The 57671-nt window shown below is 65.9% G+C and carries 46 protein-coding genes (2 of these 46 running past the window's edge); 24 read left to right on the plus strand and 22 right to left on the minus strand.

Annotation, left to right across the window (positions count from 1 at the left end; translation table 11 throughout):
* Together ATF69_RS21395 and ypfJ are read right to left on the minus strand one after the other, a co-directional pair.
* Positions 1-1338 carry the 5' portion of a cyclic nucleotide-binding domain-containing protein gene (locus ATF69_RS21395; RefSeq protein ID WP_146872212.1) on the minus strand. 852 nt of this gene lie to the left of the window's left edge, so the window shows 1338 of its 2190 coding nt (coding positions 1-1338); its start codon is at positions 1336-1338; its stop codon lies off the left edge, out of view.
* Between the two features lie 34 nt (positions 1339-1372).
* A complete protein-coding gene (gene ypfJ, locus ATF69_RS21400; RefSeq protein ID WP_056747416.1) occupies positions 1373-2257 on the minus strand; it encodes a KPN_02809 family neutral zinc metallopeptidase in 885 nt (294 codons plus the stop codon).
* 112 nt (positions 2258-2369) lie between these two features.
* Between ypfJ and pcp the strand changes: the two genes are divergently transcribed.
* The 3 genes from pcp (at position 2370) to ATF69_RS21415 (ending at position 5852) form a co-directional block, all read left to right on the plus strand.
* On the plus strand, positions 2370-3044 hold the full coding sequence (gene pcp / locus ATF69_RS21405; protein ID WP_146872213.1) for a pyroglutamyl-peptidase I: 675 nt from the start codon (positions 2370-2372) through the stop codon (positions 3042-3044).
* 121 nt (positions 3045-3165) lie between these two features.
* Positions 3166-4155, plus strand: coding sequence for a delta(1)-pyrroline-2-carboxylate reductase family protein (locus tag ATF69_RS21410; protein ID WP_146872214.1), 990 nt, complete (start codon positions 3166-3168; stop codon positions 4153-4155).
* Positions 4152-5852: a sensor domain-containing diguanylate cyclase gene (locus ATF69_RS21415; RefSeq protein WP_146872215.1), complete on the plus strand. Its 1701-nt coding sequence runs from the start codon at positions 4152-4154 to the stop codon at positions 5850-5852. The genes ATF69_RS21410 and ATF69_RS21415 overlap by 4 nt, the downstream gene beginning before the upstream one ends.
* On the opposite strand, the gene ATF69_RS21420 is transcribed toward ATF69_RS21415, so the two are convergent.
* From ATF69_RS21420 to ATF69_RS21475, 12 genes are all read right to left on the minus strand, one after another.
* Positions 5804-6280 carry a hypothetical protein gene (locus tag ATF69_RS21420; protein ID WP_056747412.1) on the minus strand — a complete coding sequence of 159 codons (477 nt, stop codon included), beginning with the start codon at positions 6278-6280 and terminating at the stop codon, positions 5804-5806. The two genes, ATF69_RS21415 and ATF69_RS21420, sit on opposite strands and share 49 nt — an antisense overlap.
* A gap of 135 nt (positions 6281-6415) precedes the next feature.
* Positions 6416-6988 (minus strand): dCTP deaminase, encoded by a 573-nt coding sequence (dcd, locus tag ATF69_RS21425; protein ID WP_015012892.1) that lies wholly within the window; start codon positions 6986-6988, stop codon positions 6416-6418.
* Positions 6989-7068: 80 nt separating this feature from the next.
* Positions 7069-8367 (minus strand): guanine deaminase, encoded by a 1299-nt coding sequence (gene guaD / locus ATF69_RS21430; RefSeq protein ID WP_146872216.1) that lies wholly within the window; start codon positions 8365-8367, stop codon positions 7069-7071.
* Positions 8368-8479: 112 nt separating this feature from the next.
* On the minus strand, positions 8480-9580 hold the full coding sequence (locus ATF69_RS21435) for a BMP family ABC transporter substrate-binding protein (RefSeq protein ID WP_146872217.1): 1101 nt from the start codon (positions 9578-9580) through the stop codon (positions 8480-8482).
* Between the two features lie 179 nt (positions 9581-9759).
* On the minus strand, positions 9760-11334 hold the full coding sequence (locus ATF69_RS21440; protein WP_108498050.1) for a methyl-accepting chemotaxis protein: 1575 nt from the start codon (positions 11332-11334) through the stop codon (positions 9760-9762).
* 218 nt (positions 11335-11552) lie between these two features.
* The gene (locus ATF69_RS21445; protein ID WP_146872218.1) at positions 11553-12605 is read right to left on the minus strand and encodes an adenosine deaminase; all 1053 of its coding nucleotides are present in this window, start codon (positions 12603-12605) and stop codon (positions 11553-11555) included.
* Positions 12605-13588, minus strand: a complete 984-nt coding sequence (locus ATF69_RS21450) for an aromatic ring-hydroxylating oxygenase subunit alpha (protein ID WP_146872219.1) — start codon at positions 13586-13588, stop codon at positions 12605-12607. Before ATF69_RS21450 ends, ATF69_RS21445 begins: the two co-directional genes overlap by 1 nt.
* 387 nt (positions 13589-13975) lie before the next feature.
* Complete coding sequence (locus ATF69_RS21455; RefSeq protein ID WP_056060802.1) at positions 13976-15142, minus strand: BMP family ABC transporter substrate-binding protein; 1167 nt, start codon at positions 15140-15142, stop codon at positions 13976-13978.
* A 109-nt stretch (positions 15143-15251) separates the two neighbouring features.
* Positions 15252-16172, minus strand: a complete 921-nt coding sequence (locus ATF69_RS21460) for an ABC transporter permease (RefSeq protein ID WP_056060799.1) — start codon at positions 16170-16172, stop codon at positions 15252-15254.
* Complete coding sequence (locus ATF69_RS21465; RefSeq protein WP_116749156.1) at positions 16172-17245, minus strand: ABC transporter permease; 1074 nt, start codon at positions 17243-17245, stop codon at positions 16172-16174. Before ATF69_RS21465 ends, ATF69_RS21460 begins: the two co-directional genes overlap by 1 nt.
* Positions 17238-18824: an ABC transporter ATP-binding protein gene (locus ATF69_RS21470; RefSeq protein ID WP_146872220.1), complete on the minus strand. Its 1587-nt coding sequence runs from the start codon at positions 18822-18824 to the stop codon at positions 17238-17240. Before ATF69_RS21470 ends, ATF69_RS21465 begins: the two co-directional genes overlap by 8 nt.
* A gap of 79 nt (positions 18825-18903) precedes the next feature.
* On the minus strand, positions 18904-19836 hold the full coding sequence (locus ATF69_RS21475) for a LysR family transcriptional regulator (protein ID WP_082522392.1): 933 nt from the start codon (positions 19834-19836) through the stop codon (positions 18904-18906).
* Between the two features lie 104 nt (positions 19837-19940).
* Between ATF69_RS21475 and xdhA the strand changes: the two genes are divergently transcribed.
* Together xdhA and xdhB are read left to right on the plus strand one after the other, a co-directional pair.
* A complete protein-coding gene (xdhA, locus tag ATF69_RS21480; RefSeq protein WP_146872221.1) occupies positions 19941-21452 on the plus strand; it encodes a xanthine dehydrogenase small subunit in 1512 nt (503 codons plus the stop codon).
* Entirely contained in the window at positions 21449-23797 is a 2349-nt protein-coding gene (gene xdhB, locus ATF69_RS21485) for a xanthine dehydrogenase molybdopterin binding subunit (protein ID WP_146872222.1), read from the plus strand. Before xdhA ends, xdhB begins: the two co-directional genes overlap by 4 nt.
* Positions 23798-24639: 842 nt before the next feature.
* Here the strand turns inward: xdhB and ATF69_RS21495 are convergent.
* Together ATF69_RS21495 and ATF69_RS21500 are read right to left on the minus strand one after the other, a co-directional pair.
* Entirely contained in the window at positions 24640-26766 is a 2127-nt protein-coding gene (locus ATF69_RS21495) for a sensor domain-containing diguanylate cyclase (RefSeq protein WP_099729451.1), read from the minus strand.
* Positions 26767-27156: 390 nt separating this feature from the next.
* The gene (locus tag ATF69_RS21500) at positions 27157-27780 is read right to left on the minus strand and encodes a Crp/Fnr family transcriptional regulator (protein ID WP_056060781.1); all 624 of its coding nucleotides are present in this window, start codon (positions 27778-27780) and stop codon (positions 27157-27159) included.
* 292 nt (positions 27781-28072) lie between these two features.
* On the opposite strand from ATF69_RS21500, the gene ATF69_RS21505 reads away from it, so the two are divergent.
* Positions 28073-29113 carry a porin gene (locus ATF69_RS21505; RefSeq protein WP_146872223.1) on the plus strand — a complete coding sequence of 347 codons (1041 nt, stop codon included), beginning with the start codon at positions 28073-28075 and terminating at the stop codon, positions 29111-29113.
* Between the two features lie 73 nt (positions 29114-29186).
* Here ATF69_RS21505 and ATF69_RS21510 read toward each other — a convergent pair whose 3' ends face one another.
* Complete coding sequence (locus ATF69_RS21510; RefSeq protein ID WP_146872224.1) at positions 29187-30542, minus strand: glycerate kinase type-2 family protein; 1356 nt, start codon at positions 30540-30542, stop codon at positions 29187-29189.
* Positions 30543-30643: 101 nt separating this feature from the next.
* Between ATF69_RS21510 and ATF69_RS21515 the strand changes: the two genes are divergently transcribed.
* Entirely contained in the window at positions 30644-32521 is a 1878-nt protein-coding gene (locus ATF69_RS21515) for an EAL domain-containing protein (protein ID WP_244303785.1), read from the plus strand.
* A gap of 172 nt (positions 32522-32693) precedes the next feature.
* Here ATF69_RS21515 and ATF69_RS21520 read toward each other — a convergent pair whose 3' ends face one another.
* From ATF69_RS21520 to xdhC, 3 genes are all read right to left on the minus strand, one after another.
* Entirely contained in the window at positions 32694-33026 is a 333-nt protein-coding gene (locus tag ATF69_RS21520) for a DMT family transporter (RefSeq protein ID WP_121943585.1), read from the minus strand.
* A gap of 186 nt (positions 33027-33212) precedes the next feature.
* A complete protein-coding gene (locus tag ATF69_RS21525; protein ID WP_146872225.1) occupies positions 33213-34457 on the minus strand; it encodes a urate hydroxylase PuuD in 1245 nt (414 codons plus the stop codon).
* Between the two features lie 198 nt (positions 34458-34655).
* Positions 34656-35483, minus strand: coding sequence for a xanthine dehydrogenase accessory protein XdhC (gene xdhC, locus ATF69_RS21530; protein WP_146872226.1), 828 nt, complete (start codon positions 35481-35483; stop codon positions 34656-34658).
* A gap of 159 nt (positions 35484-35642) precedes the next feature.
* Here xdhC and ATF69_RS21535 point away from each other — a divergent pair, with 159 nt between their 5' ends.
* Positions 35643-36191, plus strand: a complete 549-nt coding sequence (locus tag ATF69_RS21535) for a hypothetical protein (RefSeq protein ID WP_146872227.1) — start codon at positions 35643-35645, stop codon at positions 36189-36191.
* A 49-nt stretch (positions 36192-36240) separates the two neighbouring features.
* On the opposite strand, the gene uraH is transcribed toward ATF69_RS21535, so the two are convergent.
* Positions 36241-36591, minus strand: coding sequence for a hydroxyisourate hydrolase (uraH, locus tag ATF69_RS21540; RefSeq protein WP_099729445.1), 351 nt, complete (start codon positions 36589-36591; stop codon positions 36241-36243).
* A 108-nt stretch (positions 36592-36699) separates the two neighbouring features.
* Between uraH and ATF69_RS21545 the strand changes: the two genes are divergently transcribed.
* From ATF69_RS21545 to ATF69_RS21610, 14 genes are all read left to right on the plus strand, one after another.
* Positions 36700-37368 carry a GntR family transcriptional regulator gene (locus tag ATF69_RS21545; protein WP_015012869.1) on the plus strand — a complete coding sequence of 223 codons (669 nt, stop codon included), beginning with the start codon at positions 36700-36702 and terminating at the stop codon, positions 37366-37368.
* A gap of 13 nt (positions 37369-37381) precedes the next feature.
* Complete coding sequence (gene puuE, locus ATF69_RS21550) at positions 37382-38362, plus strand: allantoinase PuuE (RefSeq protein ID WP_146872228.1); 981 nt, start codon at positions 37382-37384, stop codon at positions 38360-38362.
* Between the two features lie 5 nt (positions 38363-38367).
* Entirely contained in the window at positions 38368-40146 is a 1779-nt protein-coding gene (gene uraD / locus ATF69_RS21555) for a 2-oxo-4-hydroxy-4-carboxy-5-ureidoimidazoline decarboxylase (protein WP_146872229.1), read from the plus strand.
* Positions 40143-41378, plus strand: a complete 1236-nt coding sequence (locus ATF69_RS21560) for a M20 family metallopeptidase (protein WP_099729443.1) — start codon at positions 40143-40145, stop codon at positions 41376-41378. Before uraD ends, ATF69_RS21560 begins: the two co-directional genes overlap by 4 nt.
* Positions 41379-41546: 168 nt before the next feature.
* Positions 41547-43334 (plus strand): gamma-glutamyltransferase, encoded by a 1788-nt coding sequence (gene ggt, locus ATF69_RS21565; protein WP_146872230.1) that lies wholly within the window; start codon positions 41547-41549, stop codon positions 43332-43334.
* Positions 43335-43527: 193 nt separating this feature from the next.
* Positions 43528-44808, plus strand: a complete 1281-nt coding sequence (locus ATF69_RS21570; RefSeq protein WP_146872231.1) for a C4-dicarboxylate transporter DctA — start codon at positions 43528-43530, stop codon at positions 44806-44808.
* Between the two features lie 38 nt (positions 44809-44846).
* Positions 44847-45551, plus strand: a complete 705-nt coding sequence (locus tag ATF69_RS21575) for a GntR family transcriptional regulator (protein WP_099729440.1) — start codon at positions 44847-44849, stop codon at positions 45549-45551.
* Between the two features lie 198 nt (positions 45552-45749).
* Positions 45750-47237 carry a nucleobase:cation symporter-2 family protein gene (locus ATF69_RS21580; protein WP_146872232.1) on the plus strand — a complete coding sequence of 496 codons (1488 nt, stop codon included), beginning with the start codon at positions 45750-45752 and terminating at the stop codon, positions 47235-47237.
* Between the two features lie 178 nt (positions 47238-47415).
* Complete coding sequence (locus ATF69_RS21585; RefSeq protein WP_146872233.1) at positions 47416-49722, plus strand: NADP-dependent malic enzyme; 2307 nt, start codon at positions 47416-47418, stop codon at positions 49720-49722.
* A 293-nt stretch (positions 49723-50015) separates the two neighbouring features.
* Complete coding sequence (locus ATF69_RS21590) at positions 50016-51047, plus strand: ABC transporter substrate-binding protein (RefSeq protein WP_146872234.1); 1032 nt, start codon at positions 50016-50018, stop codon at positions 51045-51047.
* A gap of 187 nt (positions 51048-51234) precedes the next feature.
* Positions 51235-52059 carry an ABC transporter ATP-binding protein gene (locus ATF69_RS21595; protein WP_121943596.1) on the plus strand — a complete coding sequence of 275 codons (825 nt, stop codon included), beginning with the start codon at positions 51235-51237 and terminating at the stop codon, positions 52057-52059.
* A gap of 19 nt (positions 52060-52078) precedes the next feature.
* Positions 52079-52846: an ABC transporter permease gene (locus tag ATF69_RS21600; protein ID WP_056060732.1), complete on the plus strand. Its 768-nt coding sequence runs from the start codon at positions 52079-52081 to the stop codon at positions 52844-52846.
* Positions 52839-53327, plus strand: a complete 489-nt coding sequence (locus tag ATF69_RS21605) for a nucleoside deaminase (protein WP_280179012.1) — start codon at positions 52839-52841, stop codon at positions 53325-53327. The genes ATF69_RS21600 and ATF69_RS21605 overlap by 8 nt, the downstream gene beginning before the upstream one ends.
* Before the next feature lie 130 nt (positions 53328-53457).
* A complete protein-coding gene (locus ATF69_RS21610; protein WP_146872235.1) occupies positions 53458-54516 on the plus strand; it encodes a patatin-like phospholipase family protein in 1059 nt (352 codons plus the stop codon).
* A 131-nt stretch (positions 54517-54647) separates the two neighbouring features.
* Here ATF69_RS21610 and ATF69_RS21615 read toward each other — a convergent pair whose 3' ends face one another.
* A complete protein-coding gene (locus ATF69_RS21615; protein WP_244303786.1) occupies positions 54648-55271 on the minus strand; it encodes a TetR/AcrR family transcriptional regulator in 624 nt (207 codons plus the stop codon).
* A 154-nt stretch (positions 55272-55425) separates the two neighbouring features.
* Here ATF69_RS21615 and ATF69_RS21620 point away from each other — a divergent pair, with 154 nt between their 5' ends.
* Complete coding sequence (locus ATF69_RS21620; protein ID WP_146872237.1) at positions 55426-56475, plus strand: SDR family oxidoreductase; 1050 nt, start codon at positions 55426-55428, stop codon at positions 56473-56475.
* Between the two features lie 153 nt (positions 56476-56628).
* Positions 56629-57671: the 5' portion of an alpha/beta hydrolase family protein gene (locus ATF69_RS21625; RefSeq protein ID WP_244303787.1), read on the plus strand. The gene runs 214 nt beyond the window's last position; 1043 of the gene's 1257 nt are visible here — the first part of the coding sequence; the start codon lies at positions 56629-56631; its stop codon lies off the right edge, out of view.

Below are 57671 nucleotides of genomic sequence, written 5' to 3' on the forward strand. Positions count from 1 at the left end.
ACGCACATGGCGCAGCACCGTGGCGGCAGAGTCGTGCAGCAGCACAAACGTGGCCACGACCAGGCCAGCCACCAGCGCCCCCACGCCCCCCATCACGGCAAACACCAGCGCCACCAGCCAGCTTTGCGCCCAGGTCACCCGGGACCGGCGGGCATAGCCCAACGACCACATGAGGCCCGGCACCTGCATCAGCCCCGCCAGCACCAGCCCCCCGGCAAGACAGGCCATGGGCACCCAGTGCAGCCACCACGCCCCGGTGACCGCCACCCCCAGCATGATGGCGGCGTGCCAGCGCGGGGCATCGCGCGAGGCCCCCGCCTGCGCCAGCACAATGCGCGAACGCGATGCGCTGGTGGATGCGGGAATCATGCCCATCAGCCCACACAGCGCACCCAGCAAACTCTCGCGGCGCAGCGCCAGGTTGGCATTGCCACGCAGGCCATGGTCCAGCTCCAACTCCTGGTTGAATACCAGAATCTCCAGGCTGTTGACCAGCGCCATCAGCACCGCCAGCACCACCAGAGCGGAGCCCTGCTGCCGGGCCAGGGCCATCCAGGGAATGCCCGTCCAGTCGGGCAGCATGGGCCAGGCAAACACGCTGGGCCGCACGGCCGGCACAAACACACTGCCCAGCCCCACACCCCATACCCCCGCCAGCGCCACGGCCAGTGCCACCAGGGCCACGGCCGACAGCAGCCCTGGCATGCGGGGCCAGCGCCGGCGCAGCCCCCAGGCCAGCCCCACCACGGCCAGCGCAGCCAGCAGGTGCCAGCCGGTGCGTGCGTCCCACAGCGCATCGGCACCCGCACCAAAGCCATTGCGCACCTGTCCCACCACCATCGACAAGCCCACACCGGCTGCAAACCCGTGGGTGACCGATATGGGAAGAAACCGCGCCACCGACGCCAGCCGCAACACCCCCAGCAGCCACTGGAACACAAAGGCCAAAGCCACCGTGGCACCGCTGACCGCCAGCACCTGGCGCGCGCTCAGGCCCAGGCTGGGGGCCGCACCGTGGGCAGTCGCCAGCACGGCGGCAAACAGCAGGGCCACCACCGTGGTCGGTGCATACACCACCCCGGCACGGGGTGTCGCCAGGGTCAGCAGCAGGCCGGGCAATGCAGCCGACCACAAAGCCAGCGCGGCCAGCGAATGTTCGCCCGCCAGCGGCGCAAATGCCAGCAGCCCCAGCCCCACGGCGTGGGGTACGGTGACCGCTGCCGCAGACCACGCCGCCGCTGCGCCCGAGGGCTGCGGCGCCGAGGGCCCAACCTCAGCCCCCGCCGAAGGCCCGGCACGGCGATGCAGCGAGGCAGTCACGGGTGCGGTCGGCGGCATGGAGAAGGTCTAATAATCCCTGGGCATTGCGCGCCTACAGGCTGCGCGCCGCAAAGGTGTCGCAGGTCTTGACACTGCCACTTTGCAGGCCGCTGTTGAACCAGCGCTGCCGCTGGGCGCTCGTGCCATGCGTGAAGCTCTCGGGCACCACCGCGCCGCCATTGGCCCGCTGCAGCGCATCGTCACCAATCTTGGCGGCGGCGTTCATGGCTTCTTCCACGTCGCCCTGCTCCAGGATCTGGCGGGACTTCTGGGCGTGGTGGGCCCACACCCCCGCAAAGCAGTCGGCCTGCAGCTCCAGCCGCACCGACAGCGCGTTGTATTCCACCTTGCTCACACGGCCCCGCATCTGGTCCACCTTGGCGCTGATGCCCAGCTGGTTCTGCACGTGGTGGCCCACCTCATGGGCAATCACGTAGGCCTGGGCAAAGTCGCCCGGGGCACCCAGCCGGGTCTTGAGAGTCTCGTAGAAACCCAGGTCGATGTAGACCTTCTGGTCAGCGGGGCAGTAAAACGGCCCCATGGCTGCCTGTCCCGTACCACATGCGGTGGGCGTAGCGCCCCGGAACAACACCAGCCGCGGGTCCTGGTAGCGCCCGCCGCCCTGGCGGAACACCTCGCCCCACACGTCCTCCGTGTCGGCAAGCACCGTGGACACAAAACGTGCCATGGTGTCATCGGCTGGTGGGCGGTGGGCCGGAGCATGGGGTTGCGTCTGCACCTGGGGCGCCGGACCGCCGCCGCTGAGCAGCCCCAGGATGGTCAAGGGGTTGATGCCCAGCACCCAGCCCCCCACCAGCGCGATCACGATGGTGCCAATGCCGATGCTGCGCCCACCAAACACCGGCGATCCACCGCCGCCGCCCTCGTCACGGCGGTCTTCCACGTTGTCGGACTCGCGATTGCCTTCCCATTTCATTGCGTCTCTCCAGCGCCCTCCAGGTGGGGCGGCCAAGCCTGCATGTTACGCGCGGGGCCGCCCTGGCGCGGACGATTTACGATGTGTTCCACCCCGCTTTTGCCTGCCTTTCATGACATCTGCCGCACACCACAGCGCGCCCCATGCCGGGCCCACCATTCTTCTGACTGGTTTTGATCCGTTTGGTGGTGGCGCGCACAACCCCAGCTGGCTCATTGCGCAAGCGCTGCACGGGCAGCGCATCGCAGGACACCAGGTGGTGGCCGCGCAATTGCCCACGGTGTTCGGGCAGTCGTTGCAGCGGCTGCAGTCGCTGTTGCTAGAACACCGGCCCACCGTCACGCTGTGCCTGGGCCTGGCAGGCGGTCGGGCAGCGCTGTCCATCGAGCGCATCGGCATCAACATCAACGATGCGCGCATTCCCGACAACGGTGGCGCACAGCCCATAGACACCCCGGTGCAACCCGGCGGACCTGCCGCCTACTTCGCCAGCCTGCCCATCAAGGCCATGCTGCGCGCCGTGCAACGCGCAGGCGTGCCCTGCGAGGTGTCGCAAACCGCTGGCACCTTTGTCTGCAATCATGTGCTGTACGGCCTGATGCATCTGCTGGCACAAGGCATAGGCCCAGAGGGCGCACGGGGTGGTTTTGTGCATGTGCCCTGGCTCAGTGGTCAGGGGGATCCCCATCTGCCCCTGCGCGACATGGTGCGCGGCATGCATGCCGCCCTGTGGGCTGCGGCGCTGACGCCGCAGGACATCGCGCTGCAGGCGGGGGCCACGCATTGATGGGCATGGCAGCCATGGCGAACCTGATCCCGCGCGCATCACACGCTGGGTTACCTTGGGCACTGCACAGGTGAGGGCTTCTCCGCTCCCACAAGAGCGGCATGCTGTGTACAGTCCGCCTATGCTTTTTGCCCCCTCTTCAGCCCCCTCGGGCGTGCTGGACGCAGCAGCCACCGCTGCGCGGTTGCCCTGGTCCGATCTGGCTGACGAAATAGCGGCCTTGCTGAAGGACCCCACAGTCGTGGTGCCGCAACGCGCCGTGCTGCCGCTGGCGCAAGGCGGCAGCTTGTTTGTGATGCCCGCCACGGATCAATCGGTGGCCATGACCAAGCTCATCACCTTTACCCCGGGCAACGCGGGCACAGGACGCCCGTCGATCCAGGGCGATGTGGTGGTGTTTGACATCGCCACGGGCGAGCGTCGGCTGGTGCTGGACGGGCCCACTGTCACCGCACGTCGTACCGCCGCGGTCTCTCTGCTGGCCGCCCGGCATCTGGCGCAGGTGCCACAGGGCCCTTTGCTCATCGTCGGCGCAGGAGTGCAGGGCCTGGCACATGCCGAGGCATTCATCCACGGCCTGGGCGTGCGCGAGGTGTGGATTGCCTCGCGCAGCAGCGCCAGCGCCCAGGCCCTGGCAGCGCAGGTTCGCGACCTGGGCGTCGACGTGCAGGTGGTGGCCGATGCCGATGCCGCCGTGCCTCACTGCCCGCTGATAGCGACCTGCACCACGGCCAGCGCACTGGTGCTGAGCGCCCCGCCCCGGCCCGACGCATTTTTGGCGGCCGTGGGCGCTTTCACGCCCGCCATGGCAGAGCTGGCCCCAGCCCTTTGCCAGCATGTGGCACGGCACGGACGCATCCTGGTGGACACCAGCGATGCACTCCATGAGGCAGGTGACCTGCTGCAGGCAGGCCTGGATGTGGCGGCGCTGCCGACGCTGGGTGAGATGGTCCGGAGCCCTGGTGCCGCAGCCCCCGAGCGGCGTTCGGGCCCGGTGCTGTTCAAGAGTTGCGGCTGGGCCGGCTGGGACTTGGCAGCAGCCCGGCTGGCCCTGCGCCGCGCCAGCCCGGCACCGGCCGCGACGGCACACTGGGCAGACCCTTCCGCATGATGCTCATCACACGTTTTTCAGACCACAGCCTGCGCATGCAGATCGCGCTGGTGTTTGGCACGCTGGTCGTGACCCTGTCAGTACTGCTGTCGCTGGGGTTTGGCGAGTTGCTCAAGCACCGCATTCAGCGCGATGCAGGCAGTTCCTTGCAGGTGGTCGCCGAAAACGCAGGCAAGCTCCTGTCCCTGGGCCTCATGCAGCGCAGCCTGGAGGCCGAGGTGATGGCCAGTGCCGAAGTGGTGTGGTCCAAGGGGCTCGACTCTGCCGAGGCCCAGCACATGCTGGCCCGCAGCCAGGCCATGCAGCCCACCAACCTCTGGATCGGTGTGGCCGATGCGCAAGGCGTGGTGCGCAATGCCACACGCGGCCTGCTGGTGGGCCAGAGCGTGGCCCAGCGGCCCTGGTTTCAACACGGACTCGAAGGGGTGCATGTGGGCGACGTCCACCCCGCCAAGCTGCTGGAGTCCCTGCTGCCCCCCACCGCCACTGGCGAACCACACCGGTTTGTGGACTTTGCAGCGCCCATACGCATCGGCCCCACCACGGTGGGCGTGCTGGGCATCCACGGCAGCTGGCAGTGGACACGCGAGGTACTGGAGAGTCTGACCCCCGCATCATCCGATGAAAGCGCGCTGGAACTGTTCATCTTTGACCGCGAAGGCCAGTTGATTTTTGCGCCTGGCGGACAGACCGAGGTGATGCGGTCTGCCGGGCAGCGACTGCCCGAGGACATCAGTGTCAACAACAACCGTGATGGTGACCGCACGCAGACCACCGTGGTGCGGTGGAGGGATGGCAAGCGCTACCTGACCGCTGCCACGCAGCTGCAGCCGCGCAATGCGGCCAGCGATCTGGGCTGGCGCATCGTGGCACGCCAGCCTGTGGAGCTGGCTTTTGCGGAGGCAGACAACACCGTGCAACTGGCACTGGTGATTGGCCTGACGGCCGCGCTGCTGGCATCGGCCCTGGCCTGGCTCGCCGCCCGGCGCCTGAGCGTGGACCTGTATGCACTGGCCGACGCGGCCAGTGCGGTGGAGGCCGGGCTCCCCGGCAGCGACATTCCGACCATGCAAAGCAGCCGGGAGGTACAACAGCTGTCTCAGTCTCTGGGCCGCATGACGCACCGCCTGCTGGCCGCCCGCGAGGCGATGGAAGAAAAAGTGCGCCTGCGTACGCTGGAGCTGGAGGCCGCGAACCGCGCGCTGGACCTGCAGGCGCGCACCGACGCCCTCACCGGGTTGCTGAACCGGCGCGGCTTCGAGACACAAATGGCCTTTGCGGTGGCGCTGGCTCGGCGCAGCAGCCGTCCGCTGAGCCTGATCACCGTGGACGTGGACCACTTCAAGCGGGTGAACGACACCTACGGGCATGAAGCCGGAGACGAGGTCCTGCGGCGACTGGCACGCACGCTGGAGTCCCGCCTGCGTGGCTCCGATGTGGTGGCGCGACTGGGGGGAGAAGAGTTCGTGGCGTTGCTGCCCGACACCGACCTGGACGGCGCCCAGTCCATTGCGCAGGCCCTGGTCACCGCCATGGCAGAGCAGCAGAACCCGGTCGTGGGCACCATCACCGTCAGCGCAGGTGTCGCAACCATGCGCAGCGCAGACGACAACGGCGCCGCCATGCTGCGTCGGGGCGATGCAGCGCTCTACGAGGCCAAGGGCCAGGGACGCAACAGGGTCTGCGTGGAGGCGTGAGGGCTGCCCGAGCCCGCAGTGGCTCCGTCCCCCGGTGTTGCGGGCCGTGGCTCCGGGCTTTCGGCTTGCAGCACGGGTGCCTCAAAATACGGCTGCAGCTGGGCTGACAGCTCTTGCAGGCCAGCGTCCGGCACGCCGGACGCCAACGCCAATCGCTCCAGGGCATAGGGCCGGTGGCCCAGCATCATCGACATGTTCACGCAGTGGCCGTGTGCTGCCATGCGCAGCACAAAGGCATTGAGCAACTCACAGGGCCAGTAGGTGTGGTGTGCCTGGCAGTCGGCGTCTGCGGAATGCGGCGCAGCGTCTGGGCGTCGGGGCGGCGGGATGACAGAAGGCGCAGGGGCTGGAGCGGGATCGGCCAGCGCTGGCGCCAGAGCGCGGATGGGCGCAAAGAACAAGGTTGAGGCGGCAGCGGACATCAGCATGGTGAAACTCCATCAGCCTCCATCTCCCGGGAGGCGTGTCACCGATGCTAGAAAACTTACCGATGCTTGCATTTCAGCCAAGGCGCATGGCGCGTGTAGGACACAACCCCTGCCACCGCCGGCCATGTGCGCCTGTCAGGCCTTGGGCAGTGTCACGCCCACCTGGCCCTGGTACTTGCCGCCCCGATCTCGGTAGCTGACCTCGCACACGTCGTCCTTGTCGCTCTCGAAGAACAGCACTTGTGCGCAGCCCTCGCCCGCGTAGATGCGCGCTGGCAGCGGCGTGGTGTTGCTGAACTCCAGCGTCACATAGCCTTCCCACTCGGGCTCGAACGGCGTCACGTTGACGATGATGCCGCAGCGCGCATAGGTGCTCTTGCCCAGGCAGATGGTGAGCACATTGCGCGGGATGCGGAAGTATTCGACCGTGCGGGCCAGCGCGAAGCTGTTGGGCGGGATGATGCAGCTGTCACCCTCGAAATCGACAAAGCTCTTTTCATCGAAGTTCTTCGGGTCCACCACCGTGCTGTGGATGTTGGTGAACACCTTGAATTCGGGCGCACAGCGGATGTCGTAGCCGTAGCTGCTGGTGCCGTAGCTGATGATCTTGCGGCCTTCGACCTCGCGAACCTGGCCAGGCTCAAAGGGCTCGATCATTCCGTGCTCGGCCGCCATGCGGCGGATCCATTTGTCGCTCTTGATGCTCATAGCAGAACTCCCTGCGCTGTGGCCCGCACAGTGGTGGACTGCCGGGCGCTATTAAATACGTAGCTGGTAGCGCATGAATATCAAGCGCTAGAGCCGTATTTTGCTTGAGAAATCACCGTTTGCTGCACCACACGGTCGTCGCCGAGTACGATCAGCGCAAACAAAAGCTCATCGAGGTTGCGCGCCTGGCGGGTCTTGCGCGCCAAAAGCGGCGTGGCTTCGGGGTTCAGCACCACAAAATCGGCCTCGCAGCCTGGCTGCAGATTGCCGACCACACCCGCCAAGCCCAGCGCCCTGGCCGCGCCCGCCGTGTGTTGCCACCACAGCTGCTGGGGTGACAGACTCAGGCCCTGCTTGGTCTGGCCCTCACGCCCCACGTAGTACGCCGCCAGCATGGTGTGAAAGGGGCTGAAGCTGGTGCCCCCGCCCACGTCGCTGGCCAGGCCATAGCCAAACCCCACGCGGTCGGCACCGGCGTAGTCGAAAAACCCGCTGCCCAGAAAGAGGTTGCTGGTGGGGCTGACCGCCGCCACCGCGCCGGTGTCGCGCATCAGCGCGCGGTCGTCGTCATCGAAGTGGATGCAGTGCGCATACACCGCACGTTCGCGCATCAGGCCAAAGTCGTCGTACACGCCCAGGTAGCTGCGCGCGGCGGGGAACAGCTCGCGCGCCCAGCGGATCTCGTCGCGGTTCTCGGCCACGTGGGACTGGATCCACACATCGGGGTAGCGAGCAGCCAACTCGCCCGCGCCGCGCAATTGTTCATGCGTGCTGGTGGGCGCAAAACGCGGGGTGATGGCATACCCCAGGCGGTCCACGCCGTGCCAGCGCTGGATCAGCGCCTCGGTGTCGATGAGGCTCTGCTCGGTGTCGTCGCGAACGCCATCGGGCGAGTGGCGATCCTGCAGCACCTTACCGGTGATGAGGCGCATCCGCTGGCGCTGGGCCTCGGTGAACAGGGCATCCACCGACGCGGGGTGTGACGTCGAAAACGCCAAGGCTGTGGTCACGCCGTTGCGCAGCAGCTCGGCCACAAAAAATTCGGCCACCTGTGCGCTGTAGCCGGGGTCTACAAATCGGGATTCGTGGGGAAAGGTGTAGTTCTCGAGCCAGGGCAGCAGGCCATCGGCTGGCGAGCCGATCACGTCCGTCTGCGGGAAGTGGATGTGCATGTCCACAAACCCCGGCGCCAGGATGCGCCCCGGCAGATGCACCACAGGCTCCCCGGCAAGTTGTGGCGCGAGAGTCTGCCAAGCGCCTGCCGCCAGCACACGCTGGCAGCCCTGAGCGTCAGGGCCAACGGCCAGCAGGCCATCTTCGTCATAGAGGGCGCTGCCGTCGTCGGCAAAACGCAAAAGGGCGGAACGGTAAACAGGCATGGCGGCAAGCTTAGCGGCAGGGGGCGCCGTTTGTATATGCAGCACCCCATAGTGGCTATGGGGTTCGGGGAGCGCCGATCAGTGGAAACGATGGGCGATGTGCCCTGCAGGATCAGCGGGACAACCTGCCCACCACGCCTTCCACCAGCCAGTTCATCTGCAATATCTGTGCATCCGACAGTGCCTGGCCAGCAGCAATGCGCTCCTGCCCTTCGTTGTCGCGCACCGGCACTTTGCCCGCACGGAAGGGCGCGAGCTTGCCCGCGCCCACGGCCTTTTGGGCATTCAGCACCTCCTGCTGGACGGCGGCTGGCACCCGGGTGCCAAAGTCACCGACGCGGATCATGCCCTCGCGCACGCCGCCCCACAGGTTGGCACTTTTCCAGGTACCGTTTTGCACGGCGCGCACGCGCTCGGTGTAGTAGCTGCCCCACTCGTGCGTCACGGCCACGATCTGCGCGTCCGGGCCCGTCTTGCGCATGTCCGAGTGATAGGCCACGGCCATCTTGCCGCGCTCTTGCGCAGCCGCCATCACGGCGGTGGAGCCAGTATGGAAAGCAATCACATCCACGTCCTGGTTGAACAGTGCCATGGCGGCATCCCGCTCCTTGGGCGGGTCGAACCATACGTTGAGCCACACCACCTTGACAGTGGCCTTGGGGTTGACCGAGCGCATGCCCAGCGTGAAGGCGTTGATGCCCTGCAGCACTTCGGGGATGGGAAACCCGGCCACGAACCCTGCCACGCCGGTCTTGCTCATGCGGCCTGCGGCGATGCCCGCCAGGTAACGCCCCTCGTAGTAGCGCGCATTGGCGGCGGCCACATTGGGGGTGGTCTTGTAGCCGGTGATGGACTCGAACTTCACCTGCGGATAGTCCTGCGCCACCTTGAGCGTGGGCTCCATGTAGCCAAAGCTGGGGGTGAAGATGATCTGGTGGCCGGTGGCGGCCAGGTCGCGGATCACGCGTTCGGCATCGGCGCCTTCTGCCACGTTCTCGACAAACGTGGTCTTCACCTGGTTGCCCAGCGCGGCCTCGACGGCCTTGCGGCCTTCGTCATGCTGGCGCGTCCAGCCCGCCTCGGTGATGGGCGAAACATAGACAAAACCGGCTTTGACCGGCTCGGCTGTATGACCCTTGGCGGGTGAGGTCTGGGAAAAAGCGGGGGAGAAAAAACAGGCGGCCACGAGCGTGGCAGCGAGGTTTTTGTACATGGTGTTCCTCTACATGGCCCTGATGGAATGGACCGGAAGCACCGCAGGACGACGGTGCCACCGGGACGGTCAGACTGTGCGAAAACTACATGGAGTGGTGTTGCAAAGACTGCCGGGTTAAAAACAGGATTCAAGTGCGGGCGTGCGCTGCAGCAGCGCGCAGAGCCCCGTGAGCAATTTCAATTCAGCCGCAGCGCCTGTGGGCCCGCGCCCAGGCGGAAGGCACCCACCACTTCGGCCAGGCGCGACGCCTGATCCTTCAGGCTCTCGGCGGCGGCGGTGGATTCTTCCACCAGGGCTGCATTTTGCTGGGTCATCTGGTCCAGCTGGGTCACTGCCACATTCACCTGGCCAATGCCCTGGCTCTGCTCCGAAGCGGCTGCGCTGATCTCGCCAATGATGTCGGTCACGCGGCGCACGGAACTCACGATCTCGCCCATGGTGGTGCCGGCGTTCTGCACCAGGGCAGCACCCGACTCAACCTTTTCCACGGACACGCCGATCAGCGTCTTGATTTCCTTGGCCGCCTGGGCCGAGCGCTGGGCCAGCGAGCGCACTTCGCTGGCCACCACGGCAAAGCCACGGCCCTGCTCGCCCGCACGGGCGGCTTCCACGGCGGCGTTGAGGGCCAGGATGTTGGTCTGGAACGCGATGCCGTCGATGGTGCCGATGATGTCGGCAATCTTCTTACTGCTGGTGTTGATCTCGTCCATGGTGGTCACCACCTGTGCCACCACATCGCCACCGCGCTGGGCCACCTGCGCCGCCGACACTGCCAGCTGGTTGGCCTGAACGGCCGAATCGGCGCTCTGACGCACGGTACTGGTCAGCTCTTCCATCGAGCTGGCGGTCTCCTGCAGGCTGCTGGCTGTCTGCTCGGTGCGCGCGCTCAGGTCCTGGTTACCAATCGCGATCTGGGTGCTGGCGGTGGAGATGCTGTCCACCACGCCCCGCACTTGCTGCAGCGAACGGTGCAGCGCGCTGCGCATGGCATCCAGCGCGCGCAGCAGGTGGCCGGTTTCGTCATTGGCGTAGCTCGCCTGGGGGGCACCCGTCAGGTCCATGTTGGCGATGGTCTCTGCAATGGCCTCGGCCTTGCGCAGCGGACGCGTGATGCTGGTGGTCAGCAGCCAGGCCAGCAAGGCGCCCAGCAGCAGCGACACGCCGGTGCAGATCTGCAGCAGCAGCGTGGTCTGGGCACGCAGCTCTTCGCTGCGCTTGCCGGCAGCATCGAGCTCGGCGCGCTGGCCATCCACCATCTGCTGCACACCCGCCAGATAGCTGCGGGAGGTGGGCTCAAACCGCTCGGTGAAAACCTTGTTGGCGTTCTCGGCATCGCCCGCCTGCTTGAACTTGCTCACTTCCTCGCGGGCCGCCAGGTAGTCCTTGCGCAAGTCTCCCACCTTGGCAAAAAGCTGCTTCTTCTCCGGCGTGTCCATCTTGGACTCGATGAATTTCTGCAGCTCGTTGGTATCGCGGATCGACGCGGCCGTGGCGGGCGCAAAGTAGGGGATCAGGCTCGCGTCGCTGCTCTTGGCAATGGCTGCCGCGCGCTGCACGCCCGATGTGGTGTGGCGCAGCCAGTCCGAGCCAGCACGCTCGGTCTTGATGTTGTCGTTGACCATGGCGTCGATCTCCCTGCCCAGCTGGCTGAGCTTGACCACGGCCACCACGCTGCTGGCAAAAAACAGCGCCAGGATGAGGCCAAGCACCAGGGTCAGGCGCTTGCCAATGGAGATTTGACTGAGAAACATGGAAGGCTCCAAAAAAAGGGGGCAACACGGCACCCGTGCACTCCACAAGGGAGCGCAGGGTAAGGGCCATGGTGGTGGATCACCCCTTGGGCCTGGGCCGGACGCAATTCGAACGAATACTTACTATTTTAAGGGTTTACCCAGATCAGGCCCCTGCCGCACTGGCGAAAGTCCCTCTGGCGCCATTTCCCAAGCCCACTGCGCGCGCTACCCGAAGCTCAGTAGTCGTGCTCCACGCACCGCTCAAACGCTTCCTTGAGCTTGTGCTCCCACACCCGCTTGTCGGCATTGCCTGCAAAGCTGGCTTCAAAACTGTTGAAAGCCAACTGGTAGGCATCTTTGGCCGTGAGGCCCGTGGCCGCAAACACCTGGGTGAAGTTCTCGTTGATGTAGCCGCCAAAGTAGGCAGGGTCGTCCGAATTCACGGTGGCAGCCAGGCCGGCATCAAGCAGCTTGCCGAGGTTGTGGTCTGCAAGGTTGGGGAAGACGCACAGCTTCTGGTTGGACAGCGGGCACACCGTGAGCGCAATGCGGTCTTGCGCCAGGCGCTGCATCAGGGCAGCGTCGTGTACCGCCTGCACGCCATGGTCGATGCGCTCGACCTTGAGCACATCCAGCGCACTCCAGATGTAGGCGGGAGGACCCTCCTCCCCCGCATGGGCCACCAGGTGCAGGCCCAGCTCGCGGCAGCGGGCGAACACGCGGGCAAACTTCTCGGGCGGGTGCCCCAGTTCGCTGGAGTCCAGACCCACACCCACCACCTTGTCGAGCAGCGGCATGGCCTGCTCCAGCGTTTCGAATGCCGACTCCTCGCTCAGGTGGCGCAGGAAGCACAGGATCAGCGTGGCGCTGATTCCCAGTTCGGCGCGGGCATCCTGGCAGGCACGGTGCAGACCGTTGATGACGGTCTCCATCGCCACGCCGCGTGCGGTATGGGTTTGCGGGTCGAAGAAGAGTTCGGCGTGCAGCACATTGTCGCGCGCCGCACGGCCCAGGTAAGCGCGCGCCATGTCGTAAAAATCCTGTTCATGCAGCAGCACACTCGCACCGGCGTAGTAGATGTCCAGAAAACTCTGCAGATTGGTGAACGCATAGGCGCTGCGCAAGGCGTCCACGCTGGCATAGGGCAACGTCAGCCCATTGCGCTGCGCCAGCGCAAAGATCAGCTCGGGCTCCAGGGAGCCCTCGATGTGGATATGGAGCTCGGCCTTGGGCATGGCACGCAGCAGGCTGGGAAGGCGCTCGGCGGAGATGGGGGGGATCTTGAACATCAGCAGACTCCAAAGGTGATGCCACTCTGGCGCAGAAAGCGGCGATACGCAGATGATGCCTTGTCGGCAGCGGTATGCAACTCCGCGCGCAGGTCGAGTGGCAGGCACTGTGGCGTCTGCGACTCCAGCACGGGTTGGTCCTGCGTGAAGATGGTGTGCTGGAAGGCCTGCAGTTTCTCGTCCGGCGATTCGAAATCCGCCACGGCCAGCCGGAACCACACCCGGCTGCGCACCGGCGTCACCGGACAGATAAACAGCGCAATGGACTCGCACCAGCCATCGACCGCCGTGGTGCCCGCCTCGGGCACCTTGGTCAGCAGGGCTGCATAGGGGGCCGTGACTTCGTAGGTGTATTCGACCTGGGCGGCCGCCGTGGAATGCAGGTTGGATTGCGGTTGCCAGGCCTTGCAGCCCGTGGCCAGGAGGCCCGTGGGCGTGGGCTCCACGCGGTAATCGTCGATGGCCGTTGCCTCACGGCTGCCGAGCCAGCCTTCGTGCACAAAGCCGAAATGCGACATGTCCAGAAAGTTCTCGACGATGCGCGGCGCGCTGGCCGCCACGTCGTAGGGACCGCAGTTGAGCTTGCGCAGGCGAGCATCCCCCTCCGCCGCAAACACAGGCAGCCCCTGCTCGCCCGGTGCGATGCGCACCCACACAAGGCCATAGGCCTCCTGCACCTCGAAATGGCGGGCGCAGTGCGTGGCCGGGGGCACAAAGGTGGGCAGTGCAGGCACGTGCGTGCATTGCCCACCGGCCGCAAACTGCCAGCCATGGTAGGGGCACTCCAACTGGCCCTGGGGCGTCACGCGGCCCAGCGACAGGCGGGCGCCCCGGTGCGGGCACTGGTCGGCCAGCGCATGCACGGCGCCTGGGCCATCGCGCCACAACACCACGGGTTGCTCCAGCAGCTGCACGGCCAGCGGCGCCTGCGCCGCCACGGCTGCTGACAGGGCCACCGGGTGCCACAACGTAGATTCCACCATCGTCCTTGCTCCTTAGAACCTGTTCAAAGTCTTTTTGGAGATCGCATTGGAGTGCAATCGGGATGAGTGGAAGCTTCGGATGCGCAGCATGGGCTCGTGCCCATACAAGCAGCCGATGCGTTCAATAGCCCGATTTCACTCCAACCCTTCGGGCAAGTGCCTTGCCGGGCGGTCCGCGGCGTTGCGGCGCTTGCCGATAGCACGGGCTATCGGCTGCGCACCGCGCCTAGCATTCCATCCCGGCAAGGTACTTGTGCGACTCCAAAAAGACTTTGAACAGGTTCTTAATGCTGCAGGCCGCAAACGCGCCTGCAAAACAAAAGGGCCACCCCAGGGCGGCCCTTTGTCACAGCAGCTCGCAAGAACTGCTGATGAACGCGGTGCGAATTACTTCTTGTCGCCGCCAGGGATCTTGCCTTCCACGCCCTTGACGTAGAAGTTGATGCCGCCCAGGAACTTGTCGTCAGCCACAGCGTCCTTTTCCAGCACGGGCTTGCCGTCCTGACCCACGATGGGGCCCTTCCAGATGCTGAAGCTGCCGTCGGCCAGGCCCTTCTTCACGGCTTCGACCTTGGCCTTGGTGTCAGCAGGCACGTCTTCAGCGATGGAGACGATGTCGATAGCGCCCTCCTTCACACCCCACCAGCTTTGGCCCGAAGCCCAGGTGCCATCCAGCACGTCCTTGGTGGCCTTGACGTAGTAAGGGCCCCAGTTGATCACCGCCGATGCCAGGTGGGCCTTGGGGCCGTAGGCGGTCATGTCGCTGTCCCAGCCGAAGGCGCGCTTGCCCTTTTCCTGGGCGGTCTTGAGCACGGCGGGAGAGTCGGTGTTCTGGAACAGGATGTCGGCGCCACCGTTGATCAGGCTGGTCGCGGCTTCGGTTTCCTTCGGTGGGCTGAACCATTCATTCACCCACACCACCTTGGTCTTGATCTTGGGATTGACCGACTGCGCACCCAGCGTGAAGCTGTTGATGTTGCGGATCACCTCAGGGATCGGCACCGAGCCCACCACGCCCAGCGTGTTGGACTTGGTCATGGCGCCAGCGATGATGCCGGCCATATACGCGCCTTCGTAGGTGCGGCTGTCGTAGGTGCGCAGGTTTTCGGCGGTCTTGTAGCCGGTGGCGTGTTCGAACTTCACACCCTTGTTGTCTTCCGCGACCTTGAGCATGGACTCCATGTAGCCGAAGGTGGTGCCGAAGATCAACTTGTTGCCCTGGCCGGCCAGGTCGCGCAGCACGCGCTCTGCGTCAGCAGACTCGGGCACGCTTTCCACAAAGCTCGTCACGACCTTGTCGCCAAATTCCTTCTCGATGGCCTTGCGACCGTTGTCGTGCGCGAACGACCAGCCGCCGTCGCCCACCGGGCCGACATAGGCAAACGCGATCTTCAGTGGCTCGGGCTTGGGTGCCGGTGCTTCTGCGGCAGGGGCCGGTGCAGGCGCAGGGGCCGGTGCCGGTTCTTCCTTCTTGCCACAGCCCACCAGGGCAGCAGCAGCCACAGCGGAGAGCGCTGCCACCTTGAGCAGGGAGCGTTTCTGCAGATCAGTCATGTCGGTTTCCTTATCGAAGAAGTAGGACTTGCAAAGGTTGGGGGACGAAAACAATGATTATGGTGCGATCTACCGCAGGGTAACCAGATTTTCCAGTGGGCTACCCCTTTCAGGAGCCCGGATAAAACGGTTTGCCCAGCGAGGCCGGCATGTTGATGCGGATCCACGCCGGATTGCGCGAGATCAGCGCCAGCACCACGATAGTGGCCACATACGGCAGCATGCTCAGCAACTGACTGGCCACCTGCACGCCGGTGGCCTGCAAATGGAACTGCAGCATGGTCACGCCACCAAACAGATAAGCCCCAAGCAACACCCGTGCCGGGCGCCAGGTGGCAAAGGTGGTGAGCGCCAGCGCAATCCAGCCGCGCCCGGCCACCATGCCCTCGACCCACAGCGGGGTGTAGACAGTGGAGATGTAAGCCCCGGCCAGACCGCACAGCGCCCCGCCCACCACCACGGCCGCCAGCCGAATGCGCCGCACCGGGTAGCCCAACGCATGGGCTGACTCAGGCGATTCGCCCACCGACCGCAGCACCAGCCCGGCGCGCGAGCGGTAAAGAAACCAGATCAACCCCGCCACCAGCAGCATGGTGAGATACACCAGCGGGTGCTGCTGGAACAGCGCTGGCCCAAGGAGCGGCACATCGCCCAGCACCGGGATGGCGTACTTGGGCAACTCGGGCAGCTTGGCCTGCACGTAGCTGATGCCCGCAAACGCGGAGAAGCCCACGCCGAACAGACTGAGCGCCAGCCCCGTGGCGTACTGGTTGGTGTTGAGCCAGATCACCAGCACACCAAAGATGGCGGCCAGCACGGCACCGGCCGCCATGCCTGCCGCAAAGCCCAGCCAGGTGTTGCCCGTGTGCACCACGGTGGCAAAGCCTGCAATGGCGGCGCAGAGCATCATGCCCTCGGCCCCCAGGTTGACGATGCCCGCCTTTTCGTTGATGAGCAGGCCCAGGGCCGCAATGGCCAGCACGGTGCCCGCGCTGAGCGTGGCGCCGATGAGCAGTGCATAAGACTCCATCAGACACCTCCTTTCTTGCTGCCGACCCAGCGGATGCGGTAGGCAATCAGCGTGTCACAGGCCAGCAGCGTGAACAGCAGCAGGCCCTGGAACACACCGGTGAGCGACTTGGGCAGGCCCAGGCGCGACTGCGCGAGTTCACCACCGATATAGAACATGCTCATGAGGATGGCGGAGAGGATCATGCCCACCGGGTGCAGCCGTCCGACAAAGGCCACGATGATGGCCGCGAAGCCGTAGCCCGCAGGCACATAGGGCGTGAGCTGGCCGATGGGCCCTGCCACCTCCAGCGCACCAGCCAGGCCAGCTGCGCCGCCCGAAATCAGCAGCGCCGTCCACAGCGCGCGGCGCGACGAAAAGCCCGCATAACGCGCCGCCGCTGGTGCCAGCCCGCCCACCTGCTGGGCAAAGCCCGCCCGCGTACGGAACAGGAACACCCACAAGGCCCCAGCGCCTGCGAGCGCCAGCAGCAACCCGATGGACACGCGCGACCCCTGCATCAGGCGCGGGATCTGCGTGACTTTCTCGAACGTCTTGGTCTGCGGAAAGTTGTAGCCCATGGGGTCCTTCCACGGGCCATAGACCAGGTAGCCCAGCACCAGCGTGGCCACATAGACCAGCATCAGGCTGACCAGGATTTCGTTGGCATTGAACTTGTCTCGCAGCAGCGCCGTGAGCCCTGCCCAGGCCATGCCACCCAGCACCCCGGCGAGCAGGATGGCGGGCACGATCCAGGGGCCCGTGGTCTTGTCGGCCAGCAGCGCCACGCCACCCGCCACCACGGCGCCGATGACAAACTGGCCTTCGGCACCGATATTCCACACGTTGGAGCGGAAACACACGGCCAGCCCCAGCGCAATCAGCAACAGTGGCGTGGCCTTGACCATGAGTTCGCCAATGGCGTACTGCGTCTTGATGGGCTCCCAGAAGAACACCTGCAGCCCGCGCACCGGGTCTTTGCCCAGCGCAATGAACAAGGCCACACCGATCAGCACGGTAAAGGCCAGCGCCAGCAGGGGCGAGCCGTAGGTCCAGAGCTTGGAAGCCTGGGGGCGTGGTTCCAGCTTAAGCATGCTGCACCTCCGCTGCCTTGGCCTGTTGTGCGAGGTGCGCTTGGACATCGGCATGCCACAGCCCGCTCATCCATTCACCGATGCGTTCCACCGTGGCCTCGGCGCGCGGCACCGAAGGCGACAGATGCCCCTTGGCCACCACATGCAGCCGGTCGCAGATTTCAAACAATTCGTCCAGCTCCTCACTCACCACCAGCACGGCGCAGCCTGCGTCACGCAGGGCCAGGATGGAGCCCCGGATCTGTGCGGCGGCGCCCACATCCACGCCCCAGGTGGGCTGCGAGACGATGAGCAGCTTGGGGTTGGCGTCAATCTCGCGTCCCACGATGAACTTCTGCAGGTTGCCACCCGACAGCGACTTGGCCGCTGCGTTGGGTCCACCCGCCTTCACATTGAAGCGCCGGATGATGTCCTCGGCATGTTTTTGCAGCGCGCCCACCTTGATCCAGCCACTGCCGCCGACCGAATTGGTGCGGGTGAGCAGCAGGTTGTGCGCCAGCCCCATGGTGGGCACGGCGCCCCGGCCCAGGCGCTCTTCGGGCACAAAATGCAAGCCCAGCGCCCGGCGCTGGCCGGGACCCATGCGGCCCGCGTTCTGGCCCGAGACCTGGATGCTCGCAGGCTCGGCCCGCTGGTCTTCGCCCGACAGCGCGTAGAGCAATTCTTTTTGCCCATTGCCCGACACCCCGGCAATGCCCACCACCTCGCCCGCTTTCACCTCAAACTGCAGGTCGATCAGGTCCACACCAAACTGGTCGGCGCGCGGCAGCGACAGGCCCTGCACGCGCAGCACCGTGGCGCCGGTCTGCACCGCGCGGTGTTCCAGCGCAGGCGGCTCGGCGCCAATCATCAAGCGCGACAGGGACGCATTGGATTCTTCGGCCGGGTTGCACACGCCCGTCACCTTGCCGCCACGCAGCACGGTGCAGGCAGTGCACAGCGCGCGGATTTCGTGCAACTTGTGGCTGATGTAGAGGATGCTGCAACCCTCGCTGGCCAACTTGCGCAGCACCACAAAAAGCTTTTCGACCGCCTGGGGCGTGAGCACCGAAGTGGGCTCGTCCAGGATCAGCACCTTGGGATTGGTGAGCAGCGCGCGAATGATTTCTACCCGCTGCATCTCGCCCACGCTCAACGTGTGCACGGGGCGCAGGGGGTCGATGTCAAGGCCGTATTCGGCGGCCTTGGCGGTGATGCGGCCGGTCACTTCAGCCAGCGTCAGGCTCTTGTCCAGGCCCAGCCAGACGTTCTCGGCCACCGTGAGGGTGTCGAACAGGCTGAAATGCTGGAACACCATGGCAATGCCCAGGGCCCGCGCTTCTTGCGGGTTGCGCACTTGCACGGCCTGGCCGTTGAAGAACACGCTGCCTTCATCGGGCTTGACCGAGCCGTAGATGATTTTCATCAGCGTGGACTTTCCCGCGCCGTTTTCGCCCAGCACGGCGTGGATTTCACTCGGCAGCACCGTGAGCGACACGCCGCTGTTGGCCACCACGGCCGGGTAGCGCTTGGTGATGCCCACCAGCTGCAGCCGTGGCGGCGCCGCACCAGGCGCTGAAGGATTGGGGGGAGAACTCATGCGGGGATTGTCTCTCAGTTTTACAACTTGTTATAAGAATGAAAATACCTCATGGCGCTTGTTCAGCATGCTCAAGCAGCTATTCTTTTCGTAGCGAAGCAGCCACAGTTTTCACGCAATCTCGCAGCCAGGCGGCCGCCGCCGAGTGGTGCGTGCGGGCATGCCACAACTGGTAATACATGAGCCGGGGGAAGGGCACTGGGCACGGCAGGATGGCCAGCGGCAGCTGGTCCACATACCGCTCGCAGTACTGGCGGCCCGTGGTCAGCACAAGCAAGCTCGATGCCACGATGCTGGGAATGAGGCTGAAATGCGCACAGCGCGCCGTGATGTGGCGCTGCATGCCCAGGCTGTCCAGGTGGGCGTCGATCACGCCCCGCGCGCCAGGGTGGGTGGGCGTGGGGGCGATGTGCTCGGCGGCCAGCCAGCTCTCCACGTCCCAGCCGCGCCGCACGGCAGGGTGGTCCTTGCCGACCAGGCACACCACCTCGTCGCCAAACAGGCGGCCCATGTGCAGGTCGTCCGGCGGCTGGGGCCAGTTGCCGATCACCACGTCCACGTCGCCCTGCGCCAGGTGCGCGTGGTAGTGCGCGTCGGCCGACAGGGGCAGGATCTCGATCGGACACAGGGGCGCCTCGACCTTGATGCGGGCCACGAGCTGGGGCAGAAAGAGTGGGTCGAGGTAGTCGCTGGCCGCCACGCGGAAGGTGCGGGTGGCCGTGCGCGGGTCAAACCCACGCGCATCCGAAAACAGGGCCTCCGCCGCCCGCAGGATGGCCCCGGCGGGCTCCACCATGCGCAGCGCGGCGTCGGTGGGCATCATGCTGGCGCCGGAGCGCACCAGCAGCGGGTCGCCCGACAGGTCGCGCAGCCTTTTGAGCGCAGCCGACACCGCCGGCTGGTGCATGCCCAGTCGGACGGCGGCCCTCGATACGCTGCGTTCTGTGAGCACGGTGTGCAAGACCCTTATGAGATGGAGGTCTATCTTGTCGAAAAGGGCGTGGTCTCTCATAGCGGTGTGGGCATGGGTGCCATAAGCTTGCGCATATGCCGGTGGCGGTAGTGCGCTCTACCCTCTGCTGAACCTTTCCATCCAAGATCGAAGTGGCGTTTGTCATGACAACAAGACCCTTGCAATTCCTGCGCCGAGGCCAGCCCGTGGCGCTGGGCAATGTACCACCCGACCGCACCCTGCTGGAGGTGCTGCGCGAAGACCTGGGCAACACCGGCACCAAGGAAGGCTGCGGCGAAGGCGACTGTGGCGCCTGCACCGTGGTGCTGGGCGAAGAACGCGACGGCCAGCTGCACTACAGCGCCGTGAACAGCTGCATCCGCCTGGCCCATTCGGTGGACGGCATGGCACTGTGGACGGTGGAAGACCTGGCGGAAGATCCGCTGATCCAGCCAGTGGGCGACGCCCCCGCTGCGGCGCGGCAAGCCATCACTTTGCACCCCGCCCAAGAAGCCATGGTCCAGTGCCACGGTTCCCAGTGCGGCTTCTGCACGCCGGGCTTCGTGATGAGCCTCTTCGGCATGTACCAAAACCATGTCTGCCACGGCCGACCCATCACCCGCGAACTGGCGCAGGAGGAACTCTCGGGCAACCTGTGCCGCTGCACCGGCTACCGCCCCATCCTTGATGCCGCCCAGCAGATGGCATCGCTGCCCGGCATGGCGGTCAACGAGGCCGAAGTGCTACAAAAATTGAAGCTGCTTCGGCATGTTGCACTAGCGCAAGCGGCCGATTCGGCCTATATCGCCCCCCCCACGCTCCCGGATCTGCTCGCAGCCCGCGCCGCCCACCCGGGCGCCCAGGTGGTGGCGGGCTGTACCGACGTGGGGCTGTGGGTGACCAAGCAGCACAAGCAGTACTCCCAGGTGCTGGACGTGACCCGCGCGGCCGAGCTGCGGCAGGTGGCACAGCACGCCGACGCCATCCACATCGGCGCCGCCGTCACGTTGACCGACGCGTTTGCAGCCCTCACCGCACAGTGGCCGCAGTTGCACCGTTTTGCCACGCGGTTTGCGGGGCTGCCCGTGCGCAACTCGGGCACCCTGGGCGGCAACGTGGCCAACGGCTCGCCCATTGGCGACTCCATGCCCCTGCTGATCGCGCTGCGCGCCCAGGTGGTGCTGGCCAGCCAGGCCCGGGGCGAGCGCCAGCTGCCGCTGGAAGACCTGTACACCGGCTACCGGCAAAACGTAATGGCGGCCGATGAGCTGCTGGTGCGCATTGTGGTACCCCGCCCTTCTGCCCAAGAACGGCTGCGGGCGTACAAGATCTCAAAGCGGTTTGACGACGACATCTCCGCCGTCTGCCTGGTGCTCAATCTCGACATCGCGGACGGCACCGTGCAGCGCGCCAGCATCGGCGCAGGCGGCGTGGCTGCCACCCCGGCCCGTGCGCGGCAGACCGAGGCGGCTCTGACCGGCCAGCCCTGGACCGAGGCCACCGCGCAGCGCGCCGCCGCGGTGCTGCAGGCCGAGTTCAGCCCCATCTCCGACATGCGCGCCAGCGGTGCCTACCGCCGCCAGGTGCTGGGCAGCCTGCTGCAGCGCTACTGGCTGGAGAGCCAGGGCCAACCCTCGGTTAGCCTGGACACCTTGACGCTGGAGGCCGCCGTATGAACGCCCCCCACACCATCGCAGAGACCGCCCTGCCCGCGCCCACCCGCGCCGCCATGGGCCAGTCGTACATCCACGAAAGCGCCCGCGCCCAGGTGGCGGGCGCCGCGCACTACATCGACGACCTGCCGGAGGTGAAGGGCACGCTGTACGCAGCGCCCATCCTCTCCACCGTGGCCCACGGCACCCTGAACGGGGTGGATGCCACCGCCGCCCTCGCGCTGCCCGGTGTGCGCGGTGTGGTGCTGGCCAGCGACGTGCCCGGCGACAAGATCCTGGCCGCGTTCGGACACGACGAGCCCGTGTTTGCGCTGGACAGCGTGCAGTTTGTCGGCCAGGTGATCGGCCTGGTGGTGGCCGACTCGGTCATGCAGGCGCGCCGCGCCGTGCGGGCGGTGAAGCTCGACATCACCCCCCTGCCCGCCGTGCTGACGGTGCAGGACGCGCTGAAGGCGCAAAGCTATGTGCTGCCGCCGGTGTTTGTGCGCCGGGGCGATGCGGCCACAGGCCTCGCGCAATCGGCGCACCGCATGCAGGGAGCGTTTGAAGTCGGCGGTCAGGAGCACTTCTACCTGGAGGGCCAGATCGCCTACGCCATGCCTCTGGAGCAAAAGCAGTGGTGGATCTACTCCAGCACCCAGCACCCCGGCGAAGTGCAGCACTGGGTAGCGCACGCGCTGGGCATCGACAACCACGCGGTCAAGGTGGAATGCCGCCGCATGGGCGGTGGCTTTGGCGGCAAGGAGACCCAGGCCGGGCACCTGGCTGTGTGGGCCGCCGTGGCCGCCAACAAGCTGGGCCGCCCCATCAAGCTGCGGCTGGACCGGGACGAGGACTTCATTGTCACCGGCAAGCGCCACCCGTTTGCGTACGAGTACGACGTGGGCTTTGACGACACGGGCCGCATCACGGGCCTGAAGCTCCAGATGGCCGCCAACTGCGGCTTCAGCGCCGACCTGTCGGGCCCCGTGGCCGACCGCGCGGTGTTCCATGCCGACAACGCGTACTACCTGAGCGATGTCGAGATCGCGTCGTACCGCTGCAAGACGAATACCCAGAGCCACACCGCCTTCCGCGGCTTCGGTGGCCCGCAGGGCGTGATCGTGATCGAGGCCATCCTGGGCGACATCGCGCGCGCGCTGGGTCTGGACGCACAGGACGTGCGCCTGGCCAACCTGTACGGCAAGGACGCGAGCACGGGCCGCCACGTCACCCACTACCAGATGGCGGTGGAAGACAACATCCTGCACGAGCTGCTGCCCACGCTGGAGCAGACCTCGCACTACCGCCAACGCCAAGCCGAGATTGCGGACTGGAACGCGCACAACCCGATCATCAAGCGCGGCATCGCCATCACACCCGTCAAGTTCGGCATCAGCTTCACGGCCACGCTGTTCAACCAGGCGGGCGCGCTGGTGCACGTGTACACCGACGGCAGCGTGCAGGTAAACCACGGCGGCACCGAAATGGGCCAGGGCCTGCACACCAAGGTGGCGCAGATCGTGGCCGACGAGCTGGGCGTGCCCCTGCACCGCGTGCTGGTGACGGCCAGCGACACCAGCAAGGTGCCCAACGCCAGCGCCACCGCCGCCAGCAGCGGCACCGACCTGAACGGCCGCGCCGCCCAGTACGCCGCGCGCAACGTGCGCGACAACCTGGCCTCGTTTGTGTGCGGGCTGGACGGCTGCGGCGCAGGCGCGATCCAGTTTGCGGGCGGCCAGGTGATCTCGCCCAAGACGGTGCGCAGTTTTGAAGAGGTGGTGCAGGCCGCGTACGCCAACCGCATCCAGCTGTGGAGCGACGGCTTTTACCGCACGCCCAAGATCCACTACGACAAGACCACCCTCACCGGGCGCCCGTTCTACTACTTTGCCTACGGCGCCGCCTGCACGGAGGTGGCCATCGACACCCTGACCGGCGAGAGCCGTGTGCTGAAGGTGGACATCCTTCACGACGTGGGCCACAGCATCAACCCGGCCATCGACATCGGCCAGATCGAGGGCGGGTTTGTGCAGGGCATGGGCTGGCTGACGACCGAGCAGTTGGTGTGGAACGACAAGGGCACCCTCGCCACCCACGCGCCCAGCACCTACAAGATTCCCGCCACGGGCGACATCCCGGCGCACTTCAACGTCCACCTGTGGCCCGAGGCGAATCGGGAGGACAACGTGGGTGGCAGCAAGGCGGTGGGGGAGCCGCCGTTCATGCTGGCGATCAGCGTGTACGAGGCGCTGCGCAATGCGGTGGCAGCGGGGCGTAGCGGCGTGGATGCTGCGGCGCCAGTGGTGTTGACGGCGCCGGCGACTGCGGAGAATGTGCTGAAGGCGTTGGGGCGGTTGGGAGAGTGACGTTTTTGGCTTCTGGCGATAATGGGATATGGGTTGGTAGCTATTGATTTTGTAGTGTTTGGTTGTGTGCGCTGACTGAGTCGCATGCCTTTGTTAAGGGCGGAGGCCGGGAGTCGCCCGGCAGGCGAGGCACTTTTCTTTGCTTCGCCAAAGAAAAGTGCCCAAAAGAAAGGCGACCCCGCTGTCTGCGTCCCCTGCGCTGACGCTACGGGGCAACCTGCGGTGCTCGGGTTTGGCGGGGTCTCGCTCAACTCGCGCCGCTGCGCGTCGCTCAGACACACGCGAGCCCTGATCCGCCAAACCCTGCGCTCCTCGGCGCATCCACAGGGGCACTGGGGGCAGAACTTCCACACGGGCCATTGCTTCGCTCGGCCCCAACTCGCGGGCGCAAGCGCCACGCGCTGCGCAGCCTGGGCCGAGCGCAGCAATGGCCCGAATGGATGTTGGCTGTTCGGCTGTTCGGATGTCCCACCCCTGCTGGCTGCGCCTGCGGCGGGGCGGTTGCGGGGTGGCATGGGCGTCGGAGCGCCCATGCTTCGTGCTCTGACTCGCCGCAGTTGTTTGAACGAAGCGCGCCAGCGCGCAGTGAGTTCTGCGGCGCACCCCGCAACCGACACGCCGCAGGTTTGCCCCGTAGCGAAGCGCAGGGGTCGCAGACTGGGGGTCGCCTTTTCTTTGGTGACTTTCTTTTGGCGAAGCAAAAGAAAGTTACTCGCACGCCGGGCGACTCCCGGCCTCCGCCCTTACCAAAGGCATGCGGCCCAATCAGCAACCACAAGAAAACGCTACAAAATCAATAGCTATCACCGCATATCCCACTAGCGCATCCAGCCCAAAAGCCCTCAAACAGGCCCCAAAGCCATCCGCCCCGAAGAAGTCACCGACGCATCCCTCGCATGCCGCGTCTCCACCCGGTTGCGCCCCGCCCGCTTGGCGTCATAACAAGCCATGTCCGCCGCATACAACACCGACGGCACATCCTGCAAGCTGGCGTCCAGCACCACCAGCCCGATGCTCACCCCCAGCGTAAAACTGCGCCCCTGGTACGACGGCTCCCACGCGCGCACCGCCGCACGCAACTGCTCGGCCACGGCCTGGCCGCGTGCCAGAGCGCAACCAGGCAACACCACCGCAAACTCGTCCCCCCCCAGGCGTGCCGCCCAGCCGATCTGGCGCACATGGGACGCCAGCAGCCGGGCCACGTGGCGCAGCACGTCGTCGCCCGCGTCGTGGCCCGCAATGTCGTTGACCACGGTGAAATGGTCCAGGTCGAGGAACAGCACCACCCCGTCGCCCTGGGTCTCACCGCTCTCCTCATCGGCGGCGGGCACCACAGCGCGCTGGCGGGCCGACCGCTCGGCCATCAGCTGACCCAGGCGCTCGTCAAACGCGGCGCGGTTGTACAGCTGCGTCAGCGCATCGTGCGCGCGGCCCCAGGACTGCTGCACCTGGGCCTCGCGCGCGGCAGTGATGTCTTCCAGAATCCACACGGTGCCACCGTGCACCTCCTCGGGGCGCACGCCCTGGCCCTGCACGCGGGCCCACACGGGGGTGCCGTCCTTGCGCAAAAAGCAGACATCGCCGTCGAACGCGCCATGCGCCGCCACCTCGGCGCGCACACGGTCTCCCACCTGGGCATAGTCGGCGTCGCTGGCGTACAGGATGCGCGCGGGGCGGCCCTGCAGCTCCTGCGCGCTGTAGCCCAGCATCACACAGGCCTGGTGGCTCACCACCTCCAGCATGCCGTGGCGGGTGATGACGATGCCCACCGGGGCGCTGTCCAGCACGGCCTGGAACTGGCCGACCACCGTGTCCTTGCGCGACTGCTGCAGGCTGCCCTGCTGCACCAGGCCCTGGAACACCCGTACCAGTTCGCCCACCTCGCCGCCCGCGCGGGGCCAGTGCACATCTTGCGCAGGCTGCTGGCGCGCGCTGGTCCTGAGCAACTGGCGCGCCTTGAAGGTCAGCTGCGCCAGCGGCTGGGCCATCCAGCCCATCAGCGCCACCGCCAGCAGCATGCACAGCACCATGCTGGCCACCGCCAGCCACCAGGCTTCGCGCTGGGCGCCGCGCAGCGGTGCCAGCAGCGCCTGCGACTGGCTCACGCGCGCCACGATCCACTGCGGCAGCGGCATGCCCGCCATGCTCACGATGTGGTCGGACTGCACATGGGTCATGCCCCGCCCCACCACCGGCTGGGCCTGGCTTTGCCAGCGCGTGTACACCGGGGCCAGGCCCACTTCATCACGCACCTGGCCCAGCACGCGGGTGGGGTCGGAGTGCGACAGGATGGTGCCGTCGCGGGTGAAGACGATGAGCTGCGAGTCATCGCGGGCGGGCAGCGTCATCGACGGTGGCAGCAGGCTTTGGGATTGCAGGCGCAACGCCCCTGCCACCACACCCACCACCGTGCCGTCTTCGCGGTGCAGGGGCATGGTGAACATGACCCGCGCCTCGCCCCGGCGGCCGGCGATCAGCTCGGACACCAGGGGCTTGCCATCCACCAGGGTGCGGCGCAGGGCATCGCGTTCGGTGGGGTCCAGGTCCGCGGCCTTTTCGATCTGACCGGCGCGCAAATTCAGGCGCAGTTCGCCGTTGTCGCGGGCGACCTGCATGGTGTCGAAGAACTGCACCGCAGGCAGGCCCTGCTGCAGCAGCCATTCCAGCGACGAGGGTGACTCCAGCATCGCCGGTGTGATGCCTGCGGCCACGGTGCGCAGCACCTTCTGGCTTTGTTCGATCTTGCTGGCCAGCAACCGGGCCACCACCTCGACCTCGTCGGTCTGCTGGCTCACCACCCGGCGCATGGCCTCCTGCCCGGAGGCCCGAGTCACCAGCCAGGCGGCCACCGCCCCCGACAGCGCCACCGCCAGCGCCGCCACCAGCATCAGCCGCAGCACCAGGGCGCCGGGCACCAGCCAGCCCGGATCAAGGTCCGGGGCTGCCTTGGGGCCGGGCGGCGGCGTCATGGACGCGTCCCCCCTGCAGGCTGATGGGCACGCTCAAAGTTCGGCATGGGGACGGGTCATGGCAGACATGTCCCAACAAATATACGCAGGGCCTGTGCCCGGGGGCTTGGGTGGAACCCTTGGGTAAAGCCAAGGAAAAACCCTGAGCCCGTCGGGGTGCGGGAAGGGTACGGGAAGGGTGTGTGGAGGGATGGAAGCGGACTGCGGCAAGGGCCCTGCAGCGTGGTGCCAGCTCCCACAGCCAGGCAGAACGTGCCACCACCCAAGGCGCATCGCCCCGGGGTGCGGGGCTTGTCAGCAAATGCAACGCAAGGGCAGTCCGTGGCTGCCGGCAGGCGCAACCCGACAGTCGCTGCAGGGCGTCAAGAACGCGGTGTCAAGAACGCTGTGTCAGCAGCCCGCCATCGACTGCAATGCCCGTGGCTGGGGCAGCGCCAGCACATTGCCGGTGCCGTGGATCAGGCCCAGCTCGCGCAGGTGGCGCAGCACGCGCGAGAAGGTTTCGGGCGCAATGCCCAGCTGCGCTGCAATCAGGCGTTTGCGCTGGTGCAGGGTGACCTGCATGGCGCCGCTGTGGTCGGGCTGGGCGTGGTTCAGCAGCCACTGCGCGCAGCGCGATTCGGCGTCCTGCGCCAGGCGGCTCACGGCCAGCTCGGACTGCTGCCGGTAGCCCTGCGCCATGTCCAGCAGCAGCCCCCGCGCGCCCGCAGGCATGGCGGCCAGGCTGCGGCGAAACTCCTCGATGGGGATGCGCCGCACATGCACACGCGTGTCGGCCACCATGTCCACCGGTAGCGGCAGGCCCATCAGGGCCGACGCGGCGTCGAGCCAGAACGGCCCCTCGACGGCACCGAGCTGGTGGCGCAGGAAACCGTCGTCCAGCACACCGCGCAGCACACGGCCGTTTTCGAGGTGCAGCACCGTCGTCAGCACCTCATTGCGCCTGCGCAGCACTTCGCCGGGGGCGATCACCTCGGTGTCAGCGGGCAGAGAAAAAAGGGTAGATGGCAGCATGGAAGCCACTGTGCCGTGCGGCTGCGCCCGTGGCATTGAGCCACATCAAAGCCGCACCATGTCGCCCGCCCCGCGCGCCCCAGGTTTGCGCCAAAACACACGAAAACTGCGCCAGCAACGTGCATGGGTGCGCCCTGAACCGGCCAAAAAGTATGTAAACAGGTGTTGCACCAGGGCATGGAACTTGCGATGCCCCAACTGCGGGCCCCGCCCTGCACCACGGTGCAACAGGGGCCGCGTCTCCCCTTGCACCCGCCGGACCTCCGGCGCTTTCTTCCCCAGGAATCACTCCATGAAAAAAAACCTGATTGCACTGTCTCTATCGCTCAGTGGCGCCCTGCTGTGCTCCACCGGCGCCCAGGCCCAGAGCTCCGTCCAGCTGATGGGCTTGACCGATGTGTTTGTGGGCTCCATGAAAAACGCCGGTGACGCCGGCAGCAGCAGGGTGGTCAACAGCGGCGGCATGACCACGTCGTGGTTCGGATTCAAGGGCACCGAAGACCTGGGCGGCGGGCTCAAGGCCAACTTTGCGCTCACCTCGTTCATCAAGGTGGACAGCGGCATCCAGGGCCGATTTGCCAACGACACGTTCTTCTCGCGCGATGCCAACGTGGGCCTGAGCGACAGCTGGGGCACCGTGACCGTGGGGCGCGGCCTGGCCCCCAACTTCCTGCCGTCCATCCTGTCGAACCCGCTGGGCGACTCGTTCACCTTTGCACCGCTGATCCTGCACATGAACGTGCCTCTGTTCAACGGCACGGGCTGGGGTTCGACCACGCCATCCGACACCGGCTGGTCCAACGAAATCATCTACAGCACGCCCAACCTGGGCGGCCTGACCGCCAACCTGCACTACCAGTTTGGCGAGGTCGCGGGCGACAGCAGCAAGAAGAACGTGGGCATCAACGCGCTGTACTTCAACGGCCCCGTCACCCTTACCGGCTTCTACGAGCGCGACCAGATGAGCAACCCCGCCGTGCCCAGCACCTACCTGGGCACCACCAAGACCGACTGGATGCTGGGCGGCGCGTATGACTTTGCGATCGTGAAGGCCTTTGCCAGCTACGGCCAGGCCAAGGCCGACAACACCACCAACAAGGCCAAGACCACGCAGCTGGGCGTGTCGGTGCCCGCAGGCGCCACCGGCAAGGTGCTGGCCTCGTGGGCGCAGACCAAGATGACGGCCACCGACATCTCGCGCAAGACCTTCACCGTGGGGTATGACTACTTCCTGTCCAAGCGCACCGATGTGTACGTGATGGCCATGAACGACCGCATCACCAACCAGACCAAGGGCAACAGCTTCGGCGTGGGCATCCGCCACCGGTTCTGAGGCCTGCACAGGGCGCCCGGGGCCTTTTCCAAGCCCCAGCGGCCCCAGGCGCAAGTGCGATATGCCTGAGCAGCTACAAAATCAGTAGCACTCGGAAATCGTTCACGTTGGTGTGCGTAGGGCCGGTGACCAGCAGGTCGTCCAGCCCCGCAAAAAATCCCCAGGCGTCGTTGCGCGCCAGGTGGTCGTCGATGCGCAGGCCTGCAGCGCCTGCGCGCGCCAGCGTGTCGGGGCACACAAAGGCCCCCGCGTTGTCTTCGCTGCCGTCGATGCCGTCGGTGTCGGCCGCCAGCGCCCACACGGCGGGCTCGCCCTGCAGCGCCTGCGCCAGGCCCAGGCAAAACTCGCCCGCACGCCCGCCCCGCCCCCGAGGCACACCGGGTGCACGCGGACGCACGGTGACGGTGGTCTCCCCCCCCGACAGGATCACACACGGCGCCGCAAACGGCTGGCCGCGCCGCGCCACCGCGCGGGCCAGCGCCGCATGCACCTTGCCCACTTCGCGCGACTCGCCCTCGATCTCATCCGACAGCACATGCGCAGGCAGCCCCGCTGAACGGGCCAGCGCGGCCGCGGCCTCCAGCGCCTGCTGAGGCGTGGCGATCAGATGCACGGCATGCCCGGCAAAGCGCGCGTCGCCGGGTTTGGGCGTCTCCAGGCGGCCTGCCTCCAGCGCAGTGCGGATGGCCGGGGGTACCTCGATGCCATAGCGCGCCAGAATGGCCAACGCATCGGCGCAGGTGGTCGCATCCGGCACGGTGGGGCCGCTGGCGATCACCGACGGGTCGTCGCCGGGCACGTCGCTGATGGTGAGCGTGACCACGCGCGCTGGCGCACAGGCCGCCGCCAGGCGCCCGCCCTTGATGCGCGAGAGGTGCTTGCGCACGCAGTTCATCTCGCCAATGTGCGCGCCGCTGTCGAGCAGGGCGCGGTTGATGCGCTGCTTGTCTTCCAGCGTCACCCAGTCGCAGGGCAAGGTCAGCAGGGACGAGCCCCCGCCCGAGATCAGGCACAGCACCAGGTCGTGCTCCGTCAGCCCCTGGGTCAGATCGAGAATGCGCTGCGCCGCGGCCAGCCCCGCCGCATCGGGCACGGGGTGCGCGGCCTCCACCACCTCGATGCGCTGCGGCACGCCCGCAGGCCGGGGCGGAACATGCCCGTAGCGGGTGACCACCAGGCCCGACAGGGGCGCGTCCTGCGGCCACAGAGCCTCCAGTGCCTGGGCCATGGCGCCCCCCGCCTTGCCCGCGCCCAGCACCAGGGTGCGCCCCCCGCTCTCGCGGCTGGGCGGCTGGGGCAGCCACTGGCGCATGCCGTGCAGGGGTTGTGCGCTGTGCACTGCGGCATCAAACAGCGCCTTCAAAAAGGCGCGGGGGTGGGTGCGGTAGTCCGGCAGGGAGGGGCTGGCTGGCTGGGTTTCTGGGTGCATGCCGCGCATTGTGCAGCGGCCGCACCAGTCACGTTGCTGTAACTAGCCTGTCACACACCACCGGTATCGTCGGCACCCTTGCTCAGGGACCCACAACAGCCATGCACAACACCCCATGGAGCCGACTGGAGGCGATGATGGCGCTGCTATCGCCCGCCGCCCGCCAGGGCACCGGCCCCCTGGCGCGGCTGATGCGCGAGGGCGGGCTGTACTGCGTGTTCCAGCCCCTGGCCGACCTGCGCGAGGGCCAGGTGTACGCGCATGAGGCACTAATCCGGGGGCCCCAGAACACCCCGCTGCACACCCCCGACAAACTGCTGGAGCTGGCCCGGCACGAGGGCATCCTGCAGGACTTTGAGCTGCTATGCGTCTACACCGCCATGGAGCAATGGGGGCGCCACGACGCGCCGGGCCGGCTGTTTGTGAACATCAGCGCCGATGCGCTGGTGCATGGCGTCCAGCTGATCGGCGCCACCGAGCTGGGCAACACCGTGCGCAGCCTGGGCCTGAGCGCTCGCATGCTGGTGCTGGAGATCACCGAACACGAACGCGTGACCGACATGCCCCAGCTGCGCCAGGCCATCAAGGCTGTGCATGCCTGCGGCGCGCGGCTGGCGCTGGACGACTTTGGCGATGGCCGCTCCAGCCTCAGGCTGTGGTCCGAGGTGAAGCCCGACTTCGTGAAGATCGACAAATACTTCATCCGCGACATCAGCGACCACCCCGAGAACCTGCAGATGCTGCAGGCCATCAAGGGGATTGCCGATGTGTTCGGCACCCAGCTCATCGCCGAAGGCATCGAAACCCGCGACGACCTGCGCGCGCTGCGCGACCTAGACATCCCCCTGGGCCAGGGCTGGCTGCTGGGCCGCCCGGCCATGGCGCCGCGCGAGGCGGTGGACGAAGCGGCGCTGGAGGTGATGCACGACCGCCGCGTGGCCGTGCTGCCGCACCTGGGGCAGACCGCGCGCCCAGGCATCCTGCGCAGCCTGCTGGTGGTGCAGGCGCCAACCGCAGCGCCCGCCACCAACAACGATGCCGTGGCCGCCCTGTTCCGCCAGCACACGGACCTGCACGCGCTGGCGGTGGTGGACGGGTCACGCCCCGTGGCCCTCATCAACCGCCAGCAGTTCATGAATCATTACGCCACGCCGTACTTCCGCGAGGTGCATGGCCGCAAGTCCTGCCTGGCGTTTGCCAACCTGGCGCCGCGCGTGGTCGAGCTGGACTGCGATGTGGACCAGCTCGTGGGCATCCTCACCTCGCAGGACCAGCGCTACCTGAGCGACGGCTACATCGTCACCGACAACGGCCGCTACCTGGGCCTGGGCACCGGCGACCAGCTGGTGCGCGCCGTGACCGAGACCCGTATCGAGGCCGCGCGCCACGCCAACCCACTGACCTTTTTGCCCGGCAACATTCCGATCAGCCTGCACATCCAGCGCTTGCTGGAGAGCGGCACCGAGTTCGTGGCCTGCTATGCGGACCTGAACAACTTCAAACCCTTCAACGACCACTACGGCTACTGGCGCGGCGACCAGATGATCCGCCTGGTGGCGCGCCTGGCCACGGCACACTGCGACGCACGCAGCGACTTTGTGGGCCATGTGGGTGGGGACGACTTCATGCTGATCTTCCAGAGCAGCAACTGGCTGCAGCGCTGCAAGAACATCGTGGACGAGTTCGCACGCGAGGCCGTCACGCTGTTCGACGACAGCGCACGGCTGGCAGGCGGCATCCATGCCGAGGACCGGCATGGCGTGCAGCGGTTCTTTCCGTGCACCACGCTGGCCATCGGCGCCGTGCGCATCACGCCCGGGCGCTTTCGGCATGCCGAAGAAGTGGCCAACCTGGCCGCCGTGGCCAAACATGAGGCCAAGCAGGCATCCACGGGAGTCGTGCTGCATGGCAGCTTCACCGAATCCAGCCTGGGGGCGGTGGCTGCCACGCGGGCGCTGCAGGATGTGCTGGCGGCGTAGGGCCTGTTTGGATCGCATACCCAGGACGCAACATCGACGCAAAAACGGGGTTCTGGCTTGCCAGCATTGGGTCCTCGACGCTGCTCGGCTTGAGGCAAACAAGTCCGCTTCGGTCCCTTTGCAGCCGTTCGCTGAAGCGTGAATCAGTCTTTGGAAATGCGTGTCCGGCGACTTATCGGGCACTCAAGTTCAAAGCAATGACGCCCAAAACTATGAAGCTTAGACCGGCCAGTCGAAGGAAGCTCGCCGACTCACCAAACCAGAGCATTCCGAGCACCGCCGTCAAAGCTGTTCCGCTTCCCGCCCATACCGCATAGGTAAGTCCGACTTCCATATGCCGGACGGCGATTGCCATAAGCCAGATAGCCGCGGAATAACAAAGCCCTGAAAGGACGGAAGGGAAAATACGTGTGAAGCCATCCGCATAGCGGAGTGCAATGGTTCCAACGACTTCCGCGAGCACGCTTGCCGCCAGTACAAGCCAGGCAAAGGTTGAGTCACGCACAGAGCACCTCTCAAGCCAGGCGCCTATACCGAGCGCGGCCAGAGGTTCTAAGAGCGGTACCCCGGATCAGTATTGGAGATTATCAGAGGCGCGCCGCAACAGCCTAAGGCTCCGTCGAGCCACGTCCGCTTCTTGGCGATTCTGTGAGCGACTGCTTCTGGCCGATTGCCGCGGCACTCAACACATTCAAGGCCCCGTTGCAGCCCCTGCCTCAAACCACTTCCCAATCAGCGCACGCTCCGCATCGGTGATGCCCGTGGCGTTGTTCATGGGCATGAGCTTTTGCACCACGGCCTGCTGGTAGATGGCCTGGGCGTGTTGCTTCACGCTGTCGGGCGAATCAAGCCGCAGGTTCTTCATCTGCACCTGCTCGCCGTGGCACATGTAGCAGCGCTGTTCCAGCACCGCCTGCACGGCCTTGAAGTCATTTTGGCCGCTAGCGCCGGTTTTGTCTGCGCTGGCTGCTCCTGAAACAGGAGCATTCGCCACGGGGGTGGCCACCGGTGCGGGGCGCATCCACACAATAGCGCCCACGATCACCGCCACGCCGACCAGCGCATACGGCAGCGGGTTGCCGTTGCGGCCTAGCTTGTAGCCGTGGCGCATCACAAAGAACTGGCGGATGGCGGCGCCCGCGAACATCATCAGGATCAGCACCAGCCAGTTTTGCGGGTGGCTCCAGGTGAAGCTGTAGTGGTTGCTCAGCATGGCAAACAGCACGGGCAGCGTGAAATAGGTGTTGTGCACGCTGCGCTGCTTGCCGCGTTTGCCGTGGATCGGGTCCACGGGCTGGCCGGCCTTGATCTGGCTGATGACGGTGCGCTGGCCGGGGATGATCCAGAAGAACACGTTGGCGCTCATGGACGTGGCGATCATCGCCCCCACCAGCAGAAAGGCTGCGCGGCCCGCAAACCAGTGGCAGGCCAGCCACGAGGCCACGCACACCAGCACCAGCACCAGCGCACCCACGATGGCGTCGCCGTTCTTGCGCTGGCCGAAGATGCGGCAGATGGCGTCGTACAGCAGCCAGAACACCACAAAGAAGCCCAGCGCCACCACGATGGCGGTGGCGGGCGCCCAGTCCATGCGCGACTTGTCGATGAGGTAGGTGCTGGCGCTGTAGAGGTAGGACACGGTGAACAGCGCAAACCCGCTGATCCAGGTGCTGTAGCTCTCCCAGAAGAACCAGTGCAGGTGTTTGGGCAACTGCGGCGGCGACACCGCAAACTTGACCGGGTGGTAGAACCCGCCGCCGTGCACGGCCCAGAGCTCGCCACTCACGCCTTGTTTCTTGAGGTCTTCGTCCTCGGGCGGCGTGAGGCTGCTGTCCAGAAAAACGAAGTAGAACGACGAGCCGATCCAGGCGATGGCCGTAATGACATGGACCCAGCGCAAAAGCAGGTTGGCCCAGTCGAGAAAGTAGCTTTCCATATCTCAACCTTGATGGCGCGTTAGCGCCAAACAGCAAACCTGCTCACCACTGCGGGCGCTCTGAGCAGACATTGAGGTCGCGCACCTTGGCCAGTGGGTTGCTGGCCGGGGCACCGCTGCGACCGGTACGTCAAAGTGTATGCAGGAATTGTTCCCGATTCCAGCCCCAACCTGGGGCATTCGGGGCCGGAATTACCCTCATTTCCCGGCCTTTGGCATGGGCGGTAGCGTCTGCAGCAACTGCGCTGCCACGGCCACGGCAATCACCTCGGGCTCCTTGCCCCCGATGCCGGGAATGCCGATGGGGCAGGTCACCTGCGCCAGCTCCTCGGGCGCGAACCCGCGCTCATGCAGGCGGTTGCTGAAGGTGGCCCACTTGGTTTGGCTGCCAATCAGCCCGATGAAGGGCAGGTCGCCCTGCTCGCGCTGGCGGCGCAGGCAGGCGGCCACCACGTCCAGGTCCTCGGCGTGGCTGAAGCTCATGATCAGCACGCGGCTGCCGGGTGCCAGGCGGGGCACGGCGAGTTGAACCGGCTCGGAGTGTTCGCAGACCACGCCCTCCGGCGGGTCGGGCGGGAAGATGCCGTCCCGGCTGTCGATCCAGGTCAGGGCAAAGGGCAGTGGCGCCAGCACGCGGGCCAGCGCGTGGCCCACATGCCCGCCGCCAAACAGGGCCACCGGGTGCAGGTTGGGTGTGAGGCGCTGGGCCAACCCCGGGGCGTCTTGCGCCGTGAGCAGCTCAAATCCCAGGTGCACCACCCCACCGCAGCACTGGCCCAGCGCCGGTCCCAGCGCAAACCGCATCGGCCCAAGCGCCGTCACCGGCCCACCCGCCAGGCGGCGGCGCGCCTCGGCAATCGCCTGCAGCTCCAGATGCCCGCCGCCGATGGTGCCCACCAGCTGGTCGGCAAATACCGCCATCCAGGCGCCGTGCTCCCGGGGCACGGACCCTTGGGTAGACTCCACGGTCACCAGACAGGCTGGCGCGGCCCCCAGGCCGTCCAGCAGCATTTGCAAATTTGTCACCGCGATCCTTTTCGTGACGGACGCAAAACGGGGCCAGGCAAGCGGCTCACCCTCCGGTGAGGCATGTTGCTGCATCCCCTTTGCAGCCGTCGTCATTTTGTAACGTACCACCTTCGCCGCTGGGTTATCGTGCCCGCAGCCTCAGGAACCTTTCACACCATGCCCGACACGCCCTCTCCCCGCTCCACCGGAAAGCGCAGCCACTGGTTGCTGGCAGGCAGCATGGCCGTGGGTGCGGCGCTGGTCTCGGCCTGCAAGTCCCCGCCAGAGCCCACGCCAGCCCCCGCGCCCGACAGCGTCCCCTCCACCGGCCCCGATGCCAGCGGCGTCAAGGGCCCCGTGCCTGCCACGGCCGGATCTGCGCGCCCCTCGGCCGCTGCCACACCGCTGGCCTACCGCCAGGATGCCGCCACGCACCTGTATGGGCTGAACCGCGAACGCATCTTCAAAGGCAAACTGCCGCCGCAGCTGTATGCCATCGGTGTGCTGCAGCTCGACATCGACCGCGCGGGCAAGATCACCCGCCTGCACTGGATGCGCGCCCCGCGCCATGCCCCCGAGGTGGTCACCGAAATCGAGCGCACGGTGCGCGCTGCGGCCCCCTTCCCAGTCCCTGCCCGCATGGGCAAGGTCACCTACACCGAGACCTGGCTGTGGGACAAGAGCGGGCACTTTCAGCTCGATACGCTGACCGAAGGGCAGCTGTAGCAATATCCCCCTGAGCGGCCAGGCCACTTCGGCCGTCAGGCAGCGCTTGCTACGAGCCCCGGTAGGTCGAATAGCTCCAGGGGCTGACCAGCAGCGGCACGTGGTAGTGCTGGTCGGCATGCGCAATGCCGAAGTCCAGGCTCACCTGGTTCAGAAAATTGGGTTCGGGCAGATGCACGCCCCGGGCCTTGAAGTAGCCCGCCACATCAAAGCGCAGCCGGTAGGTGCCGGTGCGCAGGCTGGCGTTGTCGAACAGCGGTGCGTCGGTGCGGCCGTCATGGTTCAGCACCAGGCGCTTGATGAGGGTGGCGTTGTCGCCGTCGGTGGAATACAGGGCCACTTCCATGCCGGCCGCAGGGCAGCCGTTCATGGTGTCCAGAACGTGGGTGCTCAATCCCATGGGGGAATCTCCTGAAGTAAGAGTCTGTCCAATCGGCGACGATTGCCAGATCGCAGTGTGTAGACCAAAAGTGTATACACTTTTCACCATCCACCGTATCATGCAGCCATGGAATCTTCCTCCACCAGCGCCATCGTCGAAGCGCTGACCCGCGCCATCGTAGAACACCGCCTGCAACCCGGCACCAAGCTGGCCGAGCAAAAGCTGGCCGACCACTTTGGCGTGTCACGCACGCTGGTGCGCCAGGCACTGTTTCAACTGGCGCAAAACCGGCTGGTTACGCTGGAGCCCGCACGGGGCGCGTTTGTGGCGACACCCTCGGTCGAGGAGGCGCGCCAGGTGTTTGCCGTGCGCCGCATGCTGGAGACCGAGATGACCCGCGCCTTTGTGCGCAGCGTGACGCCCGCCAAGCTCAAGGCCCTGCGCGCCCACGTGGCCAGCGAGAAGGCCGCCATGGGCACCCACGACGCCAGCACACGCACCGAGTTGCTCGGCGACTTCCATGTGCGCATGGCCGAACTGATGGGCAACGAGGTGCTGGCGCAGATGCTGGGCGACCTGATCTCGCGCTGTGCCCTCATCACGCTGATGTACCAGTCGGCCAGCGCCGCCGAACACTCGCACGAGGAGCACGCCGACATCGTGGCGGCCCTGGCCGCGCGCGACGAAGAACGTGCCGTCGCCTTGATGCAAAGCCACCTCGAACATGTCGAAGCCAGCCTGACCTTTGACCGCAAGCGCCCTGCCAGCGATCTGGCCGCCGCCCTGGCCTCTTGAAAACCACCCCACCATGATCTACGACACCACCCAGGCCTACCCCCGCGACCTTATTGGCTACGGCAAGACCCCGCCCCATGCGCAGTGGCCCGGTAGCGCGCGCATTGCCGTGCAATTCGTCCTGAACTACGAAGAGGGCGGCGAAAACGCGGTGCTGCATGGCGATGCGGGCAGCGAGCAGTTCCTGTCCGAAATGTTCAACCCGGCCAGCTACCCCGAGCGGCACATGAGCATGGAGGGCATTTATGAATACGGATCGCGCGCTGGCGCGTGGCGCATCCTGCGCGAGTTTGAAAAGCGCCAGCTGCCCCTCACGGTGTTTGGCGTGTCCACGGCCCTGCAGCGCCACCCCGACCTCACTGCAGCCTTTGTGGAGCTGGGCCACGAGATTGCCTGCCATGGCCTCAAGTGGATCCACTACCAGCACATCCCAGAAGACGTCGAGCGCGCGCACATGGCCGAGGCCATGGCCATCATCGAGCGCCTCACGGGCCCACGAGGAGGCTCGGAAGGCCAGGTGCACGGCCTGGGCTGGTACACCGGCCGCGACAGCCCCAACACCCACCGACTGGTGGCCGACTACGGCGGCTTTGAATACGACAGCGACTACTACGGGGACGACCTTCCCTTCTGGATGAAGGTGCAAAAGACCGACGGCAGCGTGGTGCCCCAGCTCATCGTGCCCTACACGCTCGATTGCAACGACATGCGCTTTGCGCTGCCCCAGGGCTATTCGCACGCCGACCCGTTCTTCCAGTACATGAAGGACACCTTCGATGCGCTGTATGCCGAGGGCGACCCGGCTGGCGACAACGCACCCAAGATGATGAGCATTGGCATGCACTGCCGCCTGCTGGGCCGCCCGGGCCGCATCACGGCGCTGCAGCGCTTTCTGGATCACATCGCACAGCACGACAAGGTTTGGGTGGCCCGCCGCATCGACATCGCGCGCCACTGGAAGGCCGTGCACCCCTATCCCACCACAAAGGCCTGATGACCATGGCATGGACCCTTGACCAACTGAACGCCGCCACGCCCGCGCAGGCCCTGGAGGCGCTGGACGGCGTGTACGAGCATTCCCCCTGGATTGCCGAGCAGGCGCTCACCCAACGGCCGTTCCGCTCGTTGGCACACCTCAAGCACGCCCTGGCCCACTCGGTGCGCACCGCCAGCACAGAGGCGCAGCTGGGCCTGATCCGCGCCCACCCCGAGCTGGCGGGCAAGGCCATGGTGGCGAAAAGCCTCACCGCCGAGTCGACCAACGAGCAATCCAAGGCGGGCCTGACCCAGTGCACGCCGGACGAATTTGCGCGCATCCAGCAGCTCAATGCGGACTACAACGCACGCTTTGGTTTCCCCTTCATTCTGGCCGTGCGAGGACCGCGTGGCGCGGGGTTGAACAAGCAGCAGATCATCGACACCTTTGCGCGGCGGCTCGATAACCACCCGGAATTCGAGGTGGCAGAGGCCTTGCGCAACATCCACCGCATCGCCGAGATCCGCCTGAACGACAAGTTCGCCGCCGAACCTGTGCTGGGCAATGACGTGTGGGACTGGCATGAAAAGCTGGCCGAACACTCCGACCCCGGCTTTGCCGAAAAGGGCCAGCTCACCGTCACCTACCTCACCGACGCCCACCGGGCCTGCGCCCAGCGCATCAGCCACTGGATGCGCGACTGCGGCTTTGACGAGGTCGAGGTGGACGCCGTGGGCAACGTGGTAGGGCGGTATCGCGCCGCGACGCCCGGGGCGAAGTACCTCATGACGGGCTCGCATTACGACACCGTGCGCAATGGCGGCAAGTATGACGGGCGCCTGGGCATATTTGTGCCCATGGCTTGCGTGCGCGAACTGCACCGCGCGGGCCGGCGCCTGCCGTTTGGCATCGAGGTGATTGCCTTTGCCGAAGAGGAAGGCCAGCGCTACAAGGCCACCTTCCTGGGTTCGGGCGCGCTCATCGGTCACTTCAACCCCGCCTGGCTGGACCAGAAGGATGCCGATGGCGTGACCATGCGCGCGGCCATGCAACACGCTGGGTTGTGTATCGACGACATTGCCAAGCTGCAGCGCGACCCGGCGCAGTACCTGGGCTTCATTGAAGTTCACATCGAACAGGGCCCGGTGCTCAACGAGCTGGATCTGCCGCTGGGCGTGGTCACCTCCATCAATGGGGGTGTGCGGTTTGTGGGCGAGATGATCGGCATCGCGAGCCACGCAGGCACCACCCCCATGGACCGCCGCCGCGATGCGGCCGTGGCTGTGGCTGAGCTGGCGTTGTACATCGAGCAGCGCGCCGCCCAGGACGGGGACTCGGTGGGCACGATCGGCCTGCTCAACGTGCCCGGCGGCTCCATCAATGTGGTGCCGGGCCGCTGCCAGTTCAGCCTGGACCTGCGTGCGCCCACCGATCCGCAACGGGACGCACTGGTGCGCGATGTGCTGGACCACCTGGGCCAGATCGCAGCCCGGCGCGGCCTGCGCTATACGCTGGAGGAATCCATGCGCGCCGCAGCAGCCCCCAGCGCCCCGGCCCTGCAGCACCAGTGGGAGCGTGCTGTGGACCACCTGGGCGTGCCCGTGTTCCGCATGCCCAGTGGGGCAGGCCACGATGCCATGAAGCTGCACGAAATCATGCCGCAGGCCATGCTGTTTGTGCGCGGAGAAAACTCCGGCATCAGCCACAACCCGCTCGAATCCACCACCAACAACGACATGCAACTGGCCGTGGACGCCTTCACCCAGGTGCTGCACCAGCTTGCCGAGGAACCACAACCATGACCACCCCGAACCACCACGCCGCGCTGGACGCCTGGATCGACCAGCACTTTGACGAAGAAGTGCGCTTTCTGCAGGCCCTGGTGCGCGTACCCACCGACACGCCCCCCGGCAACAACGCGCCCCATGCCGAGCGCACCGCCGAGCTGCTGAAGGACTTTGGCTACGAGGCCGAAAAGCACGCCGTGCCCGCCGCTGATGTGTTGGCCTACGGCATGGAATCCATCACCAACCTCATCGTGCGCAGACCGTACGGCAGCGGCGGCAGGACCATCGCCCTGAACGCCCACGGTGACGTGGTGCCGCCCGGCGAAGGCTGGACGCACGACCCCTACGGCGCCGAGATCGTCGATGGCGCCATGTATGGCCGCGCCACCGCCGTGAGCAAGAGCGACTTTGCAAGCTTCACCTTTGCGGTGCGGGCCTTGGAAGCCGTGGCCAGGCCCACCCAGGGCGCGGTAGAGCTGCACTTCACCTACGACGAAGAGTTTGGCGGCGAACTCGGCCCCGGCTGGCTGCTGCAAAAGGGACTGACGAAGCCCGACCTGATGATTGCCGCAGGCTTCAGCTACGAAGTGGTCACCGCCCACAACGGCTGCCTGCAGATGGAAGTGACGGTGCACGGCAAGATGGCCCATGCCGCCGTGCCCCACACCGGAGTAGATGCCCTGCAGGGCGCCGTGCACATCCTGAACGCGCTGTACGCACAGAACGACGAGTACAAGAAGGTCACGTCCAAGGTCGAAGGCATCAAGCACCCCTACCTGAACGTGGGCCGCATCGAGGGCGGCACCAACACCAACGTCGTACCCGGCAAGGTGATGTTCAAGCTCGACCGCCGCATGATCCCCGAGGAAAACCCGGTGGAGGTTGAAGCCAACATCCGCCGCGTGATCGAACAGGCTGCAGGTGAGCGCGCCGGTATCAGCGTGGAGATCAAGCGCCTGCTGCTGGCCAACGCGATGACGCCGCTGGCGGGCAACAAGCCCCTGGTCGATGCGATCCAGCAACATGCCCAGGCCGTGATCGGTGAACCGGTACCCGCCGTGGGCACGCCGCTCTACACCGATGTGCGCCTGTATGTGGAGCGCGGCATTCCCGGCGTGATTTACGGTGCAGGCCCCCGCACGGTCCTCGAATCGCACGCCAAGCGCGCCGACGAGCGCCTGCAGCTCGAAGACCTGCGCCGCGCCACCAAGGTGATTGCACGGACATTGAGCGACTTGCTCGCCTGAGGGCCCACGGGGCAGGAAGTAATGCACGCAGCACATCAGTGCTGCGCTTCAATGTCATGACGAGATTGCCTCTGGCAGCCCTTTGACCGACCTACACTGGCACGGGCGCATCCATCGACTGGGTGCGCCCGTTGTCATTTCCAGATTCCACACACCAGGAGATATCCCATGAACATTCGTCATACGCTGCTGGCTGGCAGCGTTGTGCTGGCCCTGGCCAGCCTCGCGGCCTGCGGCAGCACGCCGCCGGTAGCCACGGCTGCACCCGCGCCCGCAGTGCAGCAGACCGCCTCGGCCCAGGCCGCCAGTGCAGCCTATGACTTCGACATGGATGTGTTCCACCCCGTGGTGGCACGCAATGGCATGGTCGCCTCCGAGCAGGAGCTGGCCTCGCAGATTGGCCTGGACATCCTCAAGGCCGGTGGCAACGCTGTGGATGCGGCCGTGGGCATTGGCTTTGCGCTGGCCGTGGCCCTGCCCAATGCGGGCAACCTGGGTGGTGGCGGCTTCATGATGGTGCACGACGCCAAGACCGGCAAGAGCGTGGCCCTCGACTTCCGCGAAGTGGCGCCATCGAAGGCCACGCGCGACATGTACCTGGATGCCAAGGGCAATGTGGTGGACGGCAAGTCGCTGTACACCCACTATGCCGTGGGCGTGCCCGGTACCGTCGCGGGCATGGAACACGCGCTCAAGAGCTGGGGCACCCTGCCCCTGTCGCGTGTGATCGCCCCGGCCATCGAACTGGCGGACAAGGGCTTCCCGGTGAGCGAAACGCTCGCCAAGATACTGCAGCAAGAGAAGAAGAACATGGGCAAGTGGCCTGCCACCCAGGCCATCTTCTGGAAGAACGGCGAACCCCTGAAGGTGGGCGACCCGCTGGTGCAAAAAGACCTGGCGCAATCCATGCGCCTCATCGCACAGCAGGGCGCCAAGGCGTTCTACGAAGGCGAGATCGCCCAGAAGATCGCCGCCGAAATGGCACCCCACGCAGGCGCCATCACCCTGCAAGACCTGCGCGAATACAAGGTGGCCGAACGCGTCCCCACGCGTGGCACCTACCGTGGCTACGAGATCGTGACCATGCCGCCACCCTCCTCGGGCGGCCCGCACCTGGTGCAGATCCTGAACATGCTGGAGCCCCTGCCCCTGGCCCAGTGGGGCCCCAACAGCGCGCAGACCATCCACCACATGGCCGAGAGCAGCAAGCTGGCATACGCCGACCGCTCCGAATACCTGGGCGACCCAGACTTCGTGAAGATCCCGCTGAAGGGCCTGACCTCCAAGCGCTATGCCGAATCGCTGGCCAAGGGCATCGACCCCAACCGCGCACGCCCGGCCAAGGAGATCAAGCCCGGCCAGCCACAGCCGTATGAGAGCGACCAGACCACCCACTACTCGGTGGTGGACAAGGCCGGCAACGCCGTGGCCGTGACCTACACGCTGAACACCAACTTCGGCAGCGGCATCGTCGCCAAGGGCACGGGCATCCTGCTCAACAACGAGATGGACGACTTCTCGGCCAAGCCCGGTGTGGCCAATGCCTATGGCCTGGTCGGTGGCGACGCGAACGCAGTGGCCGCCAAGAAGCGCCCCTTGTCGTCCATGACGCCCACCCTGGTGCTCAAGGACGGCAAGCCCACACTGGTGACCGGCAGCCCTGGCGGCGCGCGCATCATCACCACGGTGCTGCAGACGGTGGTCAACACCATCGACTTCGGCATGAACCCTGCGGAGGCCGCAGCGGCACCCCGCGTGCACCACCAGTGGACGCCGGACGAGCTGCGCGTGGAAAAGGGCCTCTCGCCCGACACCATTGCCCTGCTCAAGCAACGCGGCCACAACATCGCGGTCAAGCCTTCGATGGGCCGCACGCAGACCATCCAGATCCGTGGCGGCGCGCTGTACGGCTACTCGGACCCCCGCAACCCCGACGGCAAGACACTCGGCTACTGATTGCCAGCGCCCGCTTCATGCGGGCGGTCTGTACTTGTCAACATTTGCGAGGCCACGCCCCACAAGGGCGTGGCCTTTTTATTGCCGCCTCTGGCAACCCCATGCGGGCATACCCTCATACCGCCACTCTTCAGACTTGCCTACAGTTCTTGTATGCAAGATTTGCGTTCAAAAAGCTACTGAAGGAGTTGGCATGCCCCGGTTTTTCAAATCCCTTTTTGGTCAGGTGGTGCTGGCCTTGATAGCCGGTGTGGTGGTGGGCCTTGTGTGGCCCGACACTGCCATTGGGCTCAAGCCCCTGGGAGACGGCTTCATCAAGCTCATCAAGATGCTCATCCCGCTCATCGTCTTCTGCGTGGTGGTGCATGGCATTGCAGGCACTGGCGACCTGCAGCGGGTAGGCCGGGTGGGCGTCAAATCGCTGATCTACTTCGAGGTGGTCACCTCCATCGCCCTGGTGCTGGGCCTGGCACTGGCGTTCTGGTTCGAGCCCGGCGTGGGCATGAACGTGGACCCCAAGGCGCTGGACCCCAAAGCCATGGGCGCCTACGCGGAAAACGCCAGCAAGCTCACCGGCGGCGGCTTCACCGACTTCTTGCTCAAGCTCATTCCCACCACCGCCGTGAGCGCGTTTGCCAACGGCGATGTGCTGCAGGTTCTGCTGTTTTCCATCGTTTTTGGCTGCGCCCTGGCATTGATCGGTGAGCGCGGGGCGCGGGTCACCGGCCTGATCGACGACCTGTCGCATGTGCTGTTCAAGACCATGGGCCTGATCATCAAACTCGCACCGTTGGGTGTGCTGGGCGCCATCGCGTTCACCGTGGGCAAATACGGCCTGGGTTCCCTCAAACAGCTGGGCATGCTGGTGGCGCTGTTCTACGCCGCGGTGGTCATCTTCGTCGTGGTGGTGCTGGGCCTCATCATGCGGGTGTCGGGCTTCAGCCTGTTCAAGCTGCTGCGCTATCTGCGCGAGGAACTGGCCGTGGTGTTTGCCACCACGTCGTCCGACAGCGTGCTGCCCCAGATCATGGCCAAGCTCAAGCACATGGGCATCCGCGATTCGACCGTGGGCCTGGTGATCCCCACGGGCTACTCGTTTAACCTGGACGCGTTCTCGATCTACATCACACTGGCCGCCGTGTTCATCGCCCAGGCCACCAACACGCCGATTTCCATGGCCGACCTGCTGACGATCCTGGCGATCTCGCTGGTCACCTCCAAGGGTGCACACGGCGTGCCCGGCTCGGCCATCGTCGTGCTGGCAGCCACCTTGCAGGCAATCCCTGCAATCCCGGCGATTGGCCTGGTGCTGGTGTTGTCGGTGGACTGGTTCATGGGCATCGCCCGCGCGCTGGGCAACCTCATTGGCAACTGTGTCGCCACCGTGGCCGTGGCAGCCTGGGAAGGCGACATCGACCGCGAACGCGCCCACGCCGTGCTGGACGGCCGCGAGCCACCCTCGCCGCGTGCCTGATCGGGCAAGCCCCCGACACAGCACGCGACAATTCGGCCATGAGCATCAACCAGACCCAGATCGCCCAGCAGGTGGTGGAATCCATCCTGGCGCAAAAACTCTCGCCCGGCGAGCGCCTGGGCGAGCAGGAGCTGGCCGATCTGTTCGGCGTGAGCCGCACGCTGGTGCGCGAGGCCCTGATGCAGCTGCAGGCACGGGGCTTTGTGGAAGTGCGCTCGCGCCGGGGCTGGTACGTGGTGGAGCCCTCGGTGGAGGATGCACGCGACGCGTTCTCCGCCCGGCGCATCATCGAATCAGGCATCCTGGCCGATGCGGGCCGCCCGCTGCAGAGCGTGACCCGCCGCCTGCGTGCGCACATCGCCGACGAACAGCAGGCCATCGAAGGCGCTGACGCTGCCACACGCGCCTTTTTGCTCGCAGATTTCCACGTCTGCCTGGCCGAAGCGATGGGCCACCGCAGCCTGAGCGACATCCTGCGCGACCTCACGGCGCGCACCACCCTGGCCGCGTCGCTGTACCAGTCGCAGCACGCGGCCAGCCAGTCTTGTGCGGAGCATGCCGCCATTGTGGAGGCGCTGGAGGCCGGCAACACCACCCTGGCCCGCGAACGCATGCTCGCCCACATTGGCCATGTGGAAGGCGCCCTCAACCCCGGCCAGCCGCTGGTCCGCGACCGCCTGCGCGAGTCGCTGGCACCGCTGACCAGCCAACGCACCAAGGCGGCATCCACGGACCTGGGCTAGCCCACGCCGGACGCGCCCGGCCCCCAAGCTCCCCATCGCCTGCGTCCACGGCCGGCGGGTAATTTGCTGCGCCCCTCTAAGGGTTAACCGGGATAAGCGCGCCCGGTCATTTTGTATACGATTTTTGTATGGACATCTGTGCACCATTCGGCACAGGTTTCCATTCCGTATTCAAAAACCAACCCCCGAAGGACACCCATGAACCCGCCCGTACACCCCGTGGACGAACACCTGCCCCTGGGGCGACTGACGGCGCTGGGCCTGCAGCATGTGCTGGTGATGTATGCGGGCGCCGTGGCGGTGCCACTCATCGTGGGCCGCGCGCTCAACCTCACGCCCGACCAAGTGGCCAAACTGATCTCGGCCGACCTGTTTGTGTGCGGGCTGGTCACATTGATTCAGGCGCTGGGCGCCTCGCGCTGGTTTGGCATTCAGCTGCCGGTGATGATGGGGGTGACCTTTGCCTCGGTGGCGCCCATGATCTCGATGGCGCAGACCACCGGCGGCACCGCCGGGGCCGGGCTGATCTTTGGCTCGGTGATTGGCGCGGGGGTGATCTCCATCCTGATCGCTCCGCTGGTGAGCCGCATGCTCCGTTTCTTCCCGCCGGTGGTCACCGGCACCATCATTGCGGTCATCGGCATCAGCCTGATGCGCGTGGGCATCAACTGGATCTTTGGCAACCCCGTCGGCCCCACGGCGCCCAGCGTGCCCAACCCCGAGCACCTCAAGTGGCTGGCCGATGCGCAGGCTGCTGCCGGAGCCCCCGGCTCGTCACTGCCACCGGTGCCCAAGGGGTTTGCGGTGGTGCCCACGGTGCCCAACCCCAAGTACGCCGATCTGACCGGTGTGGGCATCTCGGGCCTGGTGCTGCTGTCCATCCTGCTGATTGCCAAATTTGCCAAGGGCTTCATCGCCAACATCTCGGTGCTGCTGGGCATCGTCATTGGTGCGGTGGTGGCCGTGGCGCTGGGCATGATGAACTTCGACAAGGTGGCCAAGGCGCAGTGGTTTGACCTGGTGCTGCCGTTCGAGATTGCCGGCCCCGTGTTCGACCCCATCCTGATCCTGACCATGACCCTGGTGATGATCGTGGTCATGATCGAATCCACCGGCATGTTCCTGGCCCTGGGCGAGATGACCGACCGCAAGGTGGACCAGGCAGCCCTCACGCGCGGCCTGCGCACCGACGGCCTGGGCACGCTGCTGGGCGGCATCTTCAACACCTTTCCGTACACCAGCTTCTCGCAGAACGTAGGTCTGGTCGCCGTCACCGGCGTCAAGAGCCGCTTTGTCTGCGTGGCGGGTGGTGTGATCCTGATCGTGCTGGGCGTGCTGCCCAAGATGGCCGCACTGGTCGAGTCGCTGCCCACCATGGTGCTGGGGGGCGCGGGGCTGGTGATGTTCGGCATGGTGGCGGCCACGGGCATCCGCATCCTGGGCGGGGTGGACTTCAAGACCAACCGCTTCAACGCCATGATCGTGGCCGTTTCCATCGGCGTGGGCATGGTGCCGCTGATCGCGCCCAACTTCCGCCAGTGGATGCCACACGCCATCCACCCGCTGATCGAATCCGGTATCCTCCTGGCCTCGATCACGGCGGTGGCCCTGAACGTTTTCTTCAATGGCGCCAGCCGCGACACCTCCGCCGCTGTCAACGCCGCACGCCAGGCCGACGCCCACTAGCATCCCGCCTGCCCGCTGCCGAAAACCTGCCACTGCCCGCGTGGCCCCGCCCCCTGTCTGCCACGGCTGCCAGGGGGTTTTGGCTTCATGCTGCATACGCATAAACCTGCATGTCCGCCGCCCACGCCATCGGGTACCCTTGTTTTTGCTTTCCGCCCAGGACTTCCAGGATTTCCGCATGACACAGAACATTTCCGCCGCCGAACAGGCCCTGCGCGACGCTGCGCGCGAATACCACCGCAACCCCACCCGGGGCAAGATTTCGGTCACCCCCACCAAGCCTTTGTCCAACCAGCGCGACCTGTCGCTGGCCTACTCGCCAGGCGTGGCTTACCCATGCCTGGACATCGCTGCCGACCCCTCCAAGGCGTTTGACTACACCTCGCGCGGCAACCTGGTCGCGGTGATCACCAACGGCACGGCGGTGCTGGGCCTGGGTGACATCGGCCCGCTGGCCAGCAAGCCGGTGATGGAAGGCAAGGGCTGCCTGTTCAAGAAGTTCGCGGGCGTCGATGTGTTCGACATCGAACTGGCCGAACGCGACCCCGACAAGCTCATCGAGATCATCGCGGCGCTGGAACCCACGCTGGGCGGCATCAACCTCGAAGACATCAAGGCGCCCGAGTGCTTCTACATCGAACGCGAACTCAGCAAGCGCATGAACATCCCGGTGTTCCATGACGACCAGCACGGCACGGCCATCATCAGCAGCGCGGCGCTGCTCAATGGCCTGGAGCTGGTGGGCAAGCAGATCGACCAGGTCAAGATCGCCGTGTCTGGCGCGGGAGCGGCCGCCATTGCCTGCCTGAACGTGATGGTGGGCCTGGGCGTGAAGATCGAGAACGTCTTCGTGTGCGACTCCAAGGGCGTGATCTACGAAGGCCGCCCCGGAGGCTACGACGAATCCAAGGCGGCCTACGCGCAAAAGACCGACGCCCGCACGCTGGCCGATGCAGTCAACGGCGCCGACGTGTTCCTGGGCTGCTCGGCCCCCGGCGTGCTCACGGCCGAGATGGTCAAGACCATGGGTCCCAAGCCCATCATCCTGGCCCTGGCCAACCCCGAGCCTGAAATCCGCCCCGAGCTGGCCAAGGCCATCCGCCCCGACTGCATCATCGCCACGGGCCGCTCGGACTACCCGAACCAGGTCAACAACGTCCTGTGCTTCCCGTACATCTTCCGCGGCGCGCTGGACTGCGGCGCCACCAAGATCACCGAGGCCATGAAGCTGGCCTGCGTGCGCCAGATCGCCGACCTGGCCAAGGCCGACATCAGTGAAGAAGTGGCCAGCGCCTATGCAGGCAAAGAGCTGACCTTCGGCCCTGACTACCTCATCCCCACGCCGTTCGACTCGCGCCTGATCCTCAAGATCGCGCCCGCCGTGGCCAAGGCCGCTGCTGAATCGGGCGTGGCCACACGCCCCATCGAAGACATGGAGGCCTACAAGGAAACGCTGTCGCGCTTTGTCTACCAGACCGGCATGCTGATGCGCCCCGTGATCAACGCGGCCAAGGCCCTGCCCAATGCACAAAAGCGCGTGGCCTACGCCGACGGTGAAGACGAACGCGCCCTGCGCGCCGCGCAGATGGCCATCGACGACAAGATCGCCACGCCCATCCTCATCGGCCGCCCCGCCGTGATTGCCGCGCGCATTGCCAAGGCCGGCCTGCGCATGCAGCTGGGCAAGGACGTGGAGGTGTGCAACCCCGAGGACGACCCGCGCTTTCGCCAGTACTGGGAGCACTACCACCAGCTGATGAAGCGCAACGGCGCTTCGCCCGAAGTGGCCAAGGCTGCTGTGCGCCGGTCCAACACCATCATTGCCTCGCTGATGGTGAAGCTGGGCGATGCCGACGCCATGATCTGCGGCCTGGTGGGCACGTATGAAACGCACCTGGAGCGCATCCACAGCATCATCGGCCGCCAGGAAGGCGCCAACAACTACGCGGCGCTGAACGCGCTGATGACCAACCGGGGCACGCTGTTCATTGCCGACACCTATGTGAACGAAGACCCCACGGCCCAGCAGCTGGCGGACATCGCCTGGATGTCGGTGCAGGAGGTGCAACGCTTTGGCATCCCACCCAAGGTCGCCTTCCTGTCGCACTCCAGCTATGGCTCGTCCAAGCGCGCATCGGCCCGCAAGATGCGCGAGGCGCGCGACCTGTTCGTGGCCGCCCACCCCGAGATCGAGTGTGATGGCGAGCTGCACGGCGATGCCGCGCTGGAGCCGAACATCCGCAACGCCTACATGGCGGATTCGACCCTGACGGACTCGGCCAACCTGCTGATCTGCCCCAACCTGGATGCTGCCAACATCCTCTACAACGTGCTGAAGACGACCACAAGCGGTGGCGTGACGGTGGGCCCCATCCTGATGGGTGCCGCTGCCACGGCCTACATCCTGACCCCGGCCGCCACTGTGCGCCGCGTGCTCAACATGACGGCCCTGGCCGTGGCCAGCGCTGCTGCTCGGCCACGCTGAGCGCGTTGTGCCGTGCTGACCGTGCGCAGTCCATGATCAGGCCTGCCCACACACCGTTTCAACGGGGCCCACGGGCCCCGTTTTTCATGGGCAAGCCAACCCCTCACCCGGCGCATGCACCATTTCGGGAAACCCAGCATGCTGACGCGCACCACTTCGGTGAACAATGGGGCGCAGCAAAGCACCCGCGTACACAAACCGGGCATCGTTTTTGCTGACTGCAGGACCATGGCCCATCAAAGGGGCCAGAGCCTTCCCTCACCGAATTTCCCCTCGCCCGACAGGAGCCCCGAATGAAAAAAAGACTGTTCATGCAAACCGCCGCCGCCCTGGCTCTGATCGGCAGCGCATCGCTGGCCCAGGCGCAGGCCACCACGCCCATCAAGTTCCAGCTGGACTGGCGTTTTGAAGGCCCAGCCGCGCTGTTCCTGCAGCCTGTGGCCAAGGGCTATTTCAAGGCCGCAGGCCTGGACGTGACGGTGGATGCAGGCAACGGCTCCGGCGGTGCTGTGCAGCGCGTGGCCTCGGGCACGTACGACATGGGTTTTGCCGACCTGGCCGCGGTGATGGAGTTCCACGCCAACAACCCCGACGCGCAGAACAAGCCCGTGGCGGTGATGGTGGTCTACAACAACACGCCCGCCTCGGTCATGGCGTTGAAAAAGAGCGGCATCACCAAGCCCGCCGACCTGGCCGGCAAGAAGCTGGGCGCCCCCGTTTTTGACGCAGGCCGCCGCGCGTTCCCCATCTTCCAGAAAGCCAACGGCATCGGCGCCGTGACCTGGACCGCCATGGACCCCCCACTGCGCGAAACCATGCTGGTGCGCGGCGACGTGGACGCCATCACCGGCTTCACCTTCACCTCGCTGCTCAACCTGGAAGCCCGGGGCGCCAAGGCCGCCGATGTGGTGGTGCTGCCCTACGCCGACTTCGGCGTGAAGCTGTACGGCAATGTGATCATCGCATCGCCCAAGCTCATCAAGGAGAACCCGGCCGCGATCAAGGCGTTCCTGTCGGCCTTCACCAAGGGCGCCAAGGAAGTCATTGCCAACCCCGCAGCCTCCATCGAATACGTCAAGGCGCGCGACGGCATCGTGAACGTGCCGCTCGAAACCCGCCGCCTGCAGCTGGCCATCGACACGGTGATCAACAGCCCCGACGCCCGCGCCGAAGGCTTTGGCCAACTCAAGCCCGGCCGCCTCTCGCTGATGGCGTCGCAGGTGTCCGATGCGTTCAACACCAAGACCCGCGTGAACGCCGACGATGTGTGGAACGCCAGCTTTCTGCCCAGCGCGGCCGAGCTGAACATCCTGCCGAAGAAGTGACACCCCCTGAGTCGCTTCGCGCCTTCCCCCTCTCTCGACTCACTGCGCGAGTCGGGTGGGAGACGCCCCCGGTGCACGCCAGCGAAGCGCCGCCTACGCGGCAGGGCGGCCCTTGCACGGGGGCGCTGGCCTGGGCCGCGCCCAGCATCAACCTCGTTGCACAAACACTACTCACTACGGACCTCTGATGCAGGCTGCTGATTCCTACTTTGTGGACTTCCGCGATGTCTGGCTCGCGTACAACGACGAGCTGCGCGCCAAGAACCAGTTTGCGGTCGAAGCCATCGACCTGCAGGTACGCCAGGGCGAATTCATCGCCATCGTGGGCCCCTCGGGCTGCGGCAAGTCCACCTTCATGAAGCTGGCCACCGGGTTGAAGATGCCCTCCATGGGCAAGATCCTCATCGACGGGCAGCCGGTGACGGGGCCGCTCAAGGTCTCGGGCATGGCCTTTCAGGCGCCTTCGCTGCTGCCCTGGCGCACCACGGTGGATAACGTGCTGCTGCCACTCGAAATCGTCGAGCCCTACCGCAGCAACTTCAAGCAAAAACGCAAGGAATACGAAGAGCGCGCCCGCAAGCTGCTGCAAAAGGTGGGGCTGGCGGGCTATGAGGACAAGTTCCCCTGGCAGCTGTCGGGCGGCATGCAGCAGCGCGCCAGCATCTGCCGCGCGCTGATCCACGAGCCCAAGATGCTGCTGCTGGACGAGCCGTTTGGCGCGCTCGATGCCTTCACCCGCGAGGAGCTGTGGTGCATCCTGCGCGACCTGTGGACCGAGCAGCAGTTCAACGTGATCTTGGTCACGCACGACCTGCGCGAATCTGTCTTCCTGGCCGACACGGTGTATGTGATGAGCAAGAGCCCCGGCCGGTTTGTGGTGCGCAAGGAGATCGAACTGCCCCGCCCGCGCGACCTGGAGGTGACCTACACCAAGGAGTTCACCGACATCGTCCACGAACTGCGCGGCCACATCGGCGCACTGCGCAAGGCCGGCGCGCCCATCCAGCAATAACAAGAAAGCGCCTCATCCCATGCACAAGAAAACCGTAGAGCGCTGGTCTCCCTGGCTGCTGCTGACCGCCACCATCCTGCTGTGGCAGATCATCTGTTCGGCCTTCAATGTCTCCGAGTTCATCTTCCCCAGCCCCTGGGCCATTGCCACCCAGCTGGTGGAGTTTGGCGGCGTCATCGCAGGCCACGCCTGGCGAACCTTCTGGGTCACCATGGCCGGCTTTGGCATCGCCATCGTCGTGGGGGTGCTGCTGGGCTTTGTGATCGGCTCTTCGCGCCTGGCCTACGCCGCCGTGTACCCGCTGATGACGGCCTTCAACGCACTGCCCAAGGCAGCGTTCGTGCCCATCCTGGTGGTGTGGTTCGGCATTGGCGTGGGCCCGGCCATCCTCACGGCGTTCCTCATCAGCTTCTTCCCCATCATGGTCAACATCGCCACCGGCCTCGCCACGCTGGAGCCCGAGCTGGAAGACGTGCTGCGCGTGCTGGGCGCCAAGCGCTGGGACGTGCTGACCAAGGTGGGCCTGCCGCGCTCCATGCCGTACTTCTACGGCTCGCTCAAGGTCGCCATCACCCTGGCCTTTGTCGGTACCACGGTGTCGGAGATGACCGCTGCCAACGAAGGCATTGGCTACCTGCTCATCAGCGCGGGCTCGTCCATGCAAATGGGCCTGGCCTTTGCGGGCCTGATGGTGGTGGGCGCCATGGCCATGGTGATGTACGAACTGTTCAGCTGGATTGAAAAGCGCACCACGGGCTGGGCGCACCGGGGTTCTCAAGGTGAATAACCCGACGGCGTTGAGCGAAGCCCAGGCAGCCACGCTGCTGCGCCGCGCCAACGCCGTGGCCCAGCGCGCCAAGGACATGGGCCGCCATCCCTTCGGCGCGCTGCTGGTTGCGCCCGATGGCGAGACGGTGCTGGCCGAGCAGGGCAACATCGACACCGTGAACCACGCCGAGAGCACGCTGGCCCGCACGGCGGCGGCCAACTATCCCGGCGCTTATCTCGCCCAGTGCACCCTGGTCACTACCTTCGAGCCCTGCGCCATGTGTGCAGGCACCATCTACTGGGCGGGCATCGGCCGCGTGCTGTATGGCGCCGAAGAAGCCGCCCTGCTCGCCCTGACGGGCGACCACCCCGAGAACCCCACGCTGTCCCTGCCTTGCCGCACGGTGTTTGCGAGCGGCCAGCGCCCCACCGAGGTGCTTGGGCCGGTGCCTGCGCTGCAAGACGAGATCACGGCCCTGCACCGCGATTTCTGGCAGTAGTGGGCTCTGGCGCTTGTATGCCAAGCGCAAGCAGCTCCTCTTTCAGGAGCAAAAGACACCACCAACTGGTGACTCGACACCCTGCCGCTATACTGCCCGCCCCGTTTGGACGACAGCAGGATCACCCGGCATGCGCTTGACCATTCTTTTGCGATTTCTGGCTCTTGGGGCCGCAGCAGGTTTGGCCGCATGTGGCGGCACGGCCCCGACCCAGGCGGGTGCAGGCAGCGAAGCCGCGCCGCTCGCCACTCCTTCCACGCCCGCGACGCCCCCCCTCCGCATCGGCATCGCCCTGGGGGGCGGCGCGGCCAAGGGCTTTGCGCACATCGGCGTGATCAAGATGCTGGAAGCCAACGGCTTTGCGCCTGCGGTGGTGTCGGGCACGAGCGCGGGCAGCGTGGTGGGTGCGCTCTACGCCAGCGGCATGAACGCCTTTGAAATGCAGGAAAAAGCCGTGGCGCTGGACGAAGCCAAGATTCGCGACCTGCAGCTTTCCTCCGGCGGTCTGGTGCTGGGCCAGAAGCTCGAAGACTATGTGAACGAGCAGGTGCGCCGCAAGCCGCTGGAACAGATGGCCAAGCCCTTCGTGGTGGTGGCCACACGGCTCGAAGACGGCGAACGCACCGTGTTCGCACGCGGCAACACGGGGCAGGCGGTGCGTGCATCGAGCAGCGTGCCGGGTGTGTTCCAGCCGGTCACCATCGGCAAATTCCACTTTGTGGACGGCGGCATCGTGAGCCCGGTGCCGGTGGACGCCGCGCGCCAGCTGGGCGCCGACATCGTGATCGCGGTGGATATCTCCAACAAGGCCCGGGGCCAGACGCCGGGCAACATGCTGGGTGCGCTGAACCAGTCGATTGCCATCATGGGCCAGAAGCTAGGCCAGGCCGAGCTGGCGCGAGCCGACGTGATCATCCGCCCGCAGGTGCTGGACATTGGCGCCGCCGACTTCAGCCAGCGCGCCAACGCCATCGTGGAAGGCGAGAAGGCCGCGCTGGCCGTGATGCCGCAAATCCGCGAGCGTGTGGCCCAGCTGCAGGCCGAGCGCGCAAAGGCTGCGCAACTGGCGCAGGAGAAGCTGCGGGAGGCGGAGTACAAGGACTGCATAGACAAGCGCAGCCGCTTGCAGCGGCTGGCGGGCATGGCCGGGATGGGCGAGGCATGCGCGGCGTCGGCGGCCGCCAAGTAAGAGCGATTCGGCAGCGCAAAGCAGGCTGGAGAAGCTAGAGAGGCTGGCCAGAAGACGACGACCGGCACGCCAGCACCGATGCCTGATAGACGTCCTGGATCAACGGATGAATCCGCCAGCGTTTACGGCTGTTATCCGGCCTTCTCTCGCTCCGCATTGGCAATCAGTCCGCGCAGGAACGCCATGATGAGGCTCCCCGAAGGATCGGGACGTGTGCTCATCCGCTGCAACGCCAGGCCATGCGACAGGGCCATGAAGGCGGCGGCCAGCTCGGCAGGCTCGGCAGGAGGAATCCTTCCGAGCTTGTGGAACAGCTGGGCAATCACCTGGCCCAGGTCGCTGCGGTGCCGATTCCATACCTTCTGGTACTCCACGGCGAACGTCTGACTGCGGTTGGCATGCAATTGCAGTTCGATGGAAAGCATGCACCAATCCGCGTCGTGATTGAGCGTGGAAGCCCAGGCATCCAGCTCGGCAAATATCCGCTCGGAATCGTCCCCGTCACCCGACATAACCCGGGACAGGTGCGTCGCCTCCGCCGTCATGTGGCGCCGCAGCAGCTCCAGAAGCACGTCTTCCTTGCTAGCAAAGTTGGAATAGAACGCGCCCTGGGAGTAGCCCGCCTTGTTCGCAATGTCGCGGATGGACGCGCCCCCATACCCGTTCGCAACAAACAACTGCTGCGCAGTGTCGATCAGGCGTTCGCGTGTTTGCGCCTGGCTTTCCTCTCGGCTCAAGCGCTTTCTTGCTGTCATGGGGCTCATGCCCAAAGATATCACATGAACTTTCAAGATGGACCTGGGGCCCGTGCCGGTGCAGCCAGGCTGTGCCAGATTTCAAATATCACTTGATATTTATTTTGCCCGTCGATAAACTGAAAGATCATTTGATTTTTGAAGTTCAATCGACATGAAACAATCCACGGGCTTGCGGGCCGCTTTTGTCACCGGCGCTACCGGCCTCCTCGGAAACAACCTTGTGCACGAATTGGTCGAGCGCGGCTTCCGCGTCAAGGCACTCGTCCGCTCCAAGGACAAGGGCCAGCAGCAGTTTGCAGGGGTGGAAGGGGTCGAACTGGTGCTGGGCGACATGGCGGACGTGCCCGCCTTCTCCCGCGCGCTCCAGGGCTGCGATGTGGTGTTCCACACCGCCGCGTTCTTTCGGGACAACTTCAAGGGTGGCAGCCACTGGGCAGAACTCAAGCGCATCAATGTGGACGGCACGAAAGACCTCATCGAGCAGGCCTATCACGCGGGCATCCGGCGCTTCATCCAGACCTCGTCCATTGCAGTGCTCAATGGCGAGCCCGGCTTGCCCATGGACGAGACCTGCCTGCGCGACCTGGCGGATGCCGAGGACGACTACTACCGCAGCAAGATACTGGCCGACCAAGCGGTATCGGCCTTTCTGGCGGCGCACCCGGACATGCATGCCAGCTTCGTCTTGCCCGGATGGATGTGGGGACCGGCGGATATCGGCCCCACCTCCTCCGGGCAGTTTGTCAACGACGTGGTGCTGGGAAAACTGCCGGGGCTGGTGCCCGGCAGCTTTTCCGTTGTGGATGCCCGCGACGTAGCGAATGCGCAGATTGCGGCTGCAGAACAGGGGCTGCGGGGCGAACGCTATCTGGCAGCCGGGCGCCACATGACGATGCAGGAAATGGTGCCTTTGGTAGGAAAGATCGCGGGCATCAAGACGCCGACACGCCACCTGCCCTTTCCGCTCCTGTATCTCCTGGCGAGCGTCCAGGAGCTTTACGCACGCATCACCGGCAAGCCCATCCTGCTCAGCCTGGCTACGGTGCGGCTGATGCGCAAGGAGGCGGGACGCAGCCATTTCAATCATGCCAAGAGCGAGCAACAGCTTCAGCTGAAGTTTCGCCCGGTTGAGCAAACCGTGGCCGACACGCTGGCCTGGTACCGCGGCCATGGCTGGCTGCCCAGCATGCCGAACCGATAGCGCCCGGCGCACGGCTGTGTCGCCCTGGTACAGAGCGCGAGCAGCCAACCCCCAACGCGTGCAACGCACCTTCGGCAGCCGTTCATCGGCCTTGTGCCACGTGTCCCGTGCCTTGCCACGCTCCCACCGCATTACCACCCTGAAGGAGAGATCGTGACGAACAGACTGGCTTGGAAACTATGGACGACCTTTGGCGCTGCCTTGCTGGCAGCCGCCGCACCGCAAGAGTCCGCTGCGCAGGGAATCCCTGCAGCCCGGACTGCGAACAGCATGGCCGAATTCTGCGCAAAGGGGCAGGCCGAGTACCCGGGCGGCGTCGCTCGCATGCACCCCTCGTTCAAGTTCAACATCTGCTGGTGGCTGGAGGATGCCGGGATCGAAGCGCGTACCTTTGACGAGGTCATTGGAGCGCTGCCAGAACACGCGGGGCCCTCGCAGCCGGTCTGGCAGGCAACGTTCAGCAAACCCGCGCAGATGTATGCAGAAAGGGCACGCGTGGCCACCGAGCAAGGCGACACCCAGGCGGCATCGGCCGCCTACAGAAAGGCGGCTTTCTATTGGCGGATGAACCGGATTCCCAAGCGACTCCCGGCTGCGGACCTGCAAGCGACCGAACAGGCCTATGCAGCCCTGGGCAAACCGCTGCAGCGGATTGCCTTCAAGACCGGCGGCAAAGAGTTCATTGGCTACTTCCGGGCCCCCTCCACACGGACCAGCGGCGACGCCAAGCTGCCGACCTTGGTGATCCTTGGCGGCCTGGACAACCTGAAGACAGAGATGATCCGGCACAGCGACTACTTCGCAAGCCGGGGGTTCGCAACCATCGTTGTGGAGAACCCGGACACCGGGGAGAACCAGCTGGCGTTCCACCCCGACGCCCATGTGATGTTCGACGCCATTGCCGACTACATCCAGCAACGCAGTGATCTGGATGCCAGCCGGGTGGCGGTGTATGGCTGGAGCATGGGCGGCTATCTGGCAACGCTTGGCGGGCTGAAGAACGACCTCTACAAAGCGGTTGTCAACATCGGCGGCCCGAGCGATTCCAGCTTTGGAAGCGCGCATTGCATGGTGGCTCCGGCATGGATCGTCGCGCCGTACACCATGTTTGCGAACATGGATCCGCGGACCACACCCCGGCAAACGATGTGCAGCTACTACGAAACCTTCCAGCTCTCCCGCCAATTGAAGACGCC

The sequence above is a fragment of the Acidovorax delafieldii genome, assembly GCF_007993815.1.
GTDB classification, from domain to species: Bacteria; Pseudomonadota; Gammaproteobacteria; order Burkholderiales; family Burkholderiaceae_C; genus Acidovorax; species Acidovorax delafieldii.

What these genes read in the sequence shown, in the direction of transcription:
- ATF69_RS21575 (WP_099729440.1), top strand. Translation starts at nt 44,847, where the DNA reads ATGAGCATCAACCAGACCCAGATCGCCCAGCAGGTGGTGGAATCCATC.
- uraD (WP_146872229.1), top strand. Translation starts at nt 38,368, where the DNA reads ATGGCATGGACCCTTGACCAACTGAACGCCGCCACGCCCGCGCAGGCC.
- ATF69_RS21545 (WP_015012869.1), top strand. Translation starts at nt 36,700, where the DNA reads ATGGAATCTTCCTCCACCAGCGCCATCGTCGAAGCGCTGACCCGCGCC.
- ATF69_RS21590 (WP_146872234.1), top strand. Translation starts at nt 50,016, where the DNA reads ATGAAAAAAAGACTGTTCATGCAAACCGCCGCCGCCCTGGCTCTGATC.
- ATF69_RS21615 (WP_244303786.1), bottom strand. Translation starts at nt 55,271, where the DNA reads ATGACAGCAAGAAAGCGCTTGAGCCGAGAGGAAAGCCAGGCGCAAACA.
- ATF69_RS21450 (WP_146872219.1), bottom strand. Translation starts at nt 13,588, where the DNA reads ATGGTGGAATCTACGTTGTGGCACCCGGTGGCCCTGTCAGCAGCCGTG.
- uraH (WP_099729445.1), bottom strand. Translation starts at nt 36,591, where the DNA reads ATGGGATTGAGCACCCACGTTCTGGACACCATGAACGGCTGCCCTGCG.
- puuE (WP_146872228.1), top strand. Translation starts at nt 37,382, where the DNA reads ATGATCTACGACACCACCCAGGCCTACCCCCGCGACCTTATTGGCTAC.
- ATF69_RS21515 (WP_244303785.1), top strand. Translation starts at nt 30,644, where the DNA reads ATGCACAACACCCCATGGAGCCGACTGGAGGCGATGATGGCGCTGCTA.
- ATF69_RS21505 (WP_146872223.1), top strand. Translation starts at nt 28,073, where the DNA reads ATGAAAAAAAACCTGATTGCACTGTCTCTATCGCTCAGTGGCGCCCTG.
- ATF69_RS21510 (WP_146872224.1), bottom strand. Translation starts at nt 30,542, where the DNA reads ATGCACCCAGAAACCCAGCCAGCCAGCCCCTCCCTGCCGGACTACCGC.
- ATF69_RS21600 (WP_056060732.1), top strand. Translation starts at nt 52,079, where the DNA reads ATGCACAAGAAAACCGTAGAGCGCTGGTCTCCCTGGCTGCTGCTGACC.
- guaD (WP_146872216.1), bottom strand. Translation starts at nt 8,367, where the DNA reads ATGCCTGTTTACCGTTCCGCCCTTTTGCGTTTTGCCGACGACGGCAGC.
- ATF69_RS21470 (WP_146872220.1), bottom strand. Translation starts at nt 18,824, where the DNA reads ATGAGTTCTCCCCCCAATCCTTCAGCGCCTGGTGCGGCGCCGCCACGG.
- ATF69_RS21465 (WP_116749156.1), bottom strand. Translation starts at nt 17,245, where the DNA reads ATGCTTAAGCTGGAACCACGCCCCCAGGCTTCCAAGCTCTGGACCTAC.
- ATF69_RS21525 (WP_146872225.1), bottom strand. Translation starts at nt 34,457, where the DNA reads ATGGAAAGCTACTTTCTCGACTGGGCCAACCTGCTTTTGCGCTGGGTC.
- ATF69_RS21570 (WP_146872231.1), top strand. Translation starts at nt 43,528, where the DNA reads ATGCCCCGGTTTTTCAAATCCCTTTTTGGTCAGGTGGTGCTGGCCTTG.
- ATF69_RS21585 (WP_146872233.1), top strand. Translation starts at nt 47,416, where the DNA reads ATGACACAGAACATTTCCGCCGCCGAACAGGCCCTGCGCGACGCTGCG.
- ATF69_RS21445 (WP_146872218.1), bottom strand. Translation starts at nt 12,605, where the DNA reads ATGTTCAAGATCCCCCCCATCTCCGCCGAGCGCCTTCCCAGCCTGCTG.
- ATF69_RS21620 (WP_146872237.1), top strand. Translation starts at nt 55,426, where the DNA reads ATGAAACAATCCACGGGCTTGCGGGCCGCTTTTGTCACCGGCGCTACC.
- pcp (WP_146872213.1), top strand. Translation starts at nt 2,370, where the DNA reads ATGACATCTGCCGCACACCACAGCGCGCCCCATGCCGGGCCCACCATT.
- xdhA (WP_146872221.1), top strand. Translation starts at nt 19,941, where the DNA reads ATGACAACAAGACCCTTGCAATTCCTGCGCCGAGGCCAGCCCGTGGCG.
- ATF69_RS21460 (WP_056060799.1), bottom strand. Translation starts at nt 16,172, where the DNA reads ATGGAGTCTTATGCACTGCTCATCGGCGCCACGCTCAGCGCGGGCACC.
- ATF69_RS21495 (WP_099729451.1), bottom strand. Translation starts at nt 26,766, where the DNA reads ATGACGCCGCCGCCCGGCCCCAAGGCAGCCCCGGACCTTGATCCGGGC.
- dcd (WP_015012892.1), bottom strand. Translation starts at nt 6,988, where the DNA reads ATGAGCATCAAGAGCGACAAATGGATCCGCCGCATGGCGGCCGAGCAC.
- ATF69_RS21420 (WP_056747412.1), bottom strand. Translation starts at nt 6,280, where the DNA reads ATGCTGATGTCCGCTGCCGCCTCAACCTTGTTCTTTGCGCCCATCCGC.
- ypfJ (WP_056747416.1), bottom strand. Translation starts at nt 2,257, where the DNA reads ATGAAATGGGAAGGCAATCGCGAGTCCGACAACGTGGAAGACCGCCGT.
- ATF69_RS21500 (WP_056060781.1), bottom strand. Translation starts at nt 27,780, where the DNA reads ATGCTGCCATCTACCCTTTTTTCTCTGCCCGCTGACACCGAGGTGATC.
- ATF69_RS21435 (WP_146872217.1), bottom strand. Translation starts at nt 9,580, where the DNA reads ATGTACAAAAACCTCGCTGCCACGCTCGTGGCCGCCTGTTTTTTCTCC.
- ATF69_RS21535 (WP_146872227.1), top strand. Translation starts at nt 35,643, where the DNA reads ATGCCCGACACGCCCTCTCCCCGCTCCACCGGAAAGCGCAGCCACTGG.
- ATF69_RS21410 (WP_146872214.1), top strand. Translation starts at nt 3,166, where the DNA reads ATGCTTTTTGCCCCCTCTTCAGCCCCCTCGGGCGTGCTGGACGCAGCA.
- ATF69_RS21580 (WP_146872232.1), top strand. Translation starts at nt 45,750, where the DNA reads ATGAACCCGCCCGTACACCCCGTGGACGAACACCTGCCCCTGGGGCGA.
- ATF69_RS21455 (WP_056060802.1), bottom strand. Translation starts at nt 15,142, where the DNA reads ATGACTGATCTGCAGAAACGCTCCCTGCTCAAGGTGGCAGCGCTCTCC.
- ATF69_RS21560 (WP_099729443.1), top strand. Translation starts at nt 40,143, where the DNA reads ATGACCACCCCGAACCACCACGCCGCGCTGGACGCCTGGATCGACCAG.
- ATF69_RS21475 (WP_082522392.1), bottom strand. Translation starts at nt 19,836, where the DNA reads ATGAGAGACCACGCCCTTTTCGACAAGATAGACCTCCATCTCATAAGG.
- ggt (WP_146872230.1), top strand. Translation starts at nt 41,547, where the DNA reads ATGAACATTCGTCATACGCTGCTGGCTGGCAGCGTTGTGCTGGCCCTG.
- ATF69_RS21610 (WP_146872235.1), top strand. Translation starts at nt 53,458, where the DNA reads ATGCGCTTGACCATTCTTTTGCGATTTCTGGCTCTTGGGGCCGCAGCA.
- ATF69_RS21415 (WP_146872215.1), top strand. Translation starts at nt 4,152, where the DNA reads ATGATGCTCATCACACGTTTTTCAGACCACAGCCTGCGCATGCAGATC.
- xdhB (WP_146872222.1), top strand. Translation starts at nt 21,449, where the DNA reads ATGAACGCCCCCCACACCATCGCAGAGACCGCCCTGCCCGCGCCCACC.
- ATF69_RS21440 (WP_108498050.1), bottom strand. Translation starts at nt 11,334, where the DNA reads ATGTTTCTCAGTCAAATCTCCATTGGCAAGCGCCTGACCCTGGTGCTT.
- ATF69_RS21595 (WP_121943596.1), top strand. Translation starts at nt 51,235, where the DNA reads ATGCAGGCTGCTGATTCCTACTTTGTGGACTTCCGCGATGTCTGGCTC.